Below are 54700 nucleotides of genomic sequence, written 5' to 3'. Positions count from 1 at the left end.
ATTCCTATAAATACAATGTTCAGATTTAAAGAAAATGATCTCACTCACAGCGCTTATTGCACCAACACCTGAGCTCGTCTGAAATTTGCATAAAAATTTTCAGGTACTAAGCAGAATGTACAGGGTGGATCTAAAAAGCTGGCAATGAATAAATCAGTTCTTTTAAATATTTAAAAATGAGATTGGTCTATAAAAAACTTTAAGCCAGATTCAGAAAAACGCAATATGATTTTGTTGATGACTCATTTTCTTGTCCTATCAACATCAGCTATAAAATATTAAGCCTGAATCATGGTGCGATATAGATATAGTTTAACTCGAATTGCGCTAAACCAAATCCTGATTTTTTCTCGTCATTTTAACAGCTATAAAAAAAGCTCCCGGTTGGGAGCTCCTTTCCGATTAAAACCGATTATGCATAAACTGGGAATTTAGCACATACAGTTTCAACCTTCGCTTTCACCGCATTAATGACCGTTTCATCACCTTTCGCATCCAGAATGTCAGCAATCCAGCCCGCAAGGTCACGTACTTCAGCTTCACCGAAACCACGGGTTGTTACTGCAGGTGTGCCGATACGGATACCTGAAGTTACGAACGGAGAACGTGGATCGTTTGGTACAGAGTTTTTGTTCACAGTAATGTGAGCAGCACCTAACCAGGCATCCGCTTCTTTACCTGTGATATCTTGTTTGATTAACGACAACAAGAACAAGTGGTTCTCAGTACCGCCAGACACAATATCATAACCACGAGCGATTAGCACTTCAGCCATGGCTTTTGCATTCACCACAACTTGTTTTTGATATTCTTTGTATTCAGGCGCCATCGCTTCTTTAAAGCAGATCGCTTTCGCTGCAATCGCGTGAACCAAAGGACCACCTTGGTTACCCGGGAATACAGCAGACTGTAATTTTTTCTCGATTTCTTCGTTTGCTTTCGCAAGGATTAAACCAGAACGTGGACCACGAAGTGTTTTGTGAGTCGTGGTCGTTGTTACGTCAGCAATTTGCACTGGGCTTGGGTAAACGCCAGCAGCAACCAGACCTGCAACGTGCGCCATATCAACAAACAGGTAAGCACCCACTTTGTCCGCGATGTCACGGAAACGCTGCCAGTCTACGATTTGGCTGTATGCAGAGAAACCTGCAACGATCATACGTGGCTTGTGTTCCACCGCTAAACGTTCAACTTCTTCATAGTCGATTTCGCCAGTTTCTGGGTTTAAACCATATTGAATCGCGTTATATGTTTTACCAGAGAAGCTTACTTTTGCACCGTGAGTCAAGTGACCACCGTGAGCAAGGCTCATACCCAAAACTGTATCGCCAGGGTTAAGAAGCGCTAAGTAAACCGCTGAGTTTGCTTGTGAACCAGCATGTGGCTGAACGTTAGCATAATCAGCACCAAAGAGTTCTTTAGCACGGTCAATCGCCAATTGTTCGATCACGTCTACGTATTCGCAACCGCCATAGTAGCGTTTACCTGGGTAGCCTTCCGCATATTTGTTAGTGAGTTTTGAACCTTGAGCTTCCATGACTGCTGGTGAGCAGTAGTTTTCAGAAGCGATTAGCTCAATATGAGCTTCTTGACGAGCATCTTCATTCGAGATTGCTTGAGCTAATTCTGGATCAAATTCAGCAATAGAGATATTGGCAAACATTAGCGAGGTCCTATTGATTTAGGGCTTTTAAGCCGTGCTAAGATTGGCGCGTATTGTAGCATGAAGTTTTGCATTTTCGATCATGAACTTTCTGCAGTTTTTTATAAATATTACTCCAGCCTTTAGAAATCATGACCAATTTAAGTAAAATCAAATTATTGAATTGGCGTTAAAGTTTTTAACTTTTAAAATTTTGAGCATTTTTTATTCCTTCACCATCTAGTCTTGCTTGAAATGTGAAAAGACTGGTTTTCTCGAGCGCTCTGCAAGCATTTTAAAATGAGATTCAAGCTAAGTTCCGCTTACCTTTTTATCCTCTATAAACCTAGAACAGCAACTGCGTGTTAACCCTTAGAACATTTCAGGTGTACCGCTAAATCTTTTCCTGCATGAGAGTTCTGAACCTTAACCTGCAGCAAAATTGGATTTATTAACAGCATTCTTTGCGCTAAAAAGTATATTTTTTAATATTCAGCCTAATCTTTTTCCCAATTTATCGTTAATATGAGTCTGTCTCTTCTTTTATGGTGCTCAACGCATGCAGGCCATTATTCTTGATACCGAAACGCATACTTTAAATGGTCAACCCATTGAAGTTGCCTATGCGCCTGTCGCAATTGTAGACCATAAAATCAGTATGGATAAAAGCCGCCTGTTTGATCAGCTCTATTCATGTGACGAACCCATTTCTTTTGCCGCCATGGCGGTGCATCATATTCTGGAGTCTGACCTGGAAGGTCAGCCACATTACAGTACCTTTCGCCTGCCAGATGAAACGATTTATATGATTGGTCATAATATTGATTATGACGTTCGTGCTGTCGAAAAATGTGGGGTAGATACCTCGAAAATTAAAGCGATTTGTACACTGGCTTTAGCACGTCGGGTCTGGCCCGATGCAGAAGCACATAATATTTCTGCACTGATTTATATGATTACCAAAGGCAGTGAACGAGCGCGCGAAATGATCCGTAAAGCGCATCGTGCCGATATGGATATTATTTTAACTGCCAACATCCTGATGCATATCGTACACCACCTGAAAATCAACAGTATGCAGGAACTGTTCGATGCTTCTGAAGATGCCCGAATTCCACGCACAATTAACTTTGGTAAACATCGCGGTAGCGCAATTGCAGAGCTTCCTGCCGACTATGTGCAATGGCTATTGCGCCAAGATGAACTGGATCCTTATTTGCGCAAGGCTCTCGAAAATACCGCGATTAGTACGCTTTAAACCCCTTAAAACAAGTATCTGTTTTTTAATATATTCTTCATATTATTGTAATTATCCCAGACTATGCTCTAGCTGAATTTAGTGAACAACTCATTCAGCTATGATGCATTTTTATAAAACTCCACGTGGGGTCGAGGTGCTACAGAATCGCTCTATCCCCTTGACCGCACGCCAACGCCGCTTATTGGTGCTAATCGGCAGCAAAGATTTTGATCTGTTACATGAGAGATTAAAGCAGCAACTAGCTCCCGCCGAGCTTTTAGAGCAACTTTGTGAAATGGATTTAATTGTTCCGGCTCACACCAGCATAATATCAAACAGTCCACATCAGACCGGCACAGAAGTCGATACCAAAATCAATTTGGCGCATTCCGAGATTTACCGTCCCTTAAATTCACCTCTGCCCGTCCCTTCTGTAACCGAGAACCGCAAAAACCTCCTAGTTCCTATCGAAGAGCTGCAAGAAAACTCATCTATTGAAACAAATCCAGACAATCAACCCCATCTAGCCGAACCGCAAGCTTTATCTTTTGAAGACCTCAAATATATGATGATGGAAAGCTTACAAAAATATTGTGGCTTGATGGCCAAACAGCAAATTCAGTATATTTTACAGGTACAGGATGTGCGCAGTTTAAAAATGTGCCAAATACAGTGGATCACCTCACTGCAGGAAAGCCGACTTCCTCCGCAAGAATTGAATTACATTCTAAAACAGATCAATTTTTCTTTGGCACAATTACAGCAAAATCAAGCTCATGAATAAGCATGTCTTAGTCTTTTAAACTCTTAAATGAGTGACTTTAGCAATCAAGCAGATTTAGATTTCAAATATAGACAATTGATTTTACACTATATTTATATTATCTCTAAATTTAAATCCTAAAATATCAGACTTAAGCGGGATAGAAAAAACCTGAAAATCTCGCCATATAGTGATCATTAAAATCCGCTTGGTTGCTATATGCCACATTATTTAGAATTCGATGCGTTTGATAACCCCATGCAACTGAGCAAGGTGGGCAATTGGGTCATTACCTTTTTAAGTCCGGCTGAAGAACTGGAACTTGTGCAACTGGCAATTACCTATGTACTGCCCCGCCAGCTCAGTGACAGTTTACAACCGCGACGTGTAGTGATTCAAAAAAGCTCTATCGAGCACCATTGGCTGATTCAAGCCATTGAATGTTTTGACAGTAATACTCGTCAGGAAATTTCTTTAAGCCCCGAACATATCACCGCTCAGCAAACCTTAAAACAGATTCTGCAAGAATTTGAAAAATATGATGTGAATGTACAACTTAAGCACATCTAATTTCTGGCTCACCTCGGTGGGCTTTTTTATTAATAGGGGATAAATTTTGCTTTTCTGCATTCATTAAAAACTCACCAGGAAGGTGAGTTTTTAATGGCTAAACCTGTAATATCGGATAGATGGACTCAATTTTTTCACCTTTGTATAACGTATTGATCCAGTTATTCTACGACTTTATAAATATTTGAAGACTTTTGACTTTCAAATAACAGTTCAATACTCGGTAAAATAGTTTCGCCATCTACCACGATATGTTCAATTTTTTTTACCAGATCAATTGCATCATGCTGATGTTGCTCTGCAAATGAACGTAATAAAGCTTTCGCCTCAATGACCTTGCTAAATTGGTCTTTCACCTTTATAACAATAATCTTTGACATTTCTCTCTCCTTTCTATTTCCTAAGTTTCCATTTTTTATATCACACTTAAATCGCTTATTTAGGGTCAAGATGTTAGCGAATTTGGCAATGTAAACTTTTTTTATAGGAATCAATTAGAAAAGAAATCATCTGGAATCATTAAACAAAGCTTTATAACAGACATTAAAAAAGCTCGCATTGCTGCGAGCTCTGTGTTGGATGGCTAGTGCTAGATTTATTGTTTGGTGATCAACATCAAACTCAACTAACTGTCATTGATCCGTCCAACTTATCGGTAGCGTCTTATTGGTTTTACGACCTACCATGAGTTCAATATAGCAACATTTTTCAGACCTACAAGCCCTCTTTACACTTCTAAAAGAAGACTCATACAAGATTTAAATTGTCATTTTTCAAAACTAAATTATGATATTTCAGGCTTATTAATTTCCAAATATTATTCTTTTTAGAAGAAAATATTTTTAGAATAAATATATGATTTCTATAAAATTTTAATTTAAGTTAATTTAGCTCAATATGTGTTCACATCATCCTTTATTAATTTATTCAGTTTTTTAAAATTTATTTTTTTAAATTATTGAGAATAATAAGCGCTACTCAGAAATTAGCGAACCTCTACAGGAACCGCTGTAATTAGCCGAATTAAAAGTAATTTTCTTATAGATATAATCCATTGTTATTTTGAACATAAAGCACTAATTTTTATTTAAAATGTACTGTATAAACACACTTATAAGCATCACAATTTGTAAAATCAAATCAGTTATAAAGCAACAGTGTAATAAAGTCGCTCATATACAATAAACAAATGTACTCAAACCCGATCTTAAATCGATCAAAAAAAAATCTATATTTTAAAAAAAGGTATATTGCGATGACTCATTCAGATGAAAAAATTAATGAAGAATTTCCAGAAGAGGAATTGGATCCACAAGAAAAACAGGATCGAGAGATGCAGCGCGGTCAGCTGGGCGTAGATAAAGACCCTCAGGTAAAAAGAGACCAAATCCGTCAACAACATCAGGATGAAGAGGAACAGAATCCTTAATATTCATATTATTGAGTCTGCTCCTTTGAGATTAGGATCAAGTGTAATACTGTGCCCGCTTTTTAGAAAATCGGTCAAGCTGCTTTAAGAATCCCTCAAAGTAATCTTTCTGTTTTTCTTCAGTTCGATAACCTGCATATAAAGTACGGCGTAAGCCTTCAGGGGCTACACAATCCAGACGGCGCGAAGTCACCCAGCCCTTCTGTTCATATTCATTTACCACCCAATCTGGCAATGCCGCAATCCCACGACCACTGGCAACAAGCTGAATCAGCATTTGAGTCAAATCGGTCGTCCGAATCTGTTTTGGCAAAATATTCGCAGGAATAAACAAGCGTGACATGATATCCAGACGATGCTTATCTACCGGATAAGTTACTAATGTTTCTTCTGCCAGTTCCTGCACCGTAATCTCTTGGGCACGTACTAAAGGATGTGTATTAGACAACACCAAACGTGATTCATATTCAAATACCGGGAAATATTCCACACCTTTGAGTGCAATCGGATCGGCAGTAATCAGTAAGTCAAACTCGCCCGTTTGTAACAATTCATGCGGATTGGCTTCAAAGCCCGAAGCAAAATCCAAATCAACATCTGGATATTGGATACGATACTGATTCAAAAGTGGCATTAGCCAGTCAAAACAACTATGACACTCTGACGAGAATATAATACGGCCTGTCTGTCCATGCACAATACGTGTGATATCACTTTGCGCTATCTGTACTTGTGGTAGCACATCATCAGCCAGTTTCAACAAACGTAAACCTACATTAGAAAAACTCACAGGGCGACTACGGCGATTGACCACTTCAACCCCGAACCATTGATCGAGTTCGCGCAATTGGTGAGACAAAGCTGAAGGTGTTAAACAGAGATCTCCTGCCGCTGCAACCAGTGATCCATGTTCTCTTAGCGCTGTCAGTGTTTTTAAATGTCGTAGTTCTATCATATGGCTTACCCAAAAAATACAGAAATCAGCTACTCAAGCTTGGTGAATAGCATAATCTATTTCAGGATACTCACTTCAATATTTTCACCTTTAAATTATTTTAATGAATTTTACTCAATAAATAATCTATTCAAAAATCGGTTTATTAAAAACATTTGAGTTATTTCATCATCAATATATTCAAAGAATCGTACTCTGCATTGCAATCAGCTCTCGTATTTAAAACACCTAAAGCTGTTGTGAATCAGCGCATCAACTCAAAATATAGAATCAGAATAAGTAAAAGAAAATGAGCATGTCATTTGTTTGTCTGAAAACTTTTAAGATTATTTTTGAGCAGTATCGAATAAAGTGAAAAGACAGAGTTTGAGATTCGATTTAAGCAATACAATCTATATGGTGGCACTGAATAAAAAGTTTTATGAAAAGCGATCTGGTATAAAGATTTAATTTAAAGAGATTTTTATGTTGTAAGAAATAAGAAAATGGTGCGCTCAGCGGGCACTTTCCGAAATTTGCGGTTTCCTTATTATTCCCCAGCTTTCCTTATTTTTTCTTTCTTTTTATAGGTTTAAGTGTGGCTCATTAATTCAATAGTTTAATGTTTCCCTATTATTCCCTATTATTCATTCTATATTGATTACGCCAAATTTACGCCACAACATTTTGAGAGAGAATTTATGGCCACCTTTAGACAAAGGGGTGATGCTTGGCGAGTTGAGATTAGTGTGAATGGTACTCGGGAAAGTGCGACATTCGATACTAAGACTCAGGCTCGCGCATGGGCATCAAAACGTGAAACTGAATTAAGAGAGTTATCACGCGGAAAGCTTCCTGATTATACATTAAATTGTGCAATTGATAGATACATAGAAGAAGTGTGTCCAAAGCACAAAGGCTGTGATGCCGAGATTAAGAGATTTCGGGCATTTCAGAGGAACTTCCCGAAGATTGTCAAAAAGCATATTGCCAAAATTACCACCGATGATTTTGTGGTGTGGCGAGATACCAGACTAAAAACTGTCAAGCCGGCCTCGGTACGACGTGAGGGAAATATCCTGTCTGCTTTGTTTACAGTGGCTCGCACAGAATGGAAGTGGATTTATGATTCACCAATGAGTGATCTAAAGATGCCACCACCGCCAGCACATCGCGATAGACGCATATCAGAGGATGAAATTTACAGGCTTTGTCTGGCCGCTGAATTTGATGATCAGGCACCTGAGAATTTTACACAGCAAATTATGATTGCTTTTCTTTTGGCGATTGAAACTGCAATGCGTGCTGGTGAGATCCGCGGCCTGACTTGGGACCGGGTTTATTTAAAGAATAGATATGTGACTTTGAATGAAACCAAGAATGGAACAAAACGACATGTGCCCCTGTCCAAGCGTGCTGTTGAATTGCTCGAGCTCATGAAAGGTGTTGGCAGTCATCAGGTTTTTACAGTGAAAGACTCGAGCTTTGATACACTTTGGAGAAAGTTGCGAGATAGGTGTGAAATTGAAGATTTGCATTTTCACGACTCAAGACATGAAGCATGCACAAGGCTTGCCCAGAAATTAGAAGTATTGGATTTGGCGCGGATGATTGGTCATAAGGATTTAAGAAGCCTGATGATTTATTACAATGCAACTGCATCAGAGATTGCAAATAGGCTGGACTGATATCCAGTGGAAGGAATAATAATGAAAACATGGGAACAGCATTACATCGAGCATTGCATTAAATTTGCCGAGCCGTGGGGTAAAAGATTTGGCTGGGCTGTCTGGCATAGTTGTTTTGAATATTGGGATGGGTGTGCGAGTGAGTATGCCGTTTTAAGCAAAGTGAGAAGCTGAAGTAATTTTTAAATTACTCCAACACAAACCCCACATTCACACTCGTCGTAATTGATTAAGCTAAAAGCCCTCACTTGAGGGCCTTCACAATAGCACCATGACGTGCCTTACAATCGTTATATTTAGCAACCACATCAATAGACCAGACCAAAGCAACCCTGCCCTGCCCTGATTCTAATTTCTGTAAATCAGGACAAGACTCAAGGAGGTTGGCCGGCACCACTGGCGATAAGTGAGTTGAGTTGCTGCAGGCCGTCATCATCAAAGCAATGGTTGAGATACACAGGACGATCAATGATCTTTTGCACTTCACGCGTAACTGTTTCGACCTGCACACGTTGCTCTGATTTTGTTGCTTCATAATCCGCACTCATCCGGTTAATTTGATTTTGTTTTTCAGTTAGAGCCTTGAGATGCTTTTGTTCTATCTGTTGAATTTTCGCTGTGCATTGCTCACTGGCTTTGCGTAGCTTCCCGCTTAAGTGGTTGGTATAGACAATTTGCCCCACCCATAAAAAGAAAAAGACCGCAATTGCGATCCAGTGTTTATATTTCCAGAGTAGTATTGGCATCTAGTTCACCCCCATGCATTTGTTGTAGCGCTCAACTTGTCGGGTCCACACGCCATAACAGTTATTAGAACGGATTGAACAATCACGCTTTGCGACATACTTCCACTTCAATAGTGACTTGCATGCCTGGACATATTCACGTGCCTTCAGGTTGCGCAGCATGGATGATCCAGACCAAGCACTTGTGCCGTACTGATAAGTGAAATCCAGATACAGATCATATTCAGGCTGTGAAATTGGAATATTCAGAATGGTTTTATTGAATCGTTGCGCATCTTTATCCATGTGCAGCTTGAGATATTCAAAAGCCTGCTTGCGGTCAATCGCCGGATCAGTCATTTTGACTTTGAGGCCATTTGGATAAACAGTGGTGCCATGACCAATAGTCGGCACATCACCTTTTACCGGAATCACTGGTTTTGATGTATAGCCTTCTTTTATTGCAGTGGCTTGCACCTGTTCTTCACTTGGACCAGTGATCCACATTCCTGCTGCAAGCACCAAAGAAGATCCGATCACGTAGTATTTAGTTTTGTCCTGCATTGCATCGCCCTCGCAATTTTGCAATTTTCAGTTCGTGTTCTTCTTGCTCACGTTGATCTTTACGCTTTTGAAATTGCCTGTTTGATAAATAGTTTGCAAAACTAATCGCAAGACCCGCCAAACCAATTACAACTCCAATCAAAAAACCCCAATCCCACGTTGCAAACCATGAAATTATTGTGATGCCTGTGCCTGCAGTGGTTGCGACTGGCCCTGAAGTATCTGCTATTTGTGTCGCATTTGACATTGCGCCCCCTATTTTGGCAATAAAAAAGCACCCGGAGGTGCTATGCGAATGCAAATTGAAATCTATTTTTAGTCGTCATGCCGATCTGCGTGAGCTCAACATCACCTAAATCACTTTCCAAAAGACGCTCTATTAAAAAGCGGTCACGTTGCTGTCTGTAGTAAAGATTACCGTTCTTAATGTATGCAAAAATGATGTCAGCATTCGCGGATTGGTGCAGACGATGGTCATCAAGTGAGACTTGCGGTGTGAGATAGTCGACACCGTATTCAGTGGTAATTTGCGCAGCCTGTGCCGTGTCGTACCAATACAAAAATGCTGAAATTTGCTTGTCTGAGTTTTCAGTTGTGTATGCAATAGTTGGACTCATATTGAAGTCAAAAGACAGGCTTAAGGACTTCACATTTTCAACATTAAGCAGTTGATATTGCACCACATCATTTTCAATGCAAATCCAATTGTCGCGGTAGTAGCATTTCCAAATATAGACTTGCAGCCCTTGCGATGTGTCGAGTAAATCTACACCACCCCACTCGAAATCAACCAAAGGTTCAGCTTTATCAGGCACTAAAAAAGCCCCGTAAATGGGGCGTGTGGATAAAATATTCCTAGGCAACATCACAACCCCCCCGTGTACTCACTCCAGGTTAAGTTCAATTTAATATTAACCGTCATTAAATTGGTTTTATTAAATGGTGGGGATATCTCCAATTGATACCCGATTGCTCCTCCTGCACTATAAGCACTTGATAATAAGGAGAATCCAACCCGAATGGATTTTATACTCATTACAGCATCACTCAACCTTAAGCTAAATGTTAACCCTAAGCTATTTGGAGTGGGGTTGTTTTGTGTTGTTTGGGGCGCTTGCACACCATGACTTGGTTGAGATGGGCCTGTTGTAATCGTTTGAATTCCACTGGAGTGAAGTGTTGCTACTGCGCCATTCGACAGCGATTCCGCTGTTATCTTTTGTGCACTAAAAGTTCCTGGGGATGGAATGAGTGGAATGCACTCATAACTGTGCGCCTCCAGCACAGCACCACTCTTGTCTGTAACATTAAAACTACCAGACTGAATTTCAGGCGGATATACTCGAATTTCAGCAACAACATCAAGAAATTCGTCACTTAAAACCGTTATTGTAGTGGGATTTCCTAAAATATCTCGAATGAGTGCTCGGTTCCACATTGCTGCATCAGACCACCCCATTCCTACCTCTGAAATATTTCCAGCTGCCACACCTTCGCCAAATCGCCAAGTTCTACGAGCACCGAAATAAATTGGAGATGTTGTATGACTTACGCCAACATCGGTTAAAAAACTTGTTGTGCTTGCAACAAGAGTGTCGAGTGATGTTTGTGAAGATGTTGGCGTTGAATTACCCGAGCCAACACAGCAACGATTAATCCAAGTGCCGACACTCATTTGTGCTAAGCCGCTTGCAAGCACTTTATTTAAAAACCAATCTGTTTCTCTCGCTATTGAACCATCTTTTTTTCGTGCAATAAGTTTAAATCGAGCGCCAATCTCGTTTCTTGTTGTAAAATTCATGAGTCACCTAGTTTGTTATTTGGATGCTTGTGATTGCAAATGATGTGCTTAAGCAATCAGGTGGATTGTGTTGATACGTGACATACGCGACAGTTTTAGTGATCTGTATTCCAGCAAACCCAAAACTCGTATTAATAGATTCTGTTGGCATCCATGCTTTTAAGTACGTATCTCTAGCTTCAATTTGAAGCCCGGCAATTGAGAAAGATGTGCTGAGACATTCAGTTTCTACTGTCAGATTTAAAATTGGCTCTTTCCACTGGATGCCGACCATTGAAAATGTAGATGTAAGATTTTCTGTTTCAGGTTGCACCGGCGGTTTGAGTAACATATCTATGCACTCAAAGCCTGTAACAACACCCTCCTCAAAATAAAGCGGATAAACCACACTCGTCAGCGCCTTAATCGGTGGTCTCTTAAAATCCTGATCACCGACAAACACGTTTTTCGAGTTGTACTGCCTTAAACGATAAGCACCGACAATATTAACCAATGCTGTACCATTTTCATCAAGTACAATCGGGTTTGGATTTATAACATCATCAATGCTGTACGATGTTTTTCTGATCGTGGACTGATAGTCGTATGTATAGACGTATCCATTTTTTAAAGGCCTCCCGTAATCGTCATAAAATTGAGCACGTTCACGTTGCTGGTACTCAATTCTTTCTTCAATAAAATTACCGTGCTTATCGTAAATCTTGAGCAGATTTGCCCCGCGCAAGTAAATTAATGCACTTCCTACACCATCCAAAATGACTGGATTTGTGTTTAATGCGGTTAATTCTGAATTACGATAAGTTGGCTTAAATTCTTCTGTGCCCACCTTGAATGCGTAGACTTTGCCACCGACAAGCGGTTTGCCGTCAGTGTCAAAGAAGTGCATTCTCGGCTGAATGACTGGTGTTGCAAGTCGATGTTGAAGCATATTTTCACCATTAAAAAACCCACCGAAGTGGGTTATTCTGTTGCTGCAACCGCCCCAGATGTAGTGGCTAGTTTTTGTGCTTGCTTAATTAAATTGGCTAGCTTTGGTGAGTCAGGCGGCAAATCTTTTGCAGCGAGTAGAATTCGTTTACCCGCGTTTGTGGTCAGCAAGGTTTTTGTGAGAGCTGTAGCCCCAACACCCGTAAGCGCCAATGGTATGCTTGACATTGCTGTCACTGCTGCACCACCACCAACCAGCCATGGCACAACCCTGTTTCCCGTCGGTGGGTTTTCCATATACTGTCCAGCTCGCTCAATATGGCGCATCAACTTAATAAATCCATCCATCTGGGCCTTGTCACCACCTGTAAACACATTGTTGTATGGTGCGCTCATTCGCTCGAACTCAAGTGCAAACTTTGCAGGGCTAAACGCTCCTGTGCTCTCATTTAAAGATTTATCCAGAGCGTTTTGCGCCATTTGATAACGCAGAGCAGCCTGTCCTTTTGGGTCTAGGTTTTTGTAAAAATTAGCAGCCTTGTCACCTTTTCCAGCTTTCATGAATTGATTGAAAATCTGATCAGGCTCAATGCTGCGTGTGACTTTCGCAAACGCCTTATCTTTACCTTGCTGCAACTGACCATAAAGACTATTGGCACGTTTTAATTCACCAAATAATCTTGTATTCCCTGAGTTTTGAGCAAAATCCAAAATATCATCGTCAATTGCTGTTCTGATTTTAGTGAATGCGTTGCTGCCTTTTTTTCCAGCACTGCCCCATTCGCTTACAAGCTCACCTAAACGCGATTGGACTGCTCGCATCTCACCAAAGTCTTTTTTGATGTTCATGTCGCCAAGCGTGTTTCTTATAGCCAATAACTCTTTCTGTAATTCCATATTTGGAATAACTTTTGAATCGTTAGTAATAATATCGTCAATAGCTTGAACGGTTTTGTTTGGAGCTATAGCGCCATCGCCCGCTAAGTTCTGAACACGATCATACATTTGCGAAGCAACACGCTTGCCGCGCCAATTTTTAATCTCAGCCGCAGCCTGTAAAACCTTGCCTGAATCCTCGCCAGCCTCATTCACAATCTTCATGATTCGCATAGCATTCTTGTCACCGCTTGCCGCAGCAGCTTGAATTTTATCTAGGCTTTTGTAGTCCACATCAGACATTTTTCCTTTTAGGTTTTCTACCACTTTTCCTGCTGCTGCCTTGGCTTCATCGTGCTGCCCTTTGCGGAAATTTGATGTACCAATTAAAGGAATTTCTTCCAGTTGGACTTCGGCTTTTTTTGCAATCGGATTGCGACCAAGATCACCAACTGATGTGCGAATACCGTGTTTTTCAGCCTGATCTAAAACCTCTTTTACTTCCTCTTTGTAATTGCCTTTTTTGGCATTCACAACGCGAGTAACTCCATCCCCGATTTTTTTAGCTGCTACACCGCCAAGCGCACCACCTAAAGCCCCTGACTTCATGTTTGATAATCGCTGCTCGGCGTCTTCGGCAAACTGAGCACCACCAATTAGAGCACCCAACCCTGTGTTTTGAGCGGTGACCTTTGCACCGGCTTTGCTTAAAATATTCGCACCCTGATAGCCGCGGCCTGCTAGGACTAATGGGCCCAAAGCAGCAGTCTCACCAATAAATTCACCAACATTTAAACCCTTGCCACTTGCTTTACGTGCCTTCTCATAAGATGCGCGTTCTTCCGCCTTAGCTTTCGTGTACTTCTCATAACGATCCGTTTCGAGATTAGTGCCAAGTAGCTTATTCAATCCACCTCGAATGCCGTCAGATACATACTCAGCACCTTGAGCGGCACCACTGAAAATCTTATCCATGCCTGAGCCAATATCGGCAATGAAAGATGGTTTTTCTGACTCAATTTGAATTGCTGGTAATGTGCCTAGATCCTTGGTGGGTTTGTTTGATTTAGCCAAAGCCACCATCTCATCCACTGACATTGTTTTTTGATTATTTGATTGGCTCTTGGCTAGCTGAACCATTTGATCTACTGTTAGTTTTGCCATGCTTTAGCCTCTCGGGAATAATTGCGCCACTTGGTCATCTGTTAAATAGTTGGGTTGATGCGTTTGTTGGGGCTGAGTTGGAAATAATTTTGCCACCTGATCATCTGACAGGTACTGAGGTTGATACTGCGGCTTTTCTTGTTTAGGGAATAGCTTTGCTGCCTGTTCATCAGTCAGATAGTTGGGTTGGTAGCCTTGCTGCTGTTGCTGAATATTGCTACCCAAGGCCTTATTTGCAAAATCCCATGAGCGCTTACCCTGCTTGTATGTTGAGCTTGGCAATGATGCCCACTCTTTACCGGTCTTCTGAATAGCTGACTGCCAATTACCATTAAGTACATCATCTAAAGCGCCACGCTGGGCAATTAGTGCAATTGCACCCATATCTTGCGATTGTGGTGAGAAATCACGAAAGCCGTATTGCTTGGCTAAGTTATTCCATGTGCTATTTAGAAACTGATAGCGCCCAGCTGCGGTGGTGAAGTTGGTCTTACCGTCGGTTTGTTTAAATTCTTTTCGCACATTCGGGTGTGCACCTAGACTTGCAATACGTTCGTTCCCAAACATGGTGTTATATCCATGCTTCACACCTTCAGCCTGAGCAATAAAATCAAGGTATTTGCGCACGTTTGGATTTGCATACGCTTGTTGAATTTCTGATAGCTTTGCCATAACTTTTCCTTAGGTGTAAAAAAACCACCCGAGGGTGGCTTATATATCAATTATTTTTCAAATTTAAATACTTAATTTTTAAATAACTTACGCCATCCAAGGTCTTAATAAACAGTTTGTATGGTTGTTTTTCCTGTCCTGCAATTTCCATTAAATCAAAATAATCATTCATCATGTCCATTGTTGGGGTATAGTCCTGAAATCCAAGGGCAAAAAATCTAGCAACTTGAAATTCCGCATCATCAGAGAAATCGCTCTTTTTAGGTAGATTTAATTTACCTATTTCTAATGATAATCCATAGTTGCATACCCTCTCAATCGTTATATAACCAGCGGTATCTGGTGGAGGAATGATCTTATACTCCTGATTAGTGATTGAGTCCACCACGTTGTCACCGCGATATTTGTAGTAATCCATCACGGTGTAGCTATCATTCACACAATCAACTTTAGCTCTCATGACTTTGTTTTCATTTTTTTCGACATGCTTTTCCCAAAACTCAAACTGATGTTTACCCAATGGTTTCACCGAATCAACATCATAGTAGTGCTTGATATTACTATTAGTCTCTCCTATTAACCCCCAATCCGCCCCAAAACTAAAACTAGAAGCAAGCAACCCACAAATTAAAATTAGTTTTTTCATTAACAATTATCCTTTTCAAGCTTTCTTACTTCCGATTGAAGCTTTTTTACTTCATCGCTAAGTTTTTTTACTTGTTCATATCTCGCATCGTTTAGCCTTATTTGGTTTTGTAAAATGCGCTCAACAGTTATGGCGATATAAATGCAAAGCATAAGTGTAATAACAACTATCCAAAACATATCCATAAAACCCCCACCGTAGTGAGGGAGTTATAGCATAAAAATCAATCAATCATCTACTTAATGCTCACGCCCTGCCCTTTTAAGATGCTCACCATTTGTTCTGTGCTAATGCCAGCCTGCTTTGCGGCTTGCTTGACCTCACTTAAAGACACATTAGCGCCATTGTATGAAGTTGTTGCTTGTCCTGCACTTGCGTATGGAACACCTTTTGGTGCCACCCCTGAGTCAACACCTTGAATTTCAGCATACTTAGCATTAAGGTCTCGAATAACCTTTATTGCCTCCATTCGCTGACTTGCGGGGATTGGCTCACCCAGACGACCAGCCATTTCTCTATATAACTGCACATCCTTATCAGATTGAGGGCCTTCCATTCGCGGCATCATCATCACCAAAGAGCCTTGTAGTGATTTAAGTGCGGCCAAACTATCCGCACCCTCATTTGATTTGCCAAAAAATGAGGCTCCCTCATCAATCATATTACCCAAGCCTGAACTTGTAGATTTGCCCATTAAACCCTCTGCTTGCTGTAAAATGGACTCCATTTTCTGCAATCTCTCAGATTCTTTACGCTTATCCACTGTGCCAACCTTTGAGACGTGCTGCCCGCTCTGATCAAGCATAGGCTCGTACTTGTTTAGATTTGGGTAGTAAATATAACTCTTACCATCTGCCGCATTTACAATCTGCCCTTTATTTTGCTGCATGTGTAATTGCTGCATGCGATACGCATCATTTGATACTCGATTTGCATCCGCAATCTCTTTTTGTACCTGCTGCCCTGCAAGAGTTGCCCCCACTGTGGCTTCATTATTGGCTCGACTGGTGATGTTATTAGCCACCGTATTTGCATCAGGCTGAATATATTGCTCAGGCTTCTCAGCTGCAGCAACCCCCAGACTTTCGACAAGCGAGCTGATTGCTTCGGGGTTGTTTGCATTCGTAGTCAAGAACTGTTTTGCTTGCTCGTATGATGCATCATCAATAATCCCACCAGTCTTACCATGTTCAAGCATAAAATTGGCAGCTCTTGGGTCTCCGCGCATCGCTGCTGCTAATGCGCTACTCATAGCGCGTTGACGATTGGCTGTGGTCTCTTGAGTTGTTTTTCCTGCACCAACTGTACGCTCCAATGCTTGAGCATTAGTGTTACCAATATCCGCGAGCGCCTTTTGTTGCTGTAGCTGGGTTTGAAGTGCAGCTGCATTGTCAGCTTTAATTTGAGCGTTTAAGTCTCGCCCCAACCAGCGATTATTATCAGCAAAGGCTTTACGTTGATCCGGCTCAAGATTGCTCATCTTGCCAACCTCTCGGTCAACAAATAATTGTCTAAGCTTCTGGCCGCCAGAGATTCCACCTAATAGTGAATCCATTCCATTAAAATGATATTGCGTCATGACTCACCCTTAAATAAACATACCAGCCAGACTGCCAGCACCGCCAATCAACCCTTCCATACCCTTCGCGCGTGCACTTGCGGCACCCGTAATCCCGTCTGCTCTCGCACTAGCCCCCGCCATAGTATTATTCGCCATCGCTTGTGATGTTTGCATTCCAGCATTACCTACACCGGCTGCTGCGTTTTGACCAACCCCCACCAAATTAGACAACCTATTATATTGGTTGGTTTGGTCTGTGCTGTGTCGATTGTAAGCGTTTTGATACTCTTGTGATGCTGATTGCTGTCCGTAATTCATGAGGGCTTTTTGAGTTGCGCCACTCAGTAAGCCACCTTGAGCTGCCGCACCAGACTGTACAGCATTTAAACCTTCATTCAGACGAAATTGATAGCTCGGGTCGCTGTAGATGTCTTGACCTGAATATGTTTGATTAAAAAACCCATTTGGCCCCATCTGCCCCATGAGTTGATCAAGCGCAGTCGTGCCGGCTTGCATGTATGGCTTCTGATCAGCACGAACCTCATTAAACATGTCTTTTTGCATGTCTGACGCATATCGTGTTGCTTCAGCCTGCGTGTCTGCTGCCTGTGTTGCCGCCTTTGCTTGTTTTTTAGATGAGTTGTAGCCAAGTAAAGCGCTACCAACCCCTAAAGCTCCTGCTACCATGCCCATTTAAATCACCCTCATCATAACTTGTTCAATTTTTTTAAAGCCCTTGCGCCGCCAGAGCTTTGCTCGATCCGCATAATCTCTTACCGACATCACCCAGAGGTCTGCATATTTTTTTATGTAATTTTCACTGTAGTTAATGAGCAACATTGAGTGTTTTCGATACTCTTGATCCACAAAAATTACATCTGTTTGTGCCACCACCCTACCCTTGTGTCGTGGTGTGGCTGTAATAAACACCCAATGTAGCCCTATTGGCTTTTTGTTTTTACGCATAATTAAGCAGTGCATAACATCAGCGTCATCCATCATCCGATACAAGTCAGAATCGAGATCTAGTGGTAACCCAACCATTGCATTCTCACCAAGATCAAACGCCTGCTGACACATTGGCATAATTTCATCAATACAGTCAGCCCATTTTTCACGCTGAATCGTAATCATGGTGCATTCTCCAGTGCTGTAATGCGCGAATCAAGACTCAATAGTGTTGAGTTAATTGTCGATAAATTATTGTTAATAGTGCTGATCTGATTTTGAATTGAGCTTATTTGGTCAGATTGATTGCTAGAGCTATTTTGTAGATTTAGAATATTGGCATCCACACCCAATAAGCTTACATTGATTGCTGCGATTAATGTGTTGATGTCGCCAATATCACCACTGATCTGCAAAACCTCATCACCAACCTGATTAATCTCACCGCTCATTTTTTGCATTGAAAAAACAGCGTTTTCATTTGCAACCTTTGCTAGAGATTCAAAAAAACGCACCCAAACCGGGTGCATAAAACTATTCATGGAAATAGGTTGCTGAATGGGAACCTGTGTCACCTGTGGAACTTTAACTGCCATCATCTCACCTTTGCTGTTGCGCCCAAGATAATTAATCGACCTGCATCGGTCATACGGACACGAAATACGCGCCCAAACGACTGGCCAAGTCTGCGAAATATCACACGCTTTTCATACTCACCGATTGAACCTACATCATTGGTAAGTTCTTCGATCCGATCATTGGACCATGTTTTGCCGCGATCATCCGACCAGTCAAACATGATGGTTGGTTTGGTGTTAATGTCTTGACCTACTTGGCAGATCAACTCAACCTCATCAAATATCATGCGGGTTGAATGTGTGTTAATGCACGGCGTGGTTCGCTCTCGAATAATTACAGCGCCATCGTCTGTTTCCTCATCCGCATTCAAAACATAGATCAAAGGTTTTTCACGATCACCAACCAAATGCCGTCCTTTGAAATAACAGTGACAATAAGCACGATGATGCTCATGACTTGAGTTATCAGCGTTGTACCAGCTGCGCTCATGCCACATCCCTGTTGATGCGTCATAGCACCACGTTTTACGGTCAGTCGGGAATGAGATTACATAAAAAGCGTGGCCTTCACGCTGATACGAGAACGCATAGGCATCAGTTGTATTTTCATATCGGGCCAGTGCGGCTTCGATTGCGTGATTGCTGATACGTGTGGTTTGATAACCTTGTGTCATCACAATCTGATTTGAGCCGAAATCGGTTTGAGATAGCCAAATCAAGCTTGATCCAAATTCAACAATTGAATCTTTAGCCAAACAACCAGTCGGGATATAAGCCCCAGATTGACGCACAAAAGGCGCATCACTTGAGCCTGTACTCACCCATACTTCAGTTGTCTTTTCACCAATCAACCAAAGCAAGCCGTTATTTGAGATTACGCGAACAAGTTTGTCGGATTTACTTTCGGCAGTGGCATAACTCAATGCATCGGTTTCATGTGTGAGCAATCCAGACCATTGAATGCGTCCTGAATCTGGCTCAGTCCAAATAAAACGTGAATCAAGAAAAGTGACTGAAGATGCACCAAAGAAGCCATTACCATCTTCACTTTCACCATCATCAACTAATATCTCGGTTAGCGTGTCATCTTCAATATTATAGACATGCCCGGTAAATCCATATTCATCATTACCAGTCATGAATACTTCAAGACCATTGTCAGCAAATGTGACTTTATCAAGTCCGCGTAGGTATCCGATATCGCGCCATTCTTCATCTTGAATAACCACCAAGCGCATCGACACCACAACCAAAACACGGTCAGTTAGGGCGTAAATGCCACGTACTCTTGCATCATATTCCTGAGACTCGCCTGTGAACTCGAATAGACGGGTCAAGCCTTCAGTTGGTAGCAATGCAGATACTTGCGGCGCATTTTGACTCTCAACTGCCTGCGGATACAGGTTTAGTGTGCGCTGGCAATCAATGGACCAGTCTTTTAAGTGATACGACTGACCCACAAAAGGTAAATTAATAACAGCCATGTCGCACACCTACTGGCAGGTCATTCTGCACATAAAATGGCGTTGAGTTACTGCGCTTTAAAAGCGCAATAGCATTAGCCTGATTCTTTAAAAGCAGACCGCTTGGCTCTGTGCCAAACATTGGAGCAATTTCCAGAGCAAGGCTTAAAATCAAAGGTCGCTCATACTTGACCGGCACCTCTATTTCATCATGCGCCTCAAGTTCCGTTGGCAAAACGTGTGCCTGAATTTCCAGTTTTTTAGCATCTTCCAGTATCTGGAATTTCCAAAAAGGATTTTGCTCGGTATAAATAACAGGCTTGTATTCACCTGTATTATTCAGATCCCGAATCATCAGAATATCTTCATCATCGAGCTTTGCTATATCAGATAAAGACTGGATGATTTCACTGAGCGTATATGTTCCGGTGCCGGTTAAATCAATCGTGATCGGCTGCACTTTATAGACATACAGCCGATCTGTAGCCCACTGCGCAAGCAAGCCACGAAGCGCATCTACAGCGTCAGCAACTTCATTTGCATTGGCATTTTCACCTGCTGCAAGCACACCCAATTGTTTTAAAGCAAGGTTGATTAGTTTGCTGACGTTCATAGAGTTATCCTAATAATGCAATTAATTCTGCTTTTGAATCACGCGCTTTATATTCAATGCCCTTTTCATCAAGCAGTGCGCGTAACTGGTCAGCAGTCATTGAGTTGTAGTCACTAGACATTTCATTCGCTGTTGCTTGCTTCAGACGCTCAATTTCACTTTCTGCCGCAGCTAAACGCTCTGCAACTGCATCGAATTGCTCAGTAGTTACAAAACCTGTTGGTGCTTCACCTGGTGCAAGTTCTTCAATTTTTGGCTCTGGATCAGGGAGATCCGCATAATCTTGCAGGCCAATTTCACGGAATTGCTGTTCTTCTTCAGCAGAGTGAATAATGCGGCTTGAATAGCCTTCTTTGTCGCCCGAGTAGAGCATTTTTGGGTATTCAGTGTTTGACAATTTTCACTACTCCAAAAATGACAACGCCCCAATTAAGGGGCATGTGTTGTCATGGGTTTTTATTACTGAGTGATACGACAAGCATGAAGCGAGCGAACCACTTCAAAACCATACAGCACGTCGATACGAGTACGCTCAATATCGTTATTACCATCACCAAACGTCATCACACGAACCGAGATACCCGACGGTAAACGAGCCGTGTAACCTTCACATGAAGCAATCACTGGTAATGGGGCGAATGCAGCGGTGAAAGCATCTTTGTGGAACATTAAGTTCTGGAAGCCATTTACAGAAACCACAGTCACCACAGCACCAGACGCAGGTAATGCGCTTACAGTTTTAGCCGGAGCGGTCGCCTTTAAAGAAGGAGAAATTGCCACTTGAGTGCTTGTACCCACGGTTACAGTTTCACGTACTACGAATTGCTGAAGAACACCGAGGTCTTGGCCTGTAAGTGGATGCACTGCATTTACGCCAGCAATGGTAAAGACTGTGCCTTCGCTCATTGCTCCGCCAGTGCCTGCGGTCATTGCCAAAGTGTCGCCAGATTGGCTGGCACCTGCGATTGTGATTGTTGCAGCGGCACCGTTATTGTGAACAGGGATTGATTGGTGGTTGTACAGATCAGATCCGTATGCGGATGCAACATAGCCATTCAAATACGCCTTGCTTGATACTTGAGTTGGGTTGTACATGCGAGATACTTCGCCACTTAACGCAATATTTGCCTCATTTGAAAGCAGTGTGGAGCGCTCACCCTTTGGCACCAGATACTGGTTAAGTTTAGCCTGAGCAAGTGCTAGTGCGTTTGATGGGTTTGTACCACCCAAACTCATAGCCACTTGGTTTGGTACTTTCAGCAAACCTTTTTGAATCAAATCAGCCTCAACCACAGAAGATAAGGTCTGCATTTGAGGGCGTAAAATACGCTCCTTGAAATCAGTGATATCAAGCAGTTTTTCTTTAGCCCCAAATTCCAAAGCAACATGCTTTTGAGTGTCGAGCTTAAGGGTTACTGAATCTTCAATAACATCTGAAGCAACACCATTCACACCGCCAAATTTAGCACCATCAAAAACCTGACCTGCCGTCGGGATTTTAATTGTTACTTTATCGCCTTTTTTGTAGCCCTGCGTGTCTTTGCCAAATTCATCTTGGCGACCTTTGTTGATATTCGCAATAAACGGTGCTTCTTCTTCAAGCATTTTAGCCGCTTCGCGCGCAATCATTTGATGCGTTAAAACTTCATTAGTCATAAATTACTTACCTTTTCGCTTTTGGGTTTCTGCTCTGTACCACTCGTCATCACTCATGTTTTCAGGTGATCGAGTGACAGGCGCATTTGCTTGCACTGGTTTAATTGGTTTTGGGGCCTTACTAACAGATGGTGGGGCTTTGGTTTTTTTGCTTTCGATGATCTGGCCGATCTTCATTGCAGCCTGCACAGCATTCATCTGTGAAATAGCAATGTAGGTGTCTTCGTCATCGAGCAACTCTTTAGCAAGCTTGAGTGTTTCAGTAGCAGACAAGCCAAACTGGTCAAGTTGAATCGGAAGTTGCGGCAATGTTTCTGCTTTTTGGGCATACGCATTGAAATCAATCCCCTCTTCTTCCAGATCGGCAATTGCAGTCTCAAACTCAACCTGTTTCTGTTGAATAGATTTCTGTGATTCACGCTCATCCAGCTTTGCTAATACCCGCGCTTCAGCTTGATCAATGTGATATTGCTCAAGTGCCGCTTCGTATTCACCAAAATCTTCAAAGTCATCAATCACAGGGCGCTTGATTTCAGTTGCCTGCGTCTTGGTTTCATAAGCTGCAAGTTTTGCCGCTAATTCAGCCTTTTCACGTGCTAACTGCTCAATACGCTCTTGAGCGCGTGACTTTTTAGGTTTTTCAGGTTCAGGATCCTGCTTTTCAGGCTCTTGATTTTCTTCTTGAGCTTGTTCAGGTTCCTGTGTTTCGTCCTGACCCCATTCCTTAATCTCTTGACTTTCAGCACCTGTGTTTTCCGTTGCGGTGGTATCAACGATGTCTTGAGTTTCAGAATTGTCCACTGTCATTTAGATTCTCCATTGGTGACATAAAGCCACCATCTTCAGCCGATGCGCTTTCCCCGAACTGGCTAAGATCAGGAGCGAAGTTTTCAGGTTGAGCACTTTGTTCAGGCATTAAAAAACCCTGCTCAATGGCAGGGTCTTGGAATGTCTGTTGCGTCATATCAGGTGGCGGCTCAAGTCCATCAGACTGCGGTAAAATCGGTTGGCTTGGTGCGTAACTGTCTACACCCTCACCCTGTTGTAACCATTGTTCTGGCATGTACTGCATTGCATTTTGGATGCCGTTCATTTGCTGTTTAAGCAACTCAGCAACGCTACGCAACTCCTGAACATCAGAGCGACTTGATGCATTGATCTGTGCAACCTGAATGTCTTTTTGCGCCTGCAATTCAGCTTTAAAGACTTCAATATTGCGCTCTGCATTTTTGTCATTCAATTGCTGCTGCAGCATTTCAAGATCGGCTGTCATTTTCTGTACAAGCTGATCAAGTTGTGCAATTTGTGCTTTAGCTTGTTCAGGATCAATAGAGTCCTTGCCAAGCGCTTGAGGCGGCACAAGCATTTTCACGCGCTCCGCAATCTCTTTAGAGTTTAGAAGCGGTGAATTAATCACAATCAGATCAGCCACAATATTGAATAGCTCCGGATTACTTTGTACAAGCTGCATCATCAAGGCAAACGATTGTTCACGCTGAGTATTGAAGCTTGGGCCAGTATCCATACGAACATCGAAACGACCAGCAGACACATCATTTAAAATGCCATTGATTGCTCTTGTTTGTTCATCCTGTGTCTGTGGTTGAGCATTCAGTTTAACCAGCTCACTCTCGCCATCAGCACCAATAATTCGACGCACCATTTCCGTGTCATACAAGATTGGGAACAAGCCGATCAAAACACGCGCTGAATGACGAATCGTTTTATTGATATTGTCCTGAAAATGGAATTGAGCAGTATCTGATTGACGCTGCAGCAAACCAATCGCAACACCTGATTGCTGATTTACATCCTGCCCCATTTGAGGTGCATGCATATTCAAGATATCGGGAATTAGGCCTTTAGCTGACTCGGACGCATTCAAAATGCCAACCGGTGGAGCTGCTGCGCCTAATTTAGTTGGATATGGAATGACAGCACCATTATCGTCAGTTGCTTTAAATCGAAGATAAGCGGCTCCTGATGGGTTTTGCCACTCTTCAAAGCCAGCAATGCCGCGATCATCCACAATAGTCATTTCATCCTGATTCTTTTGCAGAATGTGTGCTTCAGTTGACTTCCAGTAGTTAAACAGTCGTTGAGCATCTTTTGCAAAGTGAACTAGTGAGAAGATATGGCGCTTGTTTTCAACCCAAGTTACTTCCCCATAAACCGGGAAGATTGGAATATATTCACCTGGGAACACACCTTTCTCTAAAACCTTGCAGCCGGTCAATTTAACCCACTTGATTTCAGTGCGAGTAGTTTCTCGTTCATTAATCACAATCTGGTCTAATTCATCCTCAGCCCACTGCTCAATCAATACAGATTTAAACTCAACCGATCCATCATCGAGCAGGCATAGCGTGTCTGCGACCTGATCTTTATAGAAGAATTCAGCAACACAAACAGTATTATCTGTTGAGTTATCCCAATCCTCCATATTTTCCATATCAAAATCAGTTACAGCATCCTCACCATAGTCTTTTTTGATCTGATCCTTATCAACCCACTCACATACCAGAGCTTTGGTCATGTCAGAGCCATCTAGCGCTTTAGAAAGCGGATCAATTAAGACAGCCTGTGGATTCTCGACGGGTTTGAATCGCGGCTCCTGATTGAATGACTTCTCATGAATATAATCGGTGGTAATACGATAAAAGCCGACTGCCGCATGCACCTGGTTGGCTGCTGCTGTATCGAGTGCATCTTCAAAGTTTGATGATTCCTCAACATCCTTGATTAGGCCTTCAAACACCTTAGCAATCTCAGGATCAGCACCACTATCAACAGGCACAACTTTCGCTTGTGGTCGGTTTTGACGCATGGTATTAATCTGCTGCTGCACATAAGCACGCACAAGGTTGATCTCTAGAGACGGTTTTCCTTGTTGTTTACGCTTCTCAAGTGCTGTGGATTCCCATTGAGCACCTTCAATCGTTACAAAGCGCTTATCTTCCAGTCCTTTCTCATAGATTGGATTCCAGTAATCTTGCGCAACATCACGAAACTTTATAGCTTCTTTAAGAATGCCTTGATCTTCTTTATCTTTTGCCATGTTATCCCATCCAAGATGATTGACGCATAGGCGGTGGCGGTGGCGCTGACTCGGTTGCCTTTGTCATTTTGTTAATGTTAATCGCACCCTCACCAAACGCATCCGAGCTATGTGAAGCCCAGTCATGCACCGGTGTAGCTTTAAATTGATCTAATTTGTCGTTGAACTCACGACGATAGTTCTGCAATGCTCGAATACCGTGTTTGCACTTTTCGGCATCAAACCAACAATTCTTTAAGAATTGGCGTGTCGCTTCGATACGATCTTCAACACCAAGCCTTGCGCCTTTTGTCATGCGATAACCGAGTGTTGCCATGGTTTGCTCACGGCTTACACCTGAACTCAAGTCACGCGCTGCAATGTCGTGCGGTGCAAAATGTTTCTCATAGCGATAACCAAACTTCTGGGCCTTCTCATCAAGAATTCGAGCGTAGTGTGCTAATGGCTCATTGTTCGCTTCGTAATGATCGATAGCTCGTTTTTCTTTGCCGTAGATCTGGAAGAACCAAATTGAAGTAGGATCAAGAATCCCCAAATCCCACGATGTATAGACTGGCAGATTTGGATCATGCGGAACTTTACAGATACGGTTTTCACGCTTGATTGCTTCAAACTCTGATTTGTAGATTGCACCATCTGCAATTTCTTTGGGTCTGCCAAGCCAGATATGTTCATACTGATCGTAGTCATCCCGCATCATCTGCTCAGCTTCCAAAATCATGTATTTCGGACATTCTTTGTTGTCTGTGTAGTTAATCTGCACAACAACAGTGTCATCACGATTTTTCACTACATATTCAGCATAAACCGCATCTGATGGTAGCTTTGGGTTTAGGCTCATAATAATCATTGGTTTTTCAGTACGAATGACTGTAGGCACCAAGATAGATAATGAAAACCCACTTACACTTTGAGCCTCTTCAATCCAAGTGATTGTTGCACCCTCAAACGACTTAATAGAGTCAACCGTGTGACTCAATAAACCTGAGAAAAATATCTCTGTGCCGTTGATGCCGCGAATCTCTGTATCAAGCACCCGATAAAATGCAGTCAATCCAAGCGCAACAATGCGATCCGACAGTAATTTATGTACTGATCGCTTGATTGAATCCTGAACCTCACGACAACAAAGAATGCGATGCTTTCGTCTTGCGCCCTCAATCAAGAGGAAGTCTGCTATTTCCCACGACTTACCACCGCCACGACCACCATGAAACACATAATTGAGCTTGTTTTGCTCCCAGTGCTTATAAAGTGGTTTGAATTTACTCGGTACTCGTTTCTCCATCATCTTCGAATACCACCTTTAAACTTAAATCAATTGGCCCACCATCTTTGCCGGATAGTTCTACAACCTGTTTATCAAAACCAAGTATCTTTGCTTTACCCATTGTTGCTGAAACCATTGCTGCTGGCTGTGGCTTAACTGGGTCTTTGGCTAACTGTCTAGCTTCTTCAAGCTCTGCAATTAAGTCATCTACAGTGATGTTGTGCCTCTCTCTATGGACCACTCTTAATTCTTCAATATATGCCGTAATTATGCCGTGATTTAATAATTCCTGTGCCTTACGACCAACTGTTTCACTCTTCATTCTTGAAGTATCGTAAGCCTGTCTATAAGCCTCAGAAGCATTACCTAATTCAATATAGAGTTGGCAAAACTTCTCCTGCTTAGGCTGTAGTCTTGCCATATCTTTACTCCATCACATATTTAAGATCATCAGGCGTATGTAGATAGCACCCATGCTTATTACAGAATGCATGAATGTCGTTTAGGTATTCAGTGAACTGTCCACCGTTGCATCCGTGGTACTAATCAATTCATTCAATCCATCTGCCACAGCCCGGTATTGTGGATGCTTCTGATCTCTTAAAACTCTGACCGCTGCAAATGTCTGTTTGTACTGCCCAACCTCATCACGATCATAGATACGCGCTAAGAATTGCTTCTTGAAATACAGATGCTCTGAATCTTTGTCTGTGCCTTGGCGCTTTGACCATTGAGACATCCACATCCAATAGAGCCGGTTCTGTGCTTTACTCCGATCCTCGGCTTTCTGATCTATGTGAACAACTAGCGGCTTTCCCTGATCTATAGCTTTTTGATGCCAGGCATTGAGGAAGCCAATCGTTTTAGTGATGTTGAGATGTGAGTTAATCATGAAAGATACTGGTCCAACCCTATCCATCAAAACACATCCTCATTTCTGCGCATCATCAACTCAGTCTTAACCAACCACTTCTCAAACATTACTTCACTCTCTGCCCGATTACCCAATTGAAAGGTATCGAACTGGAAATGGCAGGAATGACACAGGCAAACGGTTTTGCTGTCATCGGCCTTGATTCCGCGACCCTTACCATGCTTAGCACTATTTGAATGAGCAGCCTGACTATTGGGATTACCACAACGAATACATGGCAGCTTTCTGATTGCAGCTAATCGCTTTGCATCACGCATACAGCGCTTCACGTAAATTCTTAATACGTTCTTTCAGCTTAATCATGATGCCGTCAATTGCCAGCAGCTCATTTCGTGTCAATCCCGATCGACTGAGATTCTGATACTTAGACAGCTCAGCACTGCAAAATCCTAAGTCCTGTTTAGCTTGTACTTTGTCTGTCATGGGTACCACCAATAAGAAAAGAAAAACCCCTCAACATCTAGAATGCAAGGGGTTCTGTTTGCCGTAATACGTTCGGCGATTTAGAGAAATTACTTAATAACAGCGCGTCCAATAGCTTGATTGACAGATGGAAAATCATAAAAGCGATATGGCGCAAGAAGCAGAATAAACTTATGCACCAAGGTGGTCACACCTTCAACAAAAGCTAAAAATACAGGATTGTTTATGGCTTTATGAATATCTCTTGCCAAGACACCAATAATTTCAAAAAACGAATATTGCTCTAGGCTTGCCTGTACCGGGGCTGTGTTTGACATTGATAGCATCCTTTTGGGTTGATATAGATTAATTTATAACCCACCAAACCTAAGAAAACAAGTACCAGAAATAATCTAAGTTATTGATTAAATAACACAAAATAACACATGACAACACTTTTGGCGCTTATTCAACTTCTTTCAAACAATTCCGACACACCTTGATTTCTTCATCATCAATCGTGTAATCAATTTCAGTGGCACCATGTAGGCCGAATAAGCACATTAAGAGTTTTAGCATTTGTTTTTCCACCCGGACAATCAAGCAATCATGTCGCTAGAAATTTCATTTACTTTTACTTATAAAACATAAATTTAGAATATTTACTGCCGAAAATAATGTCGGTAAATTTGTCGAACTAAGCAAGATTTCTACCCGGTTAAGCAAGCAACGATCAAGCAAATACCAGTCCGATATCTGTAGTTTTAAAGGTATCGAATTCGAGAGGTTTAGAATCTGGCACGCCATGCAGGATTCGAACCCACAACCATTGGTATAGAAAACCCATGCTCTTTCCAGTTGAGCTAATGGCGCAAATAAAAACCAACTAAGAAGAAATTCTTCCTCGTTGGTTTAGTAGTGTGTGTGTAATGGCTCATAACTGACCGTGTTAATGGGTCGCCAATCCAAAGTAATACTCACCTTTTAAAACTAATAGGTGGCGGCACTAATTTAAAAACCACTAGAAATTAATGAAACCGCCATAATGCAAAAAGCCCACCTTTCGATGAGCTTTAATCGCTAGTGTACCTGACTACTCAAGCGCACTATACCTGAAATATGCCATATCGTGTGCGCACGGTCAATTGTTATTCAATCTAATTTCAGCCGCTTATCGTGGCCCACTAAATAAAACTTTCCGGCATAAACCATACTCTTGATTGATGTTCTTCCAAGCGTAAACTCACGCACCATTTGATCGAGTGACATCCCTCTCACATTCTTCTCAATGAACAACTGCACAGCCACTTTTGCCGAAGCACAAACCAAACTCGACTTATTAAAATCAACAATCAACTTCCGCACCTGCTCAGCTTCAAAGTCATTAATCTGGCAAATAACCTGATCCTTACGCGGTGCAGCCCCTTTATTGTTTTCAAGAATCAGCCAGTAAATCTGATTGACACCCAAGGAATCAGGGCTATTTCCTGACTTCATGCGTGAAATCTGGATGTATGCCCCATACTGCTTAAGCCACTCTTCAATACTAAAACGATCCCAATCCATCACTTCCGCCTTCACCATCGCATTCATCCCTATTCCCCTAAATTTCTCTGATCTCTAGACCGTGTACCGATTTCATTAAGTGTTTCTTTAAGCGATAAACTGGCAAACTCCGTGTCATCTTGCTTTTGACATCCTCAACAACCAGTTGCCCTTTTTCCTGATAAACAAAATCTGCGACATACTTCACTGCTGGCTTGCGTCTTGGCTCACCCTCAAACTTGACCGACTCAGCCAAAATGAAAGCCTTTTGTAGTTCCAGATCGTTGATTTCCCCTGCACGTTCTAACAGTGACAAATCCCGATAGCGCCTTGCTTCTTTCTGACTATCAAAAGTGATGCCGTTAAGCACCACCTTCTTGTTTTTGTATTTAGTCATTGGCACCCCACTATCGCCTGATTGATTGAGTCGCCAAATTTCAACGAAACAAACACAACTATCAAAAACAGGAAAAACCCAAAATCACCCAGCCTCATGACTCACCTCGCACCGCTTCACACGCCCTTTCCGCCAAAGTTGCATAACCGGCAATGTCGCGATAGTTGTCAAAATACTGAGGGTCACCATTCACAGCGCGGGCAATCTTGTTGCAAATCATAAAAAGACTGGTTTTCTGCTCTGCGTTTAAATGCTCGTAATTTGCGCCACATTCAACGATAGACATTAGCTGCTGCGTTGTACTAGCCACATCGGAATAATTGCCATAACGAGCGCCACGTTCGTTTAAAGTGTTATCTATTTCACTCATCGCTCAAACTCCTCATAATTCCTTTCATCTTTCTCTTTAAGCGCTTCCGGTTCTTGATGCACCCGAATCCATTCCGCCTGAAGCCTTTGCTTTTCTTCACCAGTGGCCTTGTTCATTCGATCCCGAAGATCAGTCAGATTGCATTTCATGCTGCTGCTCCTTGCAATTGCGCCTTAAACTCTTTGATTTTTTCCCACTGCTGATCTGGAATTGCTGTATTCCCTAATCCATAATTTGAAACCGTAGTGATGGACACACCTAAGAATCTGGCCAACGCTGAAACCCGTCCGTTCTTTTCGTCACTTCTTAAAAATTCCCGAAGTTCAATTGTTCTTGGATTGCTCTCAAGTTCAGCGCGGGTTTTTATTCGGGTTTTCTGCATGGCTTCGGCTGAACATGCTTTGCACTTGAATGAATTAATATCGTGAATGCGGAACGATGTTTCTCCATGATGCTTACACACCCCGATAAACGATTTAAGGTTTTGAGCTTGAGCCTCAAGCATTCGCTTTCTGTTTTCCGATGCCTCGCGTGGTTTCTTTGCAGTTAATTCACGCTTTCTCTTTTGCGAAGCCTTACTGCACGACACACATGCAGATACGTCGCGAGTCGCATAGATACGGAAAATCGTTTCTTTATTTTCCTTGTGACAAAACCCGATAAATTTACGATGGCCTTTTGCTAGAGCTGCATTTTTGGCCTCATGGTTTCTGATCCATATCTGGCGCTTTGGTGAAATTTCCCTTGCCACCACTTTGCTGCGGTTTATATGTGTGCCGTATTCAAAAGTCGGCAGGATTTCTTCAAGCAGTGCCAGGCGCTTTGCACTCAACGCCACACCACCAGCAGCCAGTTTGCTTATGATGTCCTTCTTAAATCCAAGCATTCTAGACATAGCCTGAATATCACCAAGCTGCGCCTTGCTTCTAAACTCAGCCAATAGCAACATTTGACGATTGATTCTTGCAGCACGATCCACCTGAACCTGAGTCTGACCCAGTGCTTTAAGTTCCGCCTTGATCGCTGCTTGTTCTTTTTTGGTTGCATCACGTTCAAGCTTGGCAATCGCACATTCGATCTTTCTAGCTTCCATTTCCTTCTGGCGCTTGATTCGTTCAGCTTCCTTCTGGCGCTTGATTCGTTCAGCTTCCTTCTGGCGCTTGATTACTGCTTTGGATTGACGCGCCTCCTGATTAATTCGTTCAAGCTTGGCATTGCGTTCAGCTTCAGGTTTTACAATCTGCTTTCGATCTAATGGAATGTTTCCATCCTTGAAATTGGTAAAGCCTAATGGCAGCTCAGTCACTTTGTTTTTTTCCAGCCACTCACCAATATCCCAATCCGAACGGTCTTTAATTTGAGTCGATACTTTTTCCGCTTCAAAAATCATGCTGCACCCCCGTCATAACAATCACACGGCATATCTGGAACAAAGTGGTCCATGAATGCATCTTGCTGCTGATGAATAGACTTCCAAGAGAAATTGCGACCAAGCCCGGCTATATCGGTCAGATCCGCCTGCTCTTCCATTTTTAAAGCTTTAGCCAGTAACTCCGGCTGATACTTCTCGAGCCACTTAATTTCACTTACTCGTGAATTTGGGCAGAAGTAGCAAGATGATTTGCCCGGCAAAACCAATCCAGCCTCCCTGATAGCCTCGACACATTCATCGCGCCCCATATCCCAATCAATCAGCGGATAGATCCGAGTGAATTTATCTTCGTATTTGCGACTTGCACGATGTGGCTCATCAGCGTCATACCCAATTAGCTTCACCAATCGCCCCCCTACAATCACACTGTTATTCACCAGCTTGTCTTGTGGCTGAATCTTGAATCGCTGACTGCATGACTTAACACCGTAAGCAATACTCGGAAGGGCTTTCCGATCAAAGCAATCTTGCTCCAGTGTTTTGTTTGGTGCTTTCACCACTTGGATTGCCGGATAGCCTCTCGACATAAGCCACTCTGAGAAATACTCAACATATTCATAGGTGTGGGGTTTCTCAGCACCAGTGTCAGCAAACAAGATCATGTCGATACGAATGCCGCGCTTTACGCACTCGATCAGTAGCGCAGTTGAGTTGGTGCCACCGCCATAGCTACTGATTACAAAATCAGAAACCAGAGTTGGGATTTCTACAGCTTGAATTTTGGTTAATGCATTCACACCCCACCCCCTACTTGCTCTTGAGCTACACTTGCAAAACGGCATACATCCAATTGATCCTGAACCAACACAATCCCCTTCTTGCCATGTCGGTTTTTGGTCACTAACACCTCAGTCACACCAGTGGGCATTAAGTCCTCTGATTGCAGCTTTGGATGTAATAAAACGATCTGGTCTGCATCCTGCTCAATCTGACCTGATTCTTTAATGTCCGAACTCTTTGGGCGTGAGCCTTTATCTGCATCACGGTTTAACTGAACCAGTGCGATAACAGGACATTCAAATTCCTTCGCCATCGACTTGAGTTCACGGCTGATTGATGCCACCTCTTGAATGCGGTCCCTTTGGCTCGGATTGCGAAGTAACTGCAAGTAGTCAATAACGATGCACCCAAGTCCTATCTTCTTGTAGCGGCGCTCTGCTTTGCGTACATAGGTACGAACTTCGCTTAATGTCGGCTTTTGCTTTGGTTCGATCCAGATTGGCAATTTTGCATAGGTAGCTTGGGCATTGGTGAAGTCCTGCATCACACCTGACGACATACGAGCGTTATGTAATTCGTCATAAGGGATCAGACTCAAGGCGCTAATCATGCGATTGGCTAAAGTCTCTTTATCCATCTCAGCCGACACAAACAGCACACCCTTGTTTTTGATTGCAGTATCCAGTGCCAGCATTTGCGCTAAAGTCGATTTGCCCGAACCCGGTCTGCCACCAACGACACACAAATGACCTTTTTGTACTGTGCCGATCAGGTTGTCCAAAGTAGGCAGATTAAACCTCACACCTGACGGCTTGCCTGCTGCCAGTGCTTCAGCCTTCTCGATCATCTTCTGCAAGGCGCTTTCAATGGAGTCTTCAAAGCTTGAGCCTAAGTTGTTCTGGTCCTGATTGTCTGATCCACTGAATAAGCCCTCTGCTTCAGCAAACACATCATCCAGATTCAGGTCATGTGCAATCATGGCAATCTTCTTGCCAATTTCCTCAACCTTGCGGTGTGATTTCAGTTTGTTGAGTTCAGAAACATAGCTACCCAAGTTATAAAAACTTGATGGTGATTCAGACATGATCGTCATCAGGTAGTCGGTTGCATCAACCAGCGATTTGCTTTGATTGAGTTTCTGCTCAACCAGTACAACGTCATAAGGTCTTCCAGAATCAACCAATTCGGAAATAGCTTTGAAAACCTCTTGATGCTTTGTTGAGAAGAAGCAGTCTTGCGTTAAATCCCCTGCAACAGTTTCATAAGAGTTTTGAACTGTCATCAATGCAGCAAGTACACATTGCTCGATTGCGATGTTGTGAATATCAGACATTACCAAGCTCCTTTTACTGTTTTAAGGTTTTGAGGGATTGGTGCCGCTTGACTAAATACTGGTTGTTGAGTTGTCCAGTAATCGTTCTCCCAATTCTTTTGATTTAGCCAGGTAGTCGGTGCTGGAATAAATTCACCATCCTGTTTAATCCAAGATTGATCTTGTTTTTGAGCATTTAGAATTTTGATCAATGTTTCAGTAGTCACAACTGATTTGTATTTCTCAAAAGTTTTAAATGTTCCCGACTTGTCTGATTTACGCTTACAACGTGGATATGCTTCCCAAAACTTTTCAAAGTCTTCTGAGTACACCCCTTGTTTTTGATTAGTTGTTTTTATAGTTGTTTTTGTGTGTGGAAATTTTCCACTAGTAACTGGTGGAATTTCTCCACTAGTATGGTGTAAATTTTCCACTAGTGGAGATTCTACTAGTGTAGAAAATACACCATCATTTAGAGCATAAGATTTAGCTGCTTTGGCATTCTTTTGCGCATACTCTTTCACAAAACCGAACTCGATTAGCTCATTAATCGCCTTGATTACAGTTTTTCTTGATAGACCAGTGATTGCCTCAAACTGAGTTAATGAGATGGCATCCTTGTTCTTTTGCCAGCCACGAGTCTTGCGAACAATTACAATGTATAGGAGGTTTGCTGTAGGGCTGAGCTTCTTCATTGCTTCATCAACAAAAGCATTCGGCAGCTGGAAGCTGTTAGGGATAAAATTACTCACAATCTCCCCCTTGTTTGAATTCTTCGTATTCATCCTGCACTTCTTCAATGTGAAACATATCCAGATCAGCGTCATAGAGATCGGCAACTGGGCAATAGCGAGAGGTGAAGTTCGGATTTTCACGCTCGTACTGGTCAACGAATTGGCGGGTTAAGTGGTTCATACAACGCCCCGCAAATTAAACTTAGCCAACTCCCCAGCAATCCATTCAATACCCTTTGGGGTAAATAAGGCGTGGTTAAACGCATGACCAAATTCACTTACACCTGTTTTCACATGGAAGCGCTTTGCATCCACATGGTTTTGGTATGCAGTCCACTCACCATTGAGTAAATACATGATTTTGTTTTCAACCAAAAAACTGCGGAAGGTGTTTTCTTTGACTTGCAGTAGCTTTGCAACTTGGCGGAATGTTTTGTTTCCATTGCCAGCAACGTATTTGTCCACGAATGCGACTTTTGGAGCTTGGATTTCTAATTGCTGCTGAAGAACCAATTTCTGCTGCTCAGACTCAAGAGCCATTTGCAGGATTTCCATTTTTGATAGTTCGCGGTTTTCTAGTTCCTTCCAGCGCTTAATAACTCGATTGCGCAAAACAATGTTGTAACCAGTAACCAATGTCATTGTTAATTCTTCATCTAACAAATATTCGGTTTGCTGGCGGTTCATTGAGTCAAAATAGATATGTCCAAATTTGGACGCATCTAAATTGAGAGAAGTAAACATATTTTCACAGTCGCGCTTTACATGCTGCGGCTGCTTCTCGCAAAGCTCCGCAATTACGCGAGTCGACATAGTTTTTTGGTTTTCACCAAATTGTGCTAACATATTCATTGTTCATTTCCCTCTAGGTTTTGAATATCAAGCTCAGTAGTTCGCGCTACTGGGCTTTCTTTTTGGTGTGCCAAAGTGTTCCAATGTTTACTGGCTCTCTCCTTTGCTTTGCGTGTACGTTCGTACTTAGCATCAGCAATAAGTAGAGCTTCAGCTATGGCATTACGCATCCAGTCAACATCGCTAATACCTTCTGCTTCTGCATATACAGAAACAGCGTCAAGCATCGCATCCATAAATTTGATGGTTTTAGGCGCGATCAATTTCCCGCCCAAATACCCTTTTTCGATTGCTTCTTGCATGTCATCCACTCCCATTACGCAGCACCCTTGTTACGAACCACGCTTGAAATATTTGGATTTAAGAAGATGTGCGGATACTGGAGTTTTACTTCAGCCGGGATTCCTCTTGTCATCCAGTTTTGAACACGCTGTTTGCTTTTCAACCCAAGCATTTCAGCGACCTTTGTTGACCCACCAAGAGCAACAATGATGTCTTTATCACTATTGATAGACATTTCACTCTCCACTAAACATTTGTGTATTTGATAGTAAACGCTGTGTTTACTAATGTCAAATCATTTGTTTAACACAATTTGTTTACTGCTGAGATAATAAAACCAAGAATAAAAGGGGTTTGTTATGCACGAATCATTTAAAAGACTGCTTGAGGCGAGCAACAATTTAAGCCAGGAAGAAATCGCAAGACGTATTGATGAATCACCACAAACGCTGACCAATTGGAAGAAGCGTGGTGTATCAAAAGCTGGGGCTTTAAAAGCTGCTGCTGAGTTTGGTTGTTCTGCAAATTGGATTTTGAGCGGGGCTGATAGTGGCCCTGGTGGTGATGCTTCCCGCGTCATTGGTTGGGATAGCTCAACTCCACTTGATAGTGATGAGGTCGAGGTGCCGTTTTATAAAGACGTTTTGGTATCGTGTGGCTCTGGATCGCTTACTGAAATAATAAATACAGAATCAAGAAGGATAAGACTAAGTTCTTCAACATTAAGGCGTTATGGGGTTGATCCATCAAACGCGCTTGCATTGACGGCATTTGGTAACTCAATGTCACCAGTCATTAATGATGGCGCAACGGTTTATGTTGATACCGGAAGGACAAATATTATTGATGGGAAAATATACGCTATATGCCATGGCGGATTATTTAAGTTTAAGTACCTATATAGAATGCCGAAAGGAGGCATAAGAGTTGTTAGTGCTAACAGTGACGAATACAAAGAAGAAGTGCTGGCACAGCAAGATATTATTGATCAGGAGTTTGAAGTTGTTGCTTATGCCTTTAACGTGCAAAACTCGCTCCCATAACAAGTAAACAAAATGAAACCTTATGGCCGCTTATGCGGTCTTTTTTTATGTCTATATAAAACAGTTGTTTATAAAGTAAATACACATTTGTTTATTATAAGTGTTGACTACAGTACACACTATGTTTACTATGACTCTCGTAAACACAAAAAAGCCCTTCCGACTACGACATCCAAAGGGCTTCTACACAACGAGGTCATTATGACAACTAAATCCAATATTCTCAAGTCTGCATTCATTGCAGCATCTATCAGCGCGGGGATAGCAGTAGCTTACGCTTTCCAGCCTGCCAAAGTTGCTGATGATAATCCTCAAGTGGTTATCACCGCTCAAAAATATGAAGTGCTTAAGCGTACTTGCAATGAAACCTGTTTGGCTACCGTCAAAGCTGACGATTACAGCATTTATGTTGAGTATGCCCTTGACGATGCTTCAGTCGAGTTTCTGGACATTCTAAACGTGGTGCATTTTGACAAGACTGTTAATGCCTATGTTGATCGTTATGAGATTGAAAAGATTAATGCTGCGATTGCTGGGGGTGCTAAATGACAGACCTTCATGATCAATTCGCCATGGCTGCGATGCCAGCCCTAATAATGATGGGTCGCACTGAAGAAAAAGTGGCTGAACTAGCTTACAAGCAAGCTGATGCAATGCTTGCTGAGCGTGAAAAAAACAATACTCCATCAGTGCGAGAACAAGAAGTCCAAGAGAAAATGAAAGGCAGTCAAGTAATACGCCGCAAAGAGGTTGAGAGATTAACTGGCTTGGGCGCTTCATCCATTTACGCACTAATGGAAAAAGGCGAGTTTCCAAGACCTTTACAAATATCCGAGCGCACTGTTGCATGGCGTTTGGTTGAGATTGAGGCATGGCTTGCGGGCTTAACCAAGAAACAAGGAACCAAAAGCAATTCTGCTGGGGGTGCTAAATGAACACTTACGCTCAATTCTGTGGATGTGGTGCGGCAATGCGACCTATTCATCACATCGGAAACCAGTCTTTATTCCTGTGCCGTGATGGTCATAGCACCCGAGTAACTGACTGCAAAGTGAATGAAGATTTCACCCGTGATTTGTACTTTTCAGACCTGCCAAGCTTCAAGGTTGATTCTGATCTTTCGATTGAAGATAACGTGCTGACGTTTGGTTTGTATCGTCAGATTGGTGAAAACCTGTATGCAACGGCTGATTGTTCAATGCCTGTATTGCCTCACACGATGACTGAAATGCGTAGCTCGAATGGGGATATGCGATATGCAGAGCCAGTGGATATTGATTCTTGGTTAGTCGTGAAAGATACGCCTGTGACTTTACTGAATGTTTGGAATTTTGAAGCTGAGGAAGGTCAGACATTTACGCTTAACGATGAGCAAATTAAAGAATTACAGCGTCTTGTGAATGAGTACGCGGAACAACTATTTGAAGAGGTGGTTTGAGATGAATGCACCAGTGAAAAGCAATCCATTTGCGGTATCGGCACCCCAGTCGCAAGCTATGGCAACTGTTCAGTCCGACAGTCAGCGTGCTGTAGCAGAAGTTCAGGCAGCCCTAGTTATTGCTAAACAGTTTCCTCGCAACATGAATGAAGCGTATGACCGCATTATGAATGCTTGTCAACGCCCAAGTTTGGCTCAGTCATCTGTTTATTCATATGCAAAAGGTGGCACATCAATTACAGGTCCATCAATTCGACTTGCTGAAGCATTGGCGCAAAACTGGGGAAATATTCAATTCGGTATTCGTGAATTATCCTCTGAAAATGGCGAATCCACAGTTGAAGCCTTTGCTTGGGATGTTGAAACAAATACTCGTCAAACTAAAGTTTTCCAGGTTCGTCATTGGCGGCATACACGTCAAGGTGGCTATGCTTTAACAGATCCACGCGATATTTATGAGCTTGTTGCGAATAACGGTGCCCGTCGTCTGCGCGCCTGCATCCTTGGTGTAATCCCGGGTGATGTAATTGATGCTGCTGTGGCTGAGTGTGAGCGAACTATTCAAGCCTCTGCGGATACTTCGCCAGAAGGTGTGCAGAAGCTTCTTAAGTCATTTGAAAAATGTGGAGTGACTAAAGAAGCTGTAGAGAAGCGGATTCAATGCCGTATTGAGGCCATTTCCCCTGCTCAAGTTATTTCGCTGATCAAGATTGGCACCAGTATTAAAGATGGTATGAGTTCACCTCAAGACTGGTTTGATATTGTTCCCGAAAAATCAGTTCAGGAGGCACCTAAACCATCCCTGTCTGATGATGAATTTAATGCAGCACTTGAACAGTTGAATGCCGGCGCGATTGATAAGGCCTACATCCTTGATGGATACGCTTTGACAGAGGCTCAACGTCAAGCTGTGGAGGTGCTGCCATGAAGTTATTCCGCTGCTCTTCCCTTCACAAGCTTATTGGTGATGCTCAAAGCATTGCCAGTGAGCTAAGAAATGATGAAATCAATGCGCTTATTCGCAAGAAAAAACGTACTGATGATGAAGATGCTTTGATTCAAAAGTTAAAAAACAAGTCGCTTTCCGGTACAGCGATTAATGAAATTCGAAAAATCGCAAAAGAGGATTTAACTGATACCCGGAAATTCAAGGGGAATGTTGCTACCAGGAAGGGAAATCTTCTTGAAGAAATGGCTATTGAATTGTCAGGCAAGATGCGTTTTCGCAAGTTTGAAAAGCATGTCGGTCGAATGAACAACCATTTGATCACTGGTGAGTGTGATGTCTTGGACAAAAGCAATCGAATGATTCTGGATACCAAGTGTTCACAAGATATTGATACACATCCATGGTTTGCAGATGAGGCTTTAGAGAAGGTCAAAGATGCAGGCTATGACATTCAAATGCAGGGCTATATGTGGCTTTACGACTGTGATGTGGCGAATGTGGATTTCTGGTTGCTACCCACCCCGTCTGAACTTCTTAGTGGTTGGGATGATCTTGAATATTTAATTGATTCGGTTGAAAAAATTGATATTCGTGAGCGCCTGACAACCGTAGTGATCGAGCGTGATGAGTCAATCATCCAGAAGATCAAAGACAAGATTCCCCACTGTCAGGAGTATTACGCAAGGCTTATGGCTGAACGTAGCAAGGGAGTGAAAGCAGCATGAAAATTAAAGAAGGTGGCGTGATGGAAGATAACAAACTAGAGCCAATGGAAATTGTTCGCAGTGAAATGGGCACCTGGACACATCCGGTTTATTCGAAATACATGAATGAGCACCTGGAAAATGAAGAATATGTAAGTCGTGAAGAGTGGGAGAAGTTCAGAAACCACTTTGGTGTAGACATTGTGATGTTCTGGATGGAGAGCCTTGTTAATTCTGATGATTGGGAAATCATGATGGATGATTGTGATATCACCAAGTGGGACCCGATTGCACCAAACGGCTTTTTCTTAATTGATATCAATTTTAGTGAAGATGATGCCTATGCCATTTTCGCTCGAAACAAGTATGAAAGCGAGGTGGCGTGATGGATATTCAGGAAATTCAAGAAAAATTTGAAGATTTACTTTTGGCAAACCCTGACTTTGATGAAAGCCTTTTGGAAAAAGATGAAGAAAGTTGTTATTCGGATTCTGATATTCAGCATATGTACAGCATTTTTGAAGCTGGTACGGAAGTTGGTGAGCAATGGAAAGCAGCCAAAGCCCAAGCGGTGCCGGAATGGATTTCAACTTCCGAGCGCATGCCAGAAGAAGGTGAAGAAGTTTTGGTGCATAACCTTGGACAAGTTCGACAAGTAACACGTGATTCAAAATGGGCTGGCGGCTTTAAAGAGAGAAATTGCTACGGATGGCAGGCGGCTTACAGTCAATCACACTGGATGCCAAAGAGTATTGAATTGCCTGAACAGTACCATTTTTATTACGAGAATGATGCAAAACAAAAAGCCATGATCGAAGCACAGGAGCCAGTCAATGACTAACATCTACAAAATTGAGTCGATTGGCGACTTCTTGAAAATCCCATCTGACCGCATTCATGTTTGCTTGCAGGAAATGGCTGATCACATGGCTGAATTTAAGGCTGGACTGGAAGCCTTAGGCATAGAGCCAACGGGTGCTGAAATTAAAACTTTCACCTGGGAGGATGATGGAAAAAATGATCTAAACATCACCCTTAATTGCGTTGATGGTAGATCGGCTACCGTGAAAATTATTCGTGGAGAGCCAGCCAATGACTGAAATTCAATTAACCAACGTGCAGTTCGCCCAGCTTCAGATCGACAACCTTGTGGCTAAAGACAAGCCATACAACGAAACATGGTCTGCCGGTGATGTTGGCTCATTCAATGCGATTTTAAACGCGGTGGATTTTGATAATGAGTTTACTTTCAATATGCGCGGCTGGTCACGTCAACGAGTTAAAAGTGGTACTGGTGGGATTATCACTGTTGATGAGAGTAATGCAGATAAGTTGTATCACCTGTTCACCTGCTATTTGAGCAAGTTGCCGAGTGGTGTGGTGTTGGCTTTGGGAGAGGTGTCTTGAATGCAAAAATTTTAGATCCTTGTTGCGGCTCCCGGATGATGCACTTTGATCGTCAAAACCCGAATGTAGTTTACGGTGATATTCGATCTGAAAGTCACATCCTTTGTGATGGTCGCAGCCTTGAAGTGGCGCCAGATCTTGAAATGGATTTCCGCAACATGCCGTTTGATGATGGCCAATTTAATTTAGTGGTCTTTGATCCGCCGCATCTGGTTCGTGCTGGCAAACAAAGCTGGTTGGCTCTTAAGTATGGAAAGCTGAATGAAGCTTGGCAGGAGGATATTCGGAAAGGCTTTTCAGAGTGCTTTCGTGTGTTGGCCACCGGTGGAGTTTTAATTTTTAAGTGGAATGAAACTCAAATTAAAGTCAGTGAAATTTTAGAGCTGACTAATCATAAACCAGTGTTTGGCCACATTAGTGGAAAACGAGCAAATACGCATTGGATTACTTTTATGAAGATGTCGGATGTGGAAGCAGGTAAAAGATTGGAGGTGAATCAATGACAGCAATGGCAAATATGGGTAACTTTATTGTTGCCCTGCCACCTTCAGACATTTGGTTGACAGATGATCAGGCGGCAGAATTTTTAGGATATGGTGGTGTGCATTTCAAATCATCCATTATTTGCTTAAAAGGTTTTCCAAAACCAAGATACATTACAGAAACCACAAAAGGTCGAAGATGGAATTTAAAAAAATTATCTGACTGGCTAGAAAGTAGGCCGGAAGATTTGAAAAAAGCAGTAGGCAGACCCCGCAAAATATAGCGGGGTTTTTCTTGATTAAAATATGGATTACGCCAGAATTACGCCAAAGGTATTATAAGTTATTGATATTATAGGTAGTAGTGGTGCGCTCAGCGGGACTCGAACCCACGCCACAGGCTTCGGAGACCTGTACTCTATCCAGTTGAGCTATGAGCGCGCGATGCACATCATAACAAAAAAAATCATAAGGTAAAGCAACTATCTATAACTTCGTCATTTTATGCTTAGACTTTATACAATGTTCCAAAACAGCAACACAGAATTCCATGTGAATCACTTGGCTTATTTTCCAAGATCACTCACAATATCTCAACTTTTCACCATTTGAGATATTCATGACTGATGCACTGATCTTAAGAGATGTGTCAAAGACCTATCGCAATGGCTTTCAGGCATTAAAAGGAATCAACTTAAATGTACCAGAAGGTGAGTTTTATGCACTTCTGGGGCCAAATGGCGCCGGAAAATCCACCACCATCGGTATTATCAGTTCATTAACAAAAAAAACCGCCGGCATAGTCGAAATTTTCGGTCACAACCTGGATACCCACCCCTCCCAAGCCAAACAGTGTTTAGGTGTGGTTCCTCAGGAATTTAACTTCGCCCAGTTTGAAAAAACTTTCGACATTCTGGTGACGCAAGCCGGCTATTACGGTATTCCTAAAAAAATTGCACAGCAACGGGCTGAACTCTATCTGACCAAGCTGGGCCTATGGGAAAAACGTGCAACGCAGGCGCGTATGCTGTCGGGCGGTATGAAACGTCGCTTGATGATTGCACGTGCCATGATGCATGAACCGAAACTTTTGATTCTGGATGAGCCAACTGCGGGTGTCGACATCGAATTACGTCGTTCAATGTGGGAGTTTTTGAACGAGATGAATGAGCAAGGGACATCCATCATTCTCACCACCCACTATTTAGAAGAAGCCGAAATGCTGTGTCGCCGCATTGCGATTATCGATCGTGGTGTGATTAAAGAAGACACCAGCATGAAGAGCTTCCTAAGTCAGCTGAATGAAGAATCCTTTATTTTTGATCTTGCAGCACCGATTGAACCTTTGCATCTGGAGATTATCGGGGTACGTTTTAATTTAATCGACCCGATGACCTTAGAAATTACCATGGACAAGGCACATAGCATGAATGATCTGTTCCAGCTATTGGAATCACAGAATATTCAGGTACGCAGTATGCGTAACAAATCCAATCGTCTGGAAGAGCTTTTTGTCAAAATGGTCGAAAAAAATCTGGATGGAGCTGCGCAATGAACATTAATCAACTCAGCGTAGCTTTATATACCATTGTATATAAAGAAGTCCGCCGTTTTATGCGGATCTGGCCGCAAACCTTGTTACCACCTGCCATCACCATGAGCTTGTATTTCGTGATTTTCGGCAATTTGATCGGTTCGCGGATTGGAGACATGGGCGGCTATAGCTATATGGAGTTCATTGTGCCCGGTCTGATCATGATGGCCGTGATTACCAACAGCTATGCCAACGTCTCTTCCAGTTTTTTCAGTTCAAAATTTCAAAAGAGTATTGAAGAGCTGGTCATGAGTCCAGTACCGATGCATGCCATTCTTTGGGGACATGTGCTGGGCGGTGTGATTCGTGGAGTACTGGTGGCGATTATTGTTAGTGCCGTGAGTTTGTTTTTTGCGGATCTATACATTACCAACTGGTTTGTGACGATTTATACCGTATTGATTACCTCCCTGCTGTTTTCTCTGGGTGGTTTTATCAATGCCGTCTATGCCAAATCTTTTGATGATATTTCGATTATCCCGACCTTTGTTTTAACGCCACTGACTTATTTAGGCGGTGTGTTTTATGCAATTTCTGCCTTAAGTCCATTCTGGCAAAATTTATCTTTGATCAACCCTGTGGTGTATATGGTCAATGCCTTCCGCTATGGCATTTTAGGACATAGCGATGTCAATGTAACTGTTTCACTTGCAGTGGTCACCTTATGTTGCGGCCTGCTCTATGCATTGGCCTATCATTTACTCTCCCGTGGTTCAGGAATGCGTGAATAATGAGTGTAGAACAATCTCTTCTTGGTAAAGACACCAATTACCCGACAGAATATCAGCCGGATGTTCTGTTTCCGATTTCGCGCGCACCTGCTCGTGAACAATACGCGCATGTCGACGCGATTCAGCAAGGCACCGACTGGTGGCATGTTTTTGAAATTTCCTGGTTAAATTCAGCCGGTGTGCCGCAAGTCGCAATTGGACGGATCAGCCTGCCTGCTTCTTCGCCGAATCTGATTGAATCCAAATCACTCAAGCTTTACTTTAATAGTTTGAATTTTGCCAAATTTGAATCTCAAGCTGACTTTATCACCACGGTGGAAAAAGATTTATCTGCTGCGGCTGGCGCAGAGATTACGTTAGATTTATTTCAGGTTGATGACTTGGAAGTTGCCCAACCTGAAGGCATCTGCATTGATGAACTAATTCCGGAACGTCTGGAAAATCATCCTGATGCGAGTCTTTTGGCTCTGGATGCGAACCATACCGAAGAAGTTGAAATCCAGCTGTATTCACATTTATTAAGAAGTAACTGCCCAGTCACTGGACAACCGGATTGGGGTACAGTATTTATACGCTATCAGGGCAAAAAACCTTGTTATAAGAGTATTTTGGCTTATATTATTTCTTATCGTCAGCATAACGGTTTTCACGAACAATGCGTGGAGCAGATGTTTGCCGATCTCTGGCAACAACTGAAACCGGAAAAGCTGATGGTCTACGCAACCTATACACGCCGTGGTGGATTGGATATCAACCCTTGCCGTGTATCGGATTTAACATGGATGCCTCGCCCTATTCGATTAGCGCGACAATAAAAACATTGAGGTTTAACAATGCCATTTTTTGGTTTTATTCCTTCTGCAGAGCTTTTAAATACAATTCAGACTGCACAACAAAATAAAAATTCAAATGAGCCGCTTTACCCACTCCGTGATAAAACCGCATTGATGATTAATGATGAAATTATTGATGCGATTCTCACGGAACTGGTGCGTCGTTTTCCTGCAAGTGATAAGCGCGATACTGCGGAAAAACTGGCGGGCTATATCAAGTCAACTGTGGCGGTATTGCTGAAACAGTTATTGAGTAAAGCGCCGAATGATGTGGTGAAGCAATCTATTGCTTTCTCTGAACGCAGTCTGTTTAAAGACCCTGAAGGACAGATCCGTATTGGTGAGTCGCTGGATGCCAATCTGGTGACCAATTTAAAACATCATTATGCGGAACTAAAAGCCGGTCAGAGTATCGACAAACAAACGTTTAGCAATCTATATAAGCAGTTTGGTGAAGCGACGGTACGTCACTTTATGGTCGATTTTAATAAGACCTTGGATCTTGGCATGATCAAACGCAAGGCAGCAGATATTGGTGCTTCTGCTGTGATTAAGGCCATCAATATGGCTGCAGATAAAATCATTCTCAATCTGAACAAGGATGAGCTTCGCGCCATGGCTGAATATCATGACACCTTGTTCTATACAGAATAGGTTTGCATAGAATCATCTAAGAGTGATTTTTTGAAATTAGCCTGACTTCGGTCAGGCTTTTTTATGTTCAATGAAATAGCTTGTTACAGATAAGCAGCTCCACAAGGCAAACTGACGCAAAAATAACCAGTCTTTCACTATTTTTGTATATGCATCTAGGTCTCTTAATCATCCGAATGTTATCTTTAATCTGGTTTTTACAGCCTCATGATTGAAAAAATTTCTCAATCTTTTTCATGGCATGATTCAAATAACATTGCCCGCAACTTATCAAAAATTGGAAATCGTACCAAGATGTTGAAATCGAATTTTTATAAAAAATTTAAACAGCTTTCAATCGTATTAACCTCATTCGGTCTCAGCAGTTTCAGTCTGGCCAACGATTTCCAATCTCATCCCTCTTATGCCAGTTTTAAACAGACTGCCATGCAAAATTATGGACTGAGTGCCCAGCAAGTCGATTCAGCCATGAACGGGGCGCGTAACCTGCCCAATATCATCAATATTATGAATCGTCCAGGTGAAAGCAAGCCTTGGTATTCTTATAAAACCAACTTTCTGGCTGAGTCGACCATTCAACGCGGTGTGCGCTTTAAACAGCAATATGCGGAAACGCTGAATCGCGCTGAACAGCAGTTTGGTGTACCACAGTCAATCATTCTCGGGATTTTAGGGGTAGAAACCGGCTTTGGTACCAATAAGGGTTCTTTTGTCACCCGTGATGCGCTGGCCACCTTAGGTTTTGGTTATGAGCGTCGTGCCCAGTATTTTCAAGATGAACTGGCGGCATTAATTGCCTGGTCTTATAAAGATGGCGTTTCAGCTTCTTCTATCGTCGGCTCTTATGCAGGTGCGGTCGGTTATCCACAATTCATGCCAAGTAATATTCCAAAATTCGGCGTGGACTACGATGGTAACGGACATATTGACCTGCGTAATTCAGCAGTAGATGCGATTGGCTCGATTGCCAACTATTTAGCCCAGCATGGCTGGCAGCGTAATCAACCGATTGCTTTTCCGGCCCGTTATAGTGGCTCGAACCCGGATGCGGTAATTGCCAAAGATCTGACTCAACCTAGCCCATATGGTGTGTTAAAAACACAAGGGATTAGCCCAATGAATCCTATTGTTCAAATTGACGATCTAGACTTGGTCAATGTAATTCAATTACAAGAAAATTATGGGCATATTTACTATATTACTTATCCAAATTTTCAAGTGATTACTACTTATAATCGCAGCCGAATGTATGCCACTGCATTGTGGTTATTAGGTACAGAAATTACTAGCCGTTAACATGAGAATTTAATACAAATTATTAAAGTCAACATTTTTATGAGTGATTATGAGCAAATATTGATCAACTTTAATATCATGTTACAATATTGAGCATATTTTAATCAATCATTGTTTATTTTAAGTTCTTTTTTAAACTATTTTAATTAAACACTAGACAGGATATTGCAGGCATGAATATTATCCATTTCGTTAAATGTAGTTGCATAAGTTAAATATCAGGCGTGTTTACATGGTTTTTCAGTTACTTATGAACAAATCCATGCGATATGCTGTTAGGAGTTGATTCGATGCATTCTTCAATTTTGAAGTATTTTATGGCCATTGCCACGATAGTCACACTGACGCAATCGCAGGCAGATATGGTTCCGTCATCTTCGTTTAATCACGAAAATGACAATTCGCGCCTTGCAACGCGTGTATTAAATAAAGAAGCTCAAAGCTTCAATTCAAATTTCACCAATTTGAACAGCCTTTCAATCACTGAGCGTTCTGGCGATAAAGTTCGCCGTGAAACCATTGCAGCGAAAATTGAAATTCCTGCAGAAGAGCCTTCAGTGATTGAAAAACTGAATACCGTGGCTTCTAATACTGTACGCAAGTTCAGTCAGACAGGTACAGCCTCTTGGTATGGTCGCCAGTTCCACGGCCGTAAAACTGCAAGCGGTGAAACCTTTGACATGAATGCAATGACTGCTGCTCATCGTAGCCTACCATTGAACTGTTATATTCGTGTGACCAATAGAAATAATGGTAAAAGCGTAGTGGTTAAAGTCAATGACCGCGGCCCATTCCATGGTAACCGTGTCGTCGATTTATCTTATGGCGCAGCTAAGAAACTCGGCATTACCAATGCCGGTGTTGGCAATGTCAGTATTGAGCGTGTCGCTGGTCCAAATTCTTAAGATTTAGCTTGCAATACATTTAACCAAAAGCCACAGTAATGTGGCTTTTTTATTAACTTCAAGTTATAGAAAAATGACAATCAATCTATAGTTCCTCTTATCTCCGGCTACCTGTCCATTACAGCTTGAATGTTGCAAATTCGCCAAGTAAAATTCGCGTTCTGGCACGATTAACTTTTGACCAAACCTGGATTCTGCTTTATATTTTCAGGCAAGCACAACGTATTCATGGAATGGAGCGAATAATGAAAACAATATCTGAATGGCTGGATGAATATAGTGACAGTCATCAAAACAAAACCAATAAGCTGATTCACTGGGTCTGCGTACCGACTATCTATTTTTCGATTATTGGCATTATTGCGCACTTTAGTGCTTTACTGACCGCCCTTCTGCTGGCTCTGGCTTTTATTTTCTATGCCCGACTAGATATTGTTTTGGCAGTTGCAATGGCTGCTTTAACATTGATCATGGCCTGGCTAATCTGGATTCTGCCAGTCGGTGCCGGTTTTTATGTTGGCCTATTTGTTTTTGCCTGGATTGGTCAGTTTTATGGCCACAAAGTGGAAGGCAAAAAGCCATCTTTCTTTAAAGACCTTCAATTCCTTCTTATTGGCCCGATTTGGTGCATGGATGCTTATTTAGCTAAAGTAGCACCTTCCTGGAAAAGTCGCCAGATACGAGACATGAAGAGCATTTAGCAGCATTCTTCATTTTTTCTAATGAGAAGAACCTTCTTGATAGGTTCTTCCTTGATGTTTTAACCGGCCATACACATGTTTTCGGGCACAATCATGATGCATCCAGTGCGCCACATCCCCCTTCTCGCTATTTATATTCACTATAAAATTCGACAATATCATCTTTTTGAATCGAACCAATGCCGGGTGCGGAATCGATATTATATGTCACCAATACAATTTGATCATTCAAGCATGAACTCTTAATAGCGTGATCCTTTATAATCATCACCTAATGTTGCAATCCTTGCTCGATAAGATCAAACCCCAATAGCACCCTGATGATGTTGAAAAGCAGTCTAAATTTTATTGAGATCATCTTGAGACATAGCTTCAAAATGAGTGTCGGTGTGGCGACTTGGCTGACTTTGTGTTAAGGAGCTCCACTCAAACTGGTTTTGCTAGGTATCAACACAGATATACAGCAATCAATAAGCAATCATCGCCCCAATACCCATGTCGGTTTTATATGCGCTATTAATGATTTTCAATTCTTTAAATTTCGTTGATTTTATCACGCGCACTTTCTAAGCAAACTCGTATTTTCCAAGAAAAACTACCGCTTTCGACTTATTGTATTTTTATGCAGATATAAAAAAAGCCCCACAAAGTGGAGCTTCTTTATAATTCGTTACCGAATTATTGAGCAGCAGCCTGAGCAGCAGCAACTTCTTCTGCGAAACTCATTTCAGCTTTCTTCTCGATACCTTCACCAACTTCGAAACGAACGAATTCAGCTACAGTAGTACCTGTTGCTTTAAGAACGTCAGCAACTTTCTTGTCGTTGTCGATTACGTACATTTGACGCTCAAGAACAACTTCGTTCAAGTATTTCTCGACAGAACCCACAACCATCTTCTCAACGATGTTTGCTGGCTTGCCAGATTCAAGTGCTTTCGCTTCAGCAATTTCTTTCTCTTTCGCGATAAGCTCAGCAGAAACGCCTTCAGCATTTACAGCGACTGGGTTGAACGCAGCAACGTGCATTGCCAAGCCTTTACCAGTTGCTTCATCACCAGTATAAGAAACAACAACACCGATACGAAGACCGTGTTTGTAAACTGCAAGGTTAGCACCTTCAACAATTTTCGCACGACGTACTTGGATGTTTTCACCGATTTTTTGAACAAGAGCGATACGCGCTTCTTCTACAGTTGCACCATCTTCTAGTTTCAATTCAGCGATTTGAGCAGGATCAGTTACGTTTGCAGCAAGTGCAGCAGCCGCAACTTTCGCAGAGAAACCAGCAAAGTTTTCATCTTTTGCAACGAAGTCAGTCTGGCAGTTTACTTCTAAAAGAAGTGCTTTGTTGCCTTCTTGAGCAATCGTGATCGCGCCATCAGCAGCGATGTTACCCGCTTTTTTAGCAGCTTTCGCTTGACCAGATTTACGTAGGTTATCGATCGCTAATTCAACGTCGCCGCCCGCTTCTGTCAAAGCTTTTTTACATTCCATCATTGCAAGACCAGTACGATCGCGCAATTCTTTAACCATGCTTGCTGTAACTGCAGTCATGTTTATCTCCTAAATTCGGTAGAAAATGAATTCTTTTTAGAACAGAAACGGCCCAGAGGAGTTCTCATGGGCCGCCTGCATACATAACGCTTACTTTGCCACCATCACATGTCGCAAAAATGACAAGCTTGCGTCAAACGCATTAAGCCTCAGAAGCTGGAGCTTCTTCTGCTTTAGCTTGTGCATTCGCTTGTGATTGAGCATATTCTTTACCAGCAAGAATCGCATCAGCCATAGCAGAAGCATACAGTGTTACTGCACGGATCGCATCATCGTTACCCGGAATAACGTAATCTACGTTGTCTGGGTTAGAGTTTGTATCAACGATACCGATTACAGGAATACCAAGGTTCTTTGCTTCTTTGATTGCAATTGCTTCGTGATCAACGTCGATTACGAATAATGCGTCAGGTAAACCACCCATGTTTTTCACGCCGCCAAGACCGCGTTCAAGTTTTTCCATCTCACGAGTACGTTCTAAAGCTTCACGTTTAGTTAGCTTAAGGAAAGTACCGTCTTGAGATTGAGTTTGAAGGTCTTTTAGACGGTTGATAGATTGGCGAAGTGTTTTCCAGTTCGTCAACATACCACCTAACCAGCGGTGATCAACATATGGTTGACCAGCACGTTGCGCTTGTTCACGGATGATTGCAGAAGCTGCGCGCTTAGTACCAACAAACAAAACTTTGTTCTTTTTGCTCGCCAAGTTGTTAGCAAAGTTCAAAGCATCATTTAACGCAGGAACAGTGTGCTCAAGGTTGATGATGTGAATTTTGTTACGCGCACCAAAGATGTAATCGCGCATTTTTGGGTTCCAAAAACGTGTTTGGTGACCAAAGTGTGCGCCTGCTTGTAGAAGGTCGCGCATGCCTACGTTGTAATCTGCCATTTTCTTTACCTTAAAGTTTGGGTTAGGCCTCCATATACCCGCATTCTCCACCCAAGGGATTGCTGTCATTTTATCAGTGGTTGCGACAGAGGACATTTTTTAGCGATACAAGGCATGAATAGTGAGATTTAACATTCTAAATAAACTATTCATAACGCAGTAGCATCAAAAAACGTCCCTATCCCGAAGGGTTGTAGCTAAAATCCCCTCATACTTCGTTATGAAACTCGATAAGGGAATACCATTACCATCGTTTCATGCCTCGCATGACGAAATTTTAGCTGACAACGCAACTCACATATAAAGTGACAACAATCCCTAGAAGCACCCAGAGTAATGTGTCGATATATGTGCGGATTTTTTGCCCCATCGCACAAAGCCCGTGAAATTTATTCACGAAAAAGCATTTGATAAAATGGGCGGCTATTTATACCATAGTCACACACAAATTTCCAAAAGTTTTTAGAGATCATGAACAACACTTACCAAGCGCCACGTCGACTTATCAAAACCCCTGACGAAATTGAAAAAATGCGTGTGGCAGGGCGACTGGCGGCAGAAGTATTGGATATGATCAAACCGCATATTGTTCCAGGTGTTACTACGCTAGAACTTGATACGATTTGTCATGACTATATTGTTAACCAACAACAAGCCATTCCAGCCTGCTTAGGTTATGGTGCAGCACCAGGTCGGCCTGCTTTCCAGCATGTGATTTGCACTTCTGTGAATCATGTGGTGTGTCACGGCATTCCATCGGATAGCAAAAAATTGAAAAAAGGTGACATTCTGAATATCGATGTCACTGTGATTAAAGATGGCTATCATGGCGATACCAACATGATGTACATCGTCGGTGGTGAAACGTCTATTCTTGCTAACCGTCTATGTAAAGTAGCGCAAGAAGCCATGTACCGGGGTATTGAAACTGTAAAACCAGGGTCAACCATTGGTGATATTGGCCACGTGATTCAAAAATATGTCGAATCTGAACGTTTTGGTGTGGTACGTGAATATTGTGGTCATGGAATTGGCACGACTTTCCATGACGAACCACAAGTATTGCATTACGGCCAGCCAGATACCGGGATGATTTTAGAAGAAGGCATGACTTTTACCATTGAGCCTATGGTGAATGGTGGCGACTGGAAAACCAAATTACTGGGTGATAAATGGACGGTGGTCACCAAAGACCATTCATTGTCAGCACAGTATGAACATACCCTGCTCGTCACTAAAACAGGGGTTGAAATCTTAACCGCGCGTCCGGATGAAGATCTGTCACGCTTTAATAAATAAGTACCAAGACAACACCACAAAATGGTCACTATAAAGTGGCCATTTTTAGTTTATATTGACTGGCTTATGGGGGTTTACTTGATAACTCAAGCCTTTTAACTGTTGTCCCTTGGCATCGGAGTTCAAGATAAAGCTCTGCAAGTACACCATTTTTTCCTCAAAGTTTTCCAAATTCTTTTGCCCCATGCCTCGCATTTTAAGCTAAGATAATGTGCTTTTTATTTTTTAATCCCTATAAGAAGGAATACTGCCGTGGACGTACGTCTCTCTGATCGTGTAAATGCCATCAAACCGTCCCCAACGCTTGCTGTGACCAACAAAGCTGCTGAATTAAAAGCTGCAGGTCATAATGTTATTGGTTTGGGCGCAGGTGAGCCAGATTTTGATACACCGCAACACATCAAAGATGCAGCAATTGCAGCGATTAACAACGGTTTCACCAAATACACCGCTGTTGACGGTACGCCAGGTCTTAAAAAAGCCATTATTGCTAAATTCAAACGCGACAATAACCTAGACTATGCAGCAAACCAGATTCTGGTTTCTTGTGGTGGTAAGCAATCATTCTTTAACTTGGCCCTTGCTTTGTTAAACAAAGGTGATGAAGTCATCATCCCAGCACCATTCTGGGTAAGCTACCCGGACATGGTGATCATCGCTGAAGGTGTTCCTGTTATTGTGAAATGTGGTGAAGAACAACGTTTCAAAATCACCCCTGAACAATTAGAAGCTGCAATCACTGACAAAACACGTCTAGTAGTATTGAACAGCCCGTCTAACCCTACAGGTATGATCTACACTAAAGCTGAGCTTGAAGCGCTGGCTGACGTACTGCGTAAATACCCAGAAGTATTTATCGCATCTGATGATATGTACGAACCAATCCGTTGGGATGACGAGTTCTACAACATCGCAACAGTTGCACCAGACCTTTATGACCGTACTATCGTATTAAACGGTGTATCTAAAGCCTATGCAATGACTGGCTGGCGTATCGGCTACGCAGCGGGCCCTGCTAAACTTATTGGTGCAATGAAAAAGATCCAATCTCAGTCAACTTCAAACCCAACTTCAATTTCGCAAGTTGCTGCTGAAGCTGCCTTGAATGGTCCTCAAGATGTACTTGAGCCAATGATTGAAGCATTCAAACGTCGCCATGACCTAGTTGTGAAAGGCTTGAATGACATTCACGGTATTTCTTGCTTGCCTGCTGATGGCGCATTCTATGCATATGCCAACATCAAACCGTTGATTCGTGCCAAAGGTCTTAAATCTTGCACAGAATTCTCTGCATGGTTACTGGAAGAAACTGGCGTTGCCGTTGTTCCTGGCGATGCATTCGGTCTGGGCGGTTTCATGCGTATTTCTTATGCAACTGCAGATGAAGTGTTGGTTGATGCACTTGCGCGCATCAAGAAAGCTGCTGATTCAATCGAAGGCGTTGACGCCGCAATTGCTTCAATCGAAGCTGAAAAAGCTGCACAATAATCAATTCGCTTGATTTAAAAACCCGCGTTGATCGCGGGTTTTTTTATGCCATTCCAAGCTGCTTTTGATAACGTATTTTAAGCAGATCAAACAAATGATCGCAGCCAAAGTGTATGCCACACATAGCATTGATCGAAATTCCTGAATATCTAAAGTATCTCTATTTCCGGTAGAAATAGCACTCTCCTGCTATCTGCAATAGCATTGAAAAAATAAATATTTTAACCTCAATAACTTTTAACCATCTAATATAACTATTGCTATGAGCAACATTACATCAAAATATGTCACTTGCTATTATTGATGTTTCACTTTTAAATAAAATCGAAACAGCTAAAGAATAATCACAGGAAAAGCAGAATGAATCCAAAAGAAATGAACGGTTTGGCCTTATTACAAGCGATGCGAGATGGGAAAATTCCCGCTCCAAGCATTAGCGAAACCATGTCGATGCAACCTGCCGTTATCCAAAGCGGATACGTAGAATTTAAAGTCAAAGCCGATCACCGGCATTTAAATCCGCTTGGTGGCGTGCATGGTGGTTTTGCAGCAACTGTTTTAGACACGGTGACAGGCTGTGCGATTCATACTTTACTCGAAGCAGGGGTTGGTTATGGCACGATTGATCTGAATGTTAAAATGTGCCGACCGATTCCTCGAGACCAGCAGCTTAAAGCGACCGGACAATCAATTAACCTCAGTAAAAATCTGGGTATTGCTGAAGGTCGGATTCTGGATGAAGAAGGCCGTTTATATGCCCATGCCACTGCGACCTGTATGATTATTCGCCCTGAATAACCAAGAGAACCTATGGCCAGCATTCAATCGATGACCTAAGTGTTTAGTCCCAGATTTTAATGGTGCAATATTCTCAGATAAATGGAAGGAAGCACTATGGGACAAGTTCTACACAGCAGCGCCACAACGACACAGGCAGTGCGTCGAGCAATACAAAATAGTCAAGA

At 42.3% G+C, this 54700-nt stretch carries 71 protein-coding genes, 2 tRNA genes and 1 pseudogene; 27 read left to right on the top strand and 47 right to left on the bottom strand.

Translation table 11 applies throughout. The features are described from left to right. Positions 1-412: 412 nt before the first annotated feature. Entirely contained in the window at positions 413-1663 is a 1251-nt protein-coding gene (glyA, locus tag FTU90_RS07835; RefSeq protein WP_005097502.1) for a serine hydroxymethyltransferase, read from the bottom strand. Between the two features lie 538 nt (positions 1664-2201). Here glyA and FTU90_RS07830 point away from each other — a divergent pair. From FTU90_RS07830 to FTU90_RS07820, 3 genes are all read left to right on the top strand, one after another. Beyond that, complete coding sequence (locus tag FTU90_RS07830; RefSeq protein WP_180000653.1) at positions 2202-2900, top strand: 3'-5' exonuclease; 699 nt, start codon at positions 2202-2204, stop codon at positions 2898-2900. Positions 2901-3000: 100 nt separating this feature from the next. Continuing rightward, on the top strand, positions 3001-3666 hold the full coding sequence (locus tag FTU90_RS07825; protein ID WP_180072246.1) for a hypothetical protein: 666 nt from the start codon (positions 3001-3003) through the stop codon (positions 3664-3666). A 198-nt stretch (positions 3667-3864) separates the two neighbouring features. Beyond that, the gene (locus FTU90_RS07820; RefSeq protein WP_180072244.1) at positions 3865-4215 is read left to right on the top strand and encodes a hypothetical protein; all 351 of its coding nucleotides are present in this window, start codon (positions 3865-3867) and stop codon (positions 4213-4215) included. A gap of 161 nt (positions 4216-4376) precedes the next feature. On the opposite strand, the gene FTU90_RS07815 is transcribed toward FTU90_RS07820, so the two are convergent. Then, the gene (locus tag FTU90_RS07815) at positions 4377-4595 is read right to left on the bottom strand and encodes a hypothetical protein (protein WP_180072242.1); all 219 of its coding nucleotides are present in this window, start codon (positions 4593-4595) and stop codon (positions 4377-4379) included. Between the two features lie 875 nt (positions 4596-5470). Between FTU90_RS07815 and FTU90_RS07810 the strand changes: the two genes are divergently transcribed. Continuing rightward, positions 5471-5644, top strand: coding sequence for a hypothetical protein (locus FTU90_RS07810; protein WP_167381264.1), 174 nt, complete (start codon positions 5471-5473; stop codon positions 5642-5644). Positions 5645-5681: 37 nt separating this feature from the next. Here the strand turns inward: FTU90_RS07810 and FTU90_RS07805 are convergent, their stop codons facing one another. Then, positions 5682-6599, bottom strand: coding sequence for a LysR family transcriptional regulator (locus FTU90_RS07805; protein WP_005097509.1), 918 nt, complete (start codon positions 6597-6599; stop codon positions 5682-5684). Positions 6600-7279: 680 nt separating this feature from the next. Between FTU90_RS07805 and FTU90_RS07800 the strand changes: the two genes are divergently transcribed. Next, the gene (locus tag FTU90_RS07800; protein ID WP_180072240.1) at positions 7280-8266 is read left to right on the top strand and encodes a site-specific integrase; all 987 of its coding nucleotides are present in this window, start codon (positions 7280-7282) and stop codon (positions 8264-8266) included. A gap of 374 nt (positions 8267-8640) precedes the next feature. Here the strand turns inward: FTU90_RS07800 and FTU90_RS07795 are convergent, their stop codons facing one another. The 39 genes and pseudogenes from FTU90_RS07795 to FTU90_RS07605 all read right to left on the bottom strand — a co-directional run bounded on the left by FTU90_RS07795 (position 8641) and on the right by FTU90_RS07605 (position 36003). Then, the gene (locus FTU90_RS07795) at positions 8641-9012 is read right to left on the bottom strand and encodes a hypothetical protein (RefSeq protein WP_180072238.1); all 372 of its coding nucleotides are present in this window, start codon (positions 9010-9012) and stop codon (positions 8641-8643) included. Beyond that, positions 9013-9555 carry a glycoside hydrolase family protein gene (locus tag FTU90_RS07790; protein WP_180072236.1) on the bottom strand — a complete coding sequence of 181 codons (543 nt, stop codon included), beginning with the start codon at positions 9553-9555 and terminating at the stop codon, positions 9013-9015. Then, entirely contained in the window at positions 9539-9802 is a 264-nt protein-coding gene (locus tag FTU90_RS07785) for a hypothetical protein (RefSeq protein ID WP_180072234.1), read from the bottom strand. Before FTU90_RS07785 ends, FTU90_RS07790 begins: the two co-directional genes overlap by 17 nt. A 40-nt stretch (positions 9803-9842) precedes the next feature. Beyond that, positions 9843-10421, bottom strand: a complete 579-nt coding sequence (locus FTU90_RS07780) for a hypothetical protein (RefSeq protein ID WP_180072232.1) — start codon at positions 10419-10421, stop codon at positions 9843-9845. Further along, positions 10421-11356 carry a hypothetical protein gene (locus FTU90_RS07775; RefSeq protein ID WP_180072229.1) on the bottom strand — a complete coding sequence of 312 codons (936 nt, stop codon included), beginning with the start codon at positions 11354-11356 and terminating at the stop codon, positions 10421-10423. Before FTU90_RS07775 ends, FTU90_RS07780 begins: the two co-directional genes overlap by 1 nt. A 7-nt stretch (positions 11357-11363) precedes the next feature. Continuing rightward, complete coding sequence (locus FTU90_RS07770) at positions 11364-12284, bottom strand: hypothetical protein (protein WP_180072227.1); 921 nt, start codon at positions 12282-12284, stop codon at positions 11364-11366. A 32-nt stretch (positions 12285-12316) separates the two neighbouring features. Beyond that, positions 12317-14323 carry a hypothetical protein gene (locus FTU90_RS07765; protein WP_180072226.1) on the bottom strand — a complete coding sequence of 669 codons (2007 nt, stop codon included), beginning with the start codon at positions 14321-14323 and terminating at the stop codon, positions 12317-12319. 3 nt (positions 14324-14326) lie between these two features. Next, positions 14327-14995 (bottom strand): glycoside hydrolase family 104 protein, encoded by a 669-nt coding sequence (locus tag FTU90_RS07760; protein ID WP_180072224.1) that lies wholly within the window; start codon positions 14993-14995, stop codon positions 14327-14329. 46 nt (positions 14996-15041) lie between these two features. After that, positions 15042-15641 carry a hypothetical protein gene (locus FTU90_RS07755; RefSeq protein ID WP_180072222.1) on the bottom strand — a complete coding sequence of 200 codons (600 nt, stop codon included), beginning with the start codon at positions 15639-15641 and terminating at the stop codon, positions 15042-15044. Continuing rightward, positions 15641-15826 (bottom strand): hypothetical protein, encoded by a 186-nt coding sequence (locus FTU90_RS07750; RefSeq protein ID WP_180072220.1) that lies wholly within the window; start codon positions 15824-15826, stop codon positions 15641-15643. Before FTU90_RS07750 ends, FTU90_RS07755 begins: the two co-directional genes overlap by 1 nt. A 50-nt stretch (positions 15827-15876) precedes the next feature. Then, a complete protein-coding gene (locus FTU90_RS07745) occupies positions 15877-17220 on the bottom strand; it encodes a hypothetical protein (protein ID WP_180072218.1) in 1344 nt (447 codons plus the stop codon). 9 nt (positions 17221-17229) lie between these two features. Beyond that, entirely contained in the window at positions 17230-17895 is a 666-nt protein-coding gene (locus FTU90_RS07740; protein WP_257222395.1) for a DNA transfer protein p32, read from the bottom strand. Continuing rightward, positions 17896-18336: a GNAT family N-acetyltransferase gene (locus FTU90_RS07735; protein ID WP_180072216.1), complete on the bottom strand. Its 441-nt coding sequence runs from the start codon at positions 18334-18336 to the stop codon at positions 17896-17898. Then, the gene (locus FTU90_RS07730) at positions 18333-18746 is read right to left on the bottom strand and encodes a hypothetical protein (RefSeq protein ID WP_180072214.1); all 414 of its coding nucleotides are present in this window, start codon (positions 18744-18746) and stop codon (positions 18333-18335) included. The genes FTU90_RS07735 and FTU90_RS07730 overlap by 4 nt, the downstream gene beginning before the upstream one ends. Then, positions 18746-20212 (bottom strand): packaged DNA stabilization protein, encoded by a 1467-nt coding sequence (locus tag FTU90_RS07725; protein ID WP_180072211.1) that lies wholly within the window; start codon positions 20210-20212, stop codon positions 18746-18748. The genes FTU90_RS07730 and FTU90_RS07725 overlap by 1 nt, the downstream gene beginning before the upstream one ends. After that, complete coding sequence (locus FTU90_RS07720) at positions 20199-20804, bottom strand: hypothetical protein (RefSeq protein WP_180072209.1); 606 nt, start codon at positions 20802-20804, stop codon at positions 20199-20201. The genes FTU90_RS07725 and FTU90_RS07720 overlap by 14 nt, the downstream gene beginning before the upstream one ends. A gap of 4 nt (positions 20805-20808) precedes the next feature. Continuing rightward, positions 20809-21201: a HeH/LEM domain-containing protein gene (locus FTU90_RS07715; RefSeq protein WP_180072207.1), complete on the bottom strand. Its 393-nt coding sequence runs from the start codon at positions 21199-21201 to the stop codon at positions 20809-20811. A 62-nt stretch (positions 21202-21263) separates the two neighbouring features. Next, positions 21264-22460 (bottom strand): P22 phage major capsid protein family protein, encoded by a 1197-nt coding sequence (locus tag FTU90_RS07710; RefSeq protein WP_180072205.1) that lies wholly within the window; start codon positions 22458-22460, stop codon positions 21264-21266. 3 nt (positions 22461-22463) lie between these two features. After that, positions 22464-23267 (bottom strand): hypothetical protein, encoded by an 804-nt coding sequence (locus FTU90_RS07705; RefSeq protein ID WP_180072204.1) that lies wholly within the window; start codon positions 23265-23267, stop codon positions 22464-22466. Continuing rightward, entirely contained in the window at positions 23248-25518 is a 2271-nt protein-coding gene (locus FTU90_RS07700; RefSeq protein WP_180072202.1) for a portal protein, read from the bottom strand. Before FTU90_RS07700 ends, FTU90_RS07705 begins: the two co-directional genes overlap by 20 nt. 1 nt (position 25519) lies before the next feature. Further along, complete coding sequence (locus tag FTU90_RS07695; RefSeq protein WP_180072200.1) at positions 25520-26809, bottom strand: PBSX family phage terminase large subunit; 1290 nt, start codon at positions 26807-26809, stop codon at positions 25520-25522. Further along, a complete protein-coding gene (locus FTU90_RS07690) occupies positions 26784-27209 on the bottom strand; it encodes a terminase small subunit (protein ID WP_180072198.1) in 426 nt (141 codons plus the stop codon). Before FTU90_RS07690 ends, FTU90_RS07695 begins: the two co-directional genes overlap by 26 nt. A 4-nt stretch (positions 27210-27213) precedes the next feature. Beyond that, positions 27214-27680, bottom strand: a pseudogene (locus FTU90_RS07685) (hypothetical protein). Positions 27681-27706: 26 nt separating this feature from the next. Next, the gene (locus FTU90_RS07680; RefSeq protein WP_180072196.1) at positions 27707-27979 is read right to left on the bottom strand and encodes a hypothetical protein; all 273 of its coding nucleotides are present in this window, start codon (positions 27977-27979) and stop codon (positions 27707-27709) included. Next, on the bottom strand, positions 27972-28145 hold the full coding sequence (locus FTU90_RS07675; protein WP_180072193.1) for a hypothetical protein: 174 nt from the start codon (positions 28143-28145) through the stop codon (positions 27972-27974). Before FTU90_RS07675 ends, FTU90_RS07680 begins: the two co-directional genes overlap by 8 nt. 89 nt (positions 28146-28234) lie before the next feature. After that, positions 28235-28462, bottom strand: coding sequence for a hypothetical protein (locus FTU90_RS07670; RefSeq protein WP_180072191.1), 228 nt, complete (start codon positions 28460-28462; stop codon positions 28235-28237). Between the two features lie 458 nt (positions 28463-28920). Then, positions 28921-28997, bottom strand: a tRNA-Arg gene (locus FTU90_RS07665). Positions 28998-29276: 279 nt separating this feature from the next. After that, positions 29277-29717 (bottom strand): hypothetical protein, encoded by a 441-nt coding sequence (locus FTU90_RS07660; RefSeq protein WP_180072189.1) that lies wholly within the window; start codon positions 29715-29717, stop codon positions 29277-29279. Between the two features lie 10 nt (positions 29718-29727). Continuing rightward, positions 29728-30066, bottom strand: a complete 339-nt coding sequence (locus FTU90_RS07655) for a DUF1064 domain-containing protein (RefSeq protein WP_180072188.1) — start codon at positions 30064-30066, stop codon at positions 29728-29730. 94 nt (positions 30067-30160) lie between these two features. Beyond that, positions 30161-30436 carry a DUF6378 domain-containing protein gene (locus tag FTU90_RS07650; protein WP_180072186.1) on the bottom strand — a complete coding sequence of 92 codons (276 nt, stop codon included), beginning with the start codon at positions 30434-30436 and terminating at the stop codon, positions 30161-30163. Next, positions 30433-30585, bottom strand: coding sequence for a hypothetical protein (locus tag FTU90_RS07645; RefSeq protein WP_180072184.1), 153 nt, complete (start codon positions 30583-30585; stop codon positions 30433-30435). The genes FTU90_RS07650 and FTU90_RS07645 overlap by 4 nt, the downstream gene beginning before the upstream one ends. Beyond that, positions 30582-31826, bottom strand: coding sequence for a hypothetical protein (locus FTU90_RS07640; RefSeq protein WP_180072182.1), 1245 nt, complete (start codon positions 31824-31826; stop codon positions 30582-30584). The genes FTU90_RS07645 and FTU90_RS07640 overlap by 4 nt, the downstream gene beginning before the upstream one ends. Further along, positions 31823-32605 carry a phosphoadenosine phosphosulfate reductase family protein gene (locus FTU90_RS07635; RefSeq protein WP_373687590.1) on the bottom strand — a complete coding sequence of 261 codons (783 nt, stop codon included), beginning with the start codon at positions 32603-32605 and terminating at the stop codon, positions 31823-31825. The genes FTU90_RS07640 and FTU90_RS07635 overlap by 4 nt, the downstream gene beginning before the upstream one ends. Next, positions 32602-33921: a DnaB-like helicase C-terminal domain-containing protein gene (locus FTU90_RS07630; protein ID WP_180072178.1), complete on the bottom strand. Its 1320-nt coding sequence runs from the start codon at positions 33919-33921 to the stop codon at positions 32602-32604. Before FTU90_RS07630 ends, FTU90_RS07635 begins: the two co-directional genes overlap by 4 nt. Beyond that, positions 33921-34652 (bottom strand): replication protein, encoded by a 732-nt coding sequence (locus FTU90_RS07625; RefSeq protein WP_180072176.1) that lies wholly within the window; start codon positions 34650-34652, stop codon positions 33921-33923. Before FTU90_RS07625 ends, FTU90_RS07630 begins: the two co-directional genes overlap by 1 nt. Then, positions 34645-34815 (bottom strand): hypothetical protein, encoded by a 171-nt coding sequence (locus tag FTU90_RS07620; protein WP_180072174.1) that lies wholly within the window; start codon positions 34813-34815, stop codon positions 34645-34647. Before FTU90_RS07620 ends, FTU90_RS07625 begins: the two co-directional genes overlap by 8 nt. Further along, complete coding sequence (locus tag FTU90_RS07615) at positions 34812-35486, bottom strand: phage regulatory protein/antirepressor Ant (protein ID WP_257222394.1); 675 nt, start codon at positions 35484-35486, stop codon at positions 34812-34814. Before FTU90_RS07615 ends, FTU90_RS07620 begins: the two co-directional genes overlap by 4 nt. Continuing rightward, on the bottom strand, positions 35483-35788 hold the full coding sequence (locus FTU90_RS07610; RefSeq protein WP_257222393.1) for a hypothetical protein: 306 nt from the start codon (positions 35786-35788) through the stop codon (positions 35483-35485). Before FTU90_RS07610 ends, FTU90_RS07615 begins: the two co-directional genes overlap by 4 nt. A 14-nt stretch (positions 35789-35802) precedes the next feature. After that, entirely contained in the window at positions 35803-36003 is a 201-nt protein-coding gene (locus FTU90_RS07605; RefSeq protein ID WP_180072170.1) for a hypothetical protein, read from the bottom strand. Between the two features lie 124 nt (positions 36004-36127). On the opposite strand from FTU90_RS07605, the gene FTU90_RS07600 reads away from it, so the two are divergent. From FTU90_RS07600 to FTU90_RS07545, 12 genes are all read left to right on the top strand, one after another. After that, entirely contained in the window at positions 36128-36811 is a 684-nt protein-coding gene (locus tag FTU90_RS07600; protein WP_180072168.1) for a helix-turn-helix transcriptional regulator, read from the top strand. A 201-nt stretch (positions 36812-37012) separates the two neighbouring features. Continuing rightward, positions 37013-37360, top strand: coding sequence for a hypothetical protein (locus FTU90_RS07595; RefSeq protein WP_180072166.1), 348 nt, complete (start codon positions 37013-37015; stop codon positions 37358-37360). Next, complete coding sequence (locus FTU90_RS16235) at positions 37357-37746, top strand: AlpA family transcriptional regulator (RefSeq protein ID WP_306669520.1); 390 nt, start codon at positions 37357-37359, stop codon at positions 37744-37746. The genes FTU90_RS07595 and FTU90_RS16235 overlap by 4 nt, the downstream gene beginning before the upstream one ends. Continuing rightward, positions 37743-38249 carry a hypothetical protein gene (locus tag FTU90_RS07585; RefSeq protein ID WP_180072164.1) on the top strand — a complete coding sequence of 169 codons (507 nt, stop codon included), beginning with the start codon at positions 37743-37745 and terminating at the stop codon, positions 38247-38249. Before FTU90_RS16235 ends, FTU90_RS07585 begins: the two co-directional genes overlap by 4 nt. Position 38250: 1 nt before the next feature. Beyond that, entirely contained in the window at positions 38251-39177 is a 927-nt protein-coding gene (locus FTU90_RS07580; protein ID WP_180072162.1) for a hypothetical protein, read from the top strand. Then, entirely contained in the window at positions 39174-39923 is a 750-nt protein-coding gene (locus tag FTU90_RS07575) for a hypothetical protein (protein WP_257222392.1), read from the top strand. The genes FTU90_RS07580 and FTU90_RS07575 overlap by 4 nt, the downstream gene beginning before the upstream one ends. Further along, positions 39920-40288 (top strand): hypothetical protein, encoded by a 369-nt coding sequence (locus tag FTU90_RS07570; protein ID WP_257222391.1) that lies wholly within the window; start codon positions 39920-39922, stop codon positions 40286-40288. The genes FTU90_RS07575 and FTU90_RS07570 overlap by 4 nt, the downstream gene beginning before the upstream one ends. Beyond that, entirely contained in the window at positions 40288-40743 is a 456-nt protein-coding gene (locus FTU90_RS16085; RefSeq protein ID WP_257222390.1) for a DUF551 domain-containing protein, read from the top strand. The genes FTU90_RS07570 and FTU90_RS16085 overlap by 1 nt, the downstream gene beginning before the upstream one ends. Continuing rightward, a complete protein-coding gene (locus FTU90_RS07560; protein WP_005266597.1) occupies positions 40736-41002 on the top strand; it encodes a hypothetical protein in 267 nt (88 codons plus the stop codon). Before FTU90_RS16085 ends, FTU90_RS07560 begins: the two co-directional genes overlap by 8 nt. Then, a complete protein-coding gene (locus FTU90_RS07555) occupies positions 40995-41309 on the top strand; it encodes a hypothetical protein (protein WP_180072160.1) in 315 nt (104 codons plus the stop codon). Before FTU90_RS07560 ends, FTU90_RS07555 begins: the two co-directional genes overlap by 8 nt. Beyond that, positions 41306-41812, top strand: a complete 507-nt coding sequence (locus FTU90_RS07550) for a class I SAM-dependent methyltransferase (RefSeq protein WP_180072158.1) — start codon at positions 41306-41308, stop codon at positions 41810-41812. Before FTU90_RS07555 ends, FTU90_RS07550 begins: the two co-directional genes overlap by 4 nt. Further along, the gene (locus tag FTU90_RS07545; RefSeq protein WP_180072156.1) at positions 41809-42075 is read left to right on the top strand and encodes a hypothetical protein; all 267 of its coding nucleotides are present in this window, start codon (positions 41809-41811) and stop codon (positions 42073-42075) included. Before FTU90_RS07550 ends, FTU90_RS07545 begins: the two co-directional genes overlap by 4 nt. Before the next feature lie 81 nt (positions 42076-42156). Here the strand turns inward: FTU90_RS07545 and FTU90_RS07540 are convergent. Continuing rightward, positions 42157-42232, bottom strand: a tRNA-Arg gene (locus tag FTU90_RS07540). 178 nt (positions 42233-42410) lie between these two features. On the opposite strand from FTU90_RS07540, the gene FTU90_RS07535 reads away from it, so the two are divergent. From FTU90_RS07535 to FTU90_RS07505, 7 genes are all read left to right on the top strand, one after another. Further along, complete coding sequence (locus FTU90_RS07535; RefSeq protein WP_100357432.1) at positions 42411-43346, top strand: ABC transporter ATP-binding protein; 936 nt, start codon at positions 42411-42413, stop codon at positions 43344-43346. Continuing rightward, positions 43343-44116, top strand: a complete 774-nt coding sequence (locus FTU90_RS07530; RefSeq protein WP_005097525.1) for an ABC transporter permease — start codon at positions 43343-43345, stop codon at positions 44114-44116. The genes FTU90_RS07535 and FTU90_RS07530 overlap by 4 nt, the downstream gene beginning before the upstream one ends. Then, positions 44116-44931: an NADPH-dependent 7-cyano-7-deazaguanine reductase QueF gene (gene queF, locus FTU90_RS07525; protein ID WP_180000185.1), complete on the top strand. Its 816-nt coding sequence runs from the start codon at positions 44116-44118 to the stop codon at positions 44929-44931. Before FTU90_RS07530 ends, queF begins: the two co-directional genes overlap by 1 nt. 18 nt (positions 44932-44949) lie before the next feature. Then, a complete protein-coding gene (locus FTU90_RS07520; protein WP_005170158.1) occupies positions 44950-45603 on the top strand; it encodes a hypothetical protein in 654 nt (217 codons plus the stop codon). 294 nt (positions 45604-45897) lie between these two features. Then, positions 45898-46899, top strand: a complete 1002-nt coding sequence (gene mltB, locus FTU90_RS07515; protein WP_035337969.1) for a lytic murein transglycosylase B — start codon at positions 45898-45900, stop codon at positions 46897-46899. A gap of 290 nt (positions 46900-47189) precedes the next feature. Then, entirely contained in the window at positions 47190-47804 is a 615-nt protein-coding gene (locus tag FTU90_RS07510) for a septal ring lytic transglycosylase RlpA family protein (protein ID WP_005097531.1), read from the top strand. 245 nt (positions 47805-48049) lie between these two features. Then, complete coding sequence (locus FTU90_RS07505) at positions 48050-48505, top strand: DUF962 domain-containing protein (protein ID WP_005097532.1); 456 nt, start codon at positions 48050-48052, stop codon at positions 48503-48505. 18 nt (positions 48506-48523) lie between these two features. Here the strand turns inward: FTU90_RS07505 and FTU90_RS16300 are convergent, their stop codons facing one another. The 4 genes from FTU90_RS16300 to rpsB all read right to left on the bottom strand — a co-directional run bounded on the left by FTU90_RS16300 (position 48524) and on the right by rpsB (position 50948). After that, positions 48524-48607, bottom strand: a complete 84-nt coding sequence (locus FTU90_RS16300; RefSeq protein WP_373684768.1) for a hypothetical protein — start codon at positions 48605-48607, stop codon at positions 48524-48526. Between the two features lie 25 nt (positions 48608-48632). After that, a complete protein-coding gene (locus tag FTU90_RS16295) occupies positions 48633-48773 on the bottom strand; it encodes a DUF3465 domain-containing protein (protein WP_347929327.1) in 141 nt (46 codons plus the stop codon). 410 nt (positions 48774-49183) lie between these two features. Further along, positions 49184-50059 carry a translation elongation factor Ts gene (tsf, locus tag FTU90_RS07495; RefSeq protein ID WP_005097533.1) on the bottom strand — a complete coding sequence of 292 codons (876 nt, stop codon included), beginning with the start codon at positions 50057-50059 and terminating at the stop codon, positions 49184-49186. 142 nt (positions 50060-50201) lie between these two features. Continuing rightward, positions 50202-50948 carry a 30S ribosomal protein S2 gene (gene rpsB / locus FTU90_RS07490; RefSeq protein ID WP_005097534.1) on the bottom strand — a complete coding sequence of 249 codons (747 nt, stop codon included), beginning with the start codon at positions 50946-50948 and terminating at the stop codon, positions 50202-50204. Between the two features lie 471 nt (positions 50949-51419). On the opposite strand from rpsB, the gene map reads away from it, so the two are divergent. From map to FTU90_RS07475, 3 genes are all read left to right on the top strand, one after another. Further along, positions 51420-52247, top strand: coding sequence for a type I methionyl aminopeptidase (map, locus tag FTU90_RS07485; RefSeq protein WP_005097535.1), 828 nt, complete (start codon positions 51420-51422; stop codon positions 52245-52247). Between the two features lie 252 nt (positions 52248-52499). Beyond that, the gene (locus FTU90_RS07480; protein ID WP_071850978.1) at positions 52500-53735 is read left to right on the top strand and encodes a pyridoxal phosphate-dependent aminotransferase; all 1236 of its coding nucleotides are present in this window, start codon (positions 52500-52502) and stop codon (positions 53733-53735) included. 360 nt (positions 53736-54095) lie between these two features. Continuing rightward, a complete protein-coding gene (locus FTU90_RS07475) occupies positions 54096-54533 on the top strand; it encodes a PaaI family thioesterase (RefSeq protein ID WP_100357436.1) in 438 nt (145 codons plus the stop codon). Positions 54534-54700 lie beyond the last annotated feature (167 nt).

Origin of the sequence: Acinetobacter sp. YH12200 (genome assembly GCF_013418175.1) — a bacterium.
In the GTDB taxonomy this organism is placed as follows: domain Bacteria; phylum Pseudomonadota; class Gammaproteobacteria; order Pseudomonadales; family Moraxellaceae; genus Acinetobacter; species Acinetobacter pseudolwoffii.
The sequence above is the reverse complement of the archived record's forward strand: the minus strand, read 5'-3'. Positions and strand labels throughout refer to the sequence as shown.

Bases quoted from the DNA above. Each gene is read 5' to 3' on its own strand.
- glyA (WP_005097502.1), bottom strand. From the start codon at position 1,663: ATGTTTGCCAATATCTCTATTGCTGAATTTGATCCAGAATTAGCTCAA.
- FTU90_RS07830 (WP_180000653.1), top strand. From the start codon at position 2,202: ATGCAGGCCATTATTCTTGATACCGAAACGCATACTTTAAATGGTCAA.
- FTU90_RS07825 (WP_180072246.1), top strand. From the start codon at position 3,001: ATGATGCATTTTTATAAAACTCCACGTGGGGTCGAGGTGCTACAGAAT.
- FTU90_RS07820 (WP_180072244.1), top strand. From the start codon at position 3,865: ATGCCACATTATTTAGAATTCGATGCGTTTGATAACCCCATGCAACTG.
- FTU90_RS07815 (WP_180072242.1), bottom strand. From the start codon at position 4,595: ATGTCAAAGATTATTGTTATAAAGGTGAAAGACCAATTTAGCAAGGTC.
- FTU90_RS07810 (WP_167381264.1), top strand. From the start codon at position 5,471: ATGACTCATTCAGATGAAAAAATTAATGAAGAATTTCCAGAAGAGGAA.
- FTU90_RS07805 (WP_005097509.1), bottom strand. From the start codon at position 6,599: ATGATAGAACTACGACATTTAAAAACACTGACAGCGCTAAGAGAACAT.
- FTU90_RS07800 (WP_180072240.1), top strand. From the start codon at position 7,280: ATGGCCACCTTTAGACAAAGGGGTGATGCTTGGCGAGTTGAGATTAGT.
- FTU90_RS07795 (WP_180072238.1), bottom strand. From the start codon at position 9,012: ATGCCAATACTACTCTGGAAATATAAACACTGGATCGCAATTGCGGTC.
- FTU90_RS07790 (WP_180072236.1), bottom strand. From the start codon at position 9,555: ATGCAGGACAAAACTAAATACTACGTGATCGGATCTTCTTTGGTGCTT.
- FTU90_RS07785 (WP_180072234.1), bottom strand. From the start codon at position 9,802: ATGTCAAATGCGACACAAATAGCAGATACTTCAGGGCCAGTCGCAACC.
- FTU90_RS07780 (WP_180072232.1), bottom strand. From the start codon at position 10,421: ATGTTGCCTAGGAATATTTTATCCACACGCCCCATTTACGGGGCTTTT.
- FTU90_RS07775 (WP_180072229.1), bottom strand. From the start codon at position 11,356: ATGAATTTTACAACAAGAAACGAGATTGGCGCTCGATTTAAACTTATT.
- FTU90_RS07770 (WP_180072227.1), bottom strand. From the start codon at position 12,284: ATGCTTCAACATCGACTTGCAACACCAGTCATTCAGCCGAGAATGCAC.
- FTU90_RS07765 (WP_180072226.1), bottom strand. From the start codon at position 14,323: ATGGCAAAACTAACAGTAGATCAAATGGTTCAGCTAGCCAAGAGCCAA.
- FTU90_RS07760 (WP_180072224.1), bottom strand. From the start codon at position 14,995: ATGGCAAAGCTATCAGAAATTCAACAAGCGTATGCAAATCCAAACGTG.
- FTU90_RS07755 (WP_180072222.1), bottom strand. From the start codon at position 15,641: ATGAAAAAACTAATTTTAATTTGTGGGTTGCTTGCTTCTAGTTTTAGT.
- FTU90_RS07750 (WP_180072220.1), bottom strand. From the start codon at position 15,826: ATGGATATGTTTTGGATAGTTGTTATTACACTTATGCTTTGCATTTAT.
- FTU90_RS07745 (WP_180072218.1), bottom strand. From the start codon at position 17,220: ATGACGCAATATCATTTTAATGGAATGGATTCACTATTAGGTGGAATC.
- FTU90_RS07740 (WP_257222395.1), bottom strand. From the start codon at position 17,895: ATGGGCATGGTAGCAGGAGCTTTAGGGGTTGGTAGCGCTTTACTTGGC.
- FTU90_RS07735 (WP_180072216.1), bottom strand. From the start codon at position 18,336: ATGATTACGATTCAGCGTGAAAAATGGGCTGACTGTATTGATGAAATT.
- FTU90_RS07730 (WP_180072214.1), bottom strand. From the start codon at position 18,746: ATGGCAGTTAAAGTTCCACAGGTGACACAGGTTCCCATTCAGCAACCT.
- FTU90_RS07725 (WP_180072211.1), bottom strand. From the start codon at position 20,212: ATGGCTGTTATTAATTTACCTTTTGTGGGTCAGTCGTATCACTTAAAA.
- FTU90_RS07720 (WP_180072209.1), bottom strand. From the start codon at position 20,804: ATGAACGTCAGCAAACTAATCAACCTTGCTTTAAAACAATTGGGTGTG.
- FTU90_RS07710 (WP_180072205.1), bottom strand. From the start codon at position 22,460: ATGACTAATGAAGTTTTAACGCATCAAATGATTGCGCGCGAAGCGGCT.
- FTU90_RS07705 (WP_180072204.1), bottom strand. From the start codon at position 23,267: ATGACAGTGGACAATTCTGAAACTCAAGACATCGTTGATACCACCGCA.
- FTU90_RS07700 (WP_180072202.1), bottom strand. From the start codon at position 25,518: ATGGCAAAAGATAAAGAAGATCAAGGCATTCTTAAAGAAGCTATAAAG.
- FTU90_RS07695 (WP_180072200.1), bottom strand. From the start codon at position 26,809: ATGATGGAGAAACGAGTACCGAGTAAATTCAAACCACTTTATAAGCAC.
- FTU90_RS07690 (WP_180072198.1), bottom strand. From the start codon at position 27,209: ATGGCAAGACTACAGCCTAAGCAGGAGAAGTTTTGCCAACTCTATATT.
- FTU90_RS07680 (WP_180072196.1), bottom strand. From the start codon at position 27,979: ATGCGTGATGCAAAGCGATTAGCTGCAATCAGAAAGCTGCCATGTATT.
- FTU90_RS07675 (WP_180072193.1), bottom strand. From the start codon at position 28,145: ATGACAGACAAAGTACAAGCTAAACAGGACTTAGGATTTTGCAGTGCT.
- FTU90_RS07670 (WP_180072191.1), bottom strand. From the start codon at position 28,462: ATGTCAAACACAGCCCCGGTACAGGCAAGCCTAGAGCAATATTCGTTT.
- FTU90_RS07660 (WP_180072189.1), bottom strand. From the start codon at position 29,717: ATGAATGCGATGGTGAAGGCGGAAGTGATGGATTGGGATCGTTTTAGT.
- FTU90_RS07655 (WP_180072188.1), bottom strand. From the start codon at position 30,066: ATGACTAAATACAAAAACAAGAAGGTGGTGCTTAACGGCATCACTTTT.
- FTU90_RS07650 (WP_180072186.1), bottom strand. From the start codon at position 30,436: ATGAGTGAAATAGATAACACTTTAAACGAACGTGGCGCTCGTTATGGC.
- FTU90_RS07645 (WP_180072184.1), bottom strand. From the start codon at position 30,585: ATGAAATGCAATCTGACTGATCTTCGGGATCGAATGAACAAGGCCACT.
- FTU90_RS07640 (WP_180072182.1), bottom strand. From the start codon at position 31,826: ATGATTTTTGAAGCGGAAAAAGTATCGACTCAAATTAAAGACCGTTCG.
- FTU90_RS07630 (WP_180072178.1), bottom strand. From the start codon at position 33,921: ATGTCTGATATTCACAACATCGCAATCGAGCAATGTGTACTTGCTGCA.
- FTU90_RS07620 (WP_180072174.1), bottom strand. From the start codon at position 34,815: ATGAACCACTTAACCCGCCAATTCGTTGACCAGTACGAGCGTGAAAAT.
- FTU90_RS07615 (WP_257222394.1), bottom strand. From the start codon at position 35,486: ATGAATATGTTAGCACAATTTGGTGAAAACCAAAAAACTATGTCGACT.
- FTU90_RS07610 (WP_257222393.1), bottom strand. From the start codon at position 35,788: ATGCAAGAAGCAATCGAAAAAGGGTATTTGGGCGGGAAATTGATCGCG.
- FTU90_RS07605 (WP_180072170.1), bottom strand. From the start codon at position 36,003: ATGTCTATCAATAGTGATAAAGACATCATTGTTGCTCTTGGTGGGTCA.
- FTU90_RS07600 (WP_180072168.1), top strand. From the start codon at position 36,128: ATGCACGAATCATTTAAAAGACTGCTTGAGGCGAGCAACAATTTAAGC.
- FTU90_RS07595 (WP_180072166.1), top strand. From the start codon at position 37,013: ATGACAACTAAATCCAATATTCTCAAGTCTGCATTCATTGCAGCATCT.
- FTU90_RS16235 (WP_306669520.1), top strand. From the start codon at position 37,357: ATGACAGACCTTCATGATCAATTCGCCATGGCTGCGATGCCAGCCCTA.
- FTU90_RS07585 (WP_180072164.1), top strand. From the start codon at position 37,743: ATGAACACTTACGCTCAATTCTGTGGATGTGGTGCGGCAATGCGACCT.
- FTU90_RS07580 (WP_180072162.1), top strand. From the start codon at position 38,251: ATGAATGCACCAGTGAAAAGCAATCCATTTGCGGTATCGGCACCCCAG.
- FTU90_RS07575 (WP_257222392.1), top strand. From the start codon at position 39,174: ATGAAGTTATTCCGCTGCTCTTCCCTTCACAAGCTTATTGGTGATGCT.
- FTU90_RS07570 (WP_257222391.1), top strand. From the start codon at position 39,920: ATGAAAATTAAAGAAGGTGGCGTGATGGAAGATAACAAACTAGAGCCA.
- FTU90_RS16085 (WP_257222390.1), top strand. From the start codon at position 40,288: ATGGATATTCAGGAAATTCAAGAAAAATTTGAAGATTTACTTTTGGCA.
- FTU90_RS07560 (WP_005266597.1), top strand. From the start codon at position 40,736: ATGACTAACATCTACAAAATTGAGTCGATTGGCGACTTCTTGAAAATC.
- FTU90_RS07555 (WP_180072160.1), top strand. From the start codon at position 40,995: ATGACTGAAATTCAATTAACCAACGTGCAGTTCGCCCAGCTTCAGATC.
- FTU90_RS07545 (WP_180072156.1), top strand. From the start codon at position 41,809: ATGACAGCAATGGCAAATATGGGTAACTTTATTGTTGCCCTGCCACCT.
- FTU90_RS07535 (WP_100357432.1), top strand. From the start codon at position 42,411: ATGACTGATGCACTGATCTTAAGAGATGTGTCAAAGACCTATCGCAAT.
- FTU90_RS07530 (WP_005097525.1), top strand. From the start codon at position 43,343: ATGAACATTAATCAACTCAGCGTAGCTTTATATACCATTGTATATAAA.
- queF (WP_180000185.1), top strand. From the start codon at position 44,116: ATGAGTGTAGAACAATCTCTTCTTGGTAAAGACACCAATTACCCGACA.
- FTU90_RS07520 (WP_005170158.1), top strand. From the start codon at position 44,950: ATGCCATTTTTTGGTTTTATTCCTTCTGCAGAGCTTTTAAATACAATT.
- mltB (WP_035337969.1), top strand. From the start codon at position 45,898: ATGTTGAAATCGAATTTTTATAAAAAATTTAAACAGCTTTCAATCGTA.
- FTU90_RS07510 (WP_005097531.1), top strand. From the start codon at position 47,190: ATGCATTCTTCAATTTTGAAGTATTTTATGGCCATTGCCACGATAGTC.
- FTU90_RS07505 (WP_005097532.1), top strand. From the start codon at position 48,050: ATGAAAACAATATCTGAATGGCTGGATGAATATAGTGACAGTCATCAA.
- FTU90_RS16300 (WP_373684768.1), bottom strand. From the start codon at position 48,607: ATGCATCATGATTGTGCCCGAAAACATGTGTATGGCCGGTTAAAACAT.
- FTU90_RS16295 (WP_347929327.1), bottom strand. From the start codon at position 48,773: ATGATTATAAAGGATCACGCTATTAAGAGTTCATGCTTGAATGATCAA.
- tsf (WP_005097533.1), bottom strand. From the start codon at position 50,059: ATGACTGCAGTTACAGCAAGCATGGTTAAAGAATTGCGCGATCGTACT.
- rpsB (WP_005097534.1), bottom strand. From the start codon at position 50,948: ATGGCAGATTACAACGTAGGCATGCGCGACCTTCTACAAGCAGGCGCA.
- map (WP_005097535.1), top strand. From the start codon at position 51,420: ATGAACAACACTTACCAAGCGCCACGTCGACTTATCAAAACCCCTGAC.
- FTU90_RS07475 (WP_100357436.1), top strand. From the start codon at position 54,096: ATGAATCCAAAAGAAATGAACGGTTTGGCCTTATTACAAGCGATGCGA.